At 67.2% G+C, this 55,650-nt stretch carries 55 protein-coding genes and 1 pseudogene (2 of these 56 only partly in view); 26 read left to right on the top strand and 30 right to left on the bottom strand.

The genetic code is table 11. From position 1 onward, the window contains the following. The 5 genes from KU887_RS24925 to KU887_RS24905 all read right to left on the bottom strand — a co-directional run. Positions 1-733 carry the beginning of a TonB-dependent hemoglobin/transferrin/lactoferrin family receptor gene (locus KU887_RS24925; RefSeq protein WP_034203208.1) on the bottom strand. The gene continues 1,541 nt to the left of window position 1, outside the view, so 733 of the gene's 2,274 nt are visible here — the first part of the coding sequence; its start codon is at positions 731-733; its stop codon lies off the left edge, out of view. 224 nt (positions 734-957) lie between these two features. Further along, positions 958-1,185 (bottom strand): hypothetical protein, encoded by a 228-nt coding sequence (locus KU887_RS24920; RefSeq protein WP_258255743.1) that lies wholly within the window; start codon positions 1,183-1,185, stop codon positions 958-960. Between the two features lie 184 nt (positions 1,186-1,369). Further along, positions 1,370-1,753, bottom strand: a complete 384-nt coding sequence (locus tag KU887_RS24915) for a DUF6232 family protein (RefSeq protein WP_012493589.1) — start codon at positions 1,751-1,753, stop codon at positions 1,370-1,372. 124 nt (positions 1,754-1,877) lie between these two features. Next, a complete protein-coding gene (locus tag KU887_RS24910; RefSeq protein ID WP_011548992.1) occupies positions 1,878-2,138 on the bottom strand; it encodes a DUF2866 domain-containing protein in 261 nt (86 codons plus the stop codon). A gap of 218 nt (positions 2,139-2,356) precedes the next feature. Continuing rightward, positions 2,357-3,508, bottom strand: a complete 1,152-nt coding sequence (locus tag KU887_RS24905; protein WP_006491809.1) for a porin — start codon at positions 3,506-3,508, stop codon at positions 2,357-2,359. A gap of 593 nt (positions 3,509-4,101) precedes the next feature. On the opposite strand from KU887_RS24905, the gene KU887_RS24900 reads away from it, so the two are divergent. After that, positions 4,102-4,908, top strand: a complete 807-nt coding sequence (locus KU887_RS24900) for a MetQ/NlpA family ABC transporter substrate-binding protein (protein ID WP_006489221.1) — start codon at positions 4,102-4,104, stop codon at positions 4,906-4,908. 154 nt (positions 4,909-5,062) lie between these two features. Here the strand turns inward: KU887_RS24900 and KU887_RS24895 are convergent, their stop codons facing one another. From KU887_RS24895 to KU887_RS24880, 4 genes are all read right to left on the bottom strand, one after another. Beyond that, positions 5,063-6,178, bottom strand: coding sequence for a succinylglutamate desuccinylase/aspartoacylase family protein (locus tag KU887_RS24895; protein ID WP_043204450.1), 1,116 nt, complete (start codon positions 6,176-6,178; stop codon positions 5,063-5,065). 225 nt (positions 6,179-6,403) lie between these two features. Then, positions 6,404-7,186: an ABC transporter substrate-binding protein gene (locus KU887_RS24890; protein ID WP_006489206.1), complete on the bottom strand. Its 783-nt coding sequence runs from the start codon at positions 7,184-7,186 to the stop codon at positions 6,404-6,406. Positions 7,187-7,412: 226 nt separating this feature from the next. Then, on the bottom strand, positions 7,413-8,333 hold the full coding sequence (locus KU887_RS24885) for a LysR substrate-binding domain-containing protein (RefSeq protein ID WP_006489204.1): 921 nt from the start codon (positions 8,331-8,333) through the stop codon (positions 7,413-7,415). A gap of 66 nt (positions 8,334-8,399) precedes the next feature. Next, positions 8,400-9,347 (bottom strand): GlxA family transcriptional regulator, encoded by a 948-nt coding sequence (locus tag KU887_RS24880; RefSeq protein ID WP_006491810.1) that lies wholly within the window; start codon positions 9,345-9,347, stop codon positions 8,400-8,402. Between the two features lie 106 nt (positions 9,348-9,453). Between KU887_RS24880 and KU887_RS24875 the strand changes: the two genes are divergently transcribed. Continuing rightward, complete coding sequence (locus KU887_RS24875) at positions 9,454-9,762, top strand: DUF3817 domain-containing protein (RefSeq protein WP_006482618.1); 309 nt, start codon at positions 9,454-9,456, stop codon at positions 9,760-9,762. Then, positions 9,759-10,160, top strand: coding sequence for a CopD family protein (locus KU887_RS24870; RefSeq protein WP_258255736.1), 402 nt, complete (start codon positions 9,759-9,761; stop codon positions 10,158-10,160). Before KU887_RS24875 ends, KU887_RS24870 begins: the two co-directional genes overlap by 4 nt. 9 nt (positions 10,161-10,169) lie before the next feature. On the opposite strand, the gene KU887_RS24865 is transcribed toward KU887_RS24870, so the two are convergent. The 3 genes from KU887_RS24865 to KU887_RS24855 form a co-directional block, all read right to left on the bottom strand. After that, positions 10,170-10,763 carry a hypothetical protein gene (locus tag KU887_RS24865; RefSeq protein ID WP_058902385.1) on the bottom strand — a complete coding sequence of 198 codons (594 nt, stop codon included), beginning with the start codon at positions 10,761-10,763 and terminating at the stop codon, positions 10,170-10,172. Between the two features lie 213 nt (positions 10,764-10,976). Beyond that, complete coding sequence (locus KU887_RS24860) at positions 10,977-12,365, bottom strand: NCS2 family permease (protein ID WP_006494183.1); 1,389 nt, start codon at positions 12,363-12,365, stop codon at positions 10,977-10,979. 530 nt (positions 12,366-12,895) lie between these two features. Next, positions 12,896-13,573: a TetR family transcriptional regulator gene (locus tag KU887_RS24855; protein WP_059722117.1), complete on the bottom strand. Its 678-nt coding sequence runs from the start codon at positions 13,571-13,573 to the stop codon at positions 12,896-12,898. 48 nt (positions 13,574-13,621) lie between these two features. On the opposite strand from KU887_RS24855, the gene KU887_RS24850 reads away from it, so the two are divergent. Continuing rightward, positions 13,622-14,287: an O-methyltransferase gene (locus tag KU887_RS24850; RefSeq protein ID WP_006494185.1), complete on the top strand. Its 666-nt coding sequence runs from the start codon at positions 13,622-13,624 to the stop codon at positions 14,285-14,287. A 122-nt stretch (positions 14,288-14,409) separates the two neighbouring features. Here KU887_RS24850 and KU887_RS24845 read toward each other — a convergent pair whose 3' ends face one another. The 7 genes from KU887_RS24845 to KU887_RS24815 all read right to left on the bottom strand — a co-directional run bounded on the left by KU887_RS24845 (position 14,410) and on the right by KU887_RS24815 (position 20,712). Then, positions 14,410-14,928 (bottom strand): DUF3455 domain-containing protein, encoded by a 519-nt coding sequence (locus KU887_RS24845; protein WP_012493588.1) that lies wholly within the window; start codon positions 14,926-14,928, stop codon positions 14,410-14,412. A gap of 136 nt (positions 14,929-15,064) precedes the next feature. Then, positions 15,065-16,027, bottom strand: a complete 963-nt coding sequence (locus KU887_RS24840; protein WP_006482595.1) for a cyclase family protein — start codon at positions 16,025-16,027, stop codon at positions 15,065-15,067. A gap of 19 nt (positions 16,028-16,046) precedes the next feature. Then, positions 16,047-17,162: an alkene reductase gene (locus KU887_RS24835; protein WP_048987691.1), complete on the bottom strand. Its 1,116-nt coding sequence runs from the start codon at positions 17,160-17,162 to the stop codon at positions 16,047-16,049. Positions 17,163-17,231: 69 nt separating this feature from the next. Beyond that, a complete protein-coding gene (gene dkgB / locus KU887_RS24830; RefSeq protein WP_258255732.1) occupies positions 17,232-18,038 on the bottom strand; it encodes a 2,5-didehydrogluconate reductase DkgB in 807 nt (268 codons plus the stop codon). 151 nt (positions 18,039-18,189) lie between these two features. Continuing rightward, positions 18,190-19,140: an LLM class oxidoreductase gene (locus KU887_RS24825; RefSeq protein WP_062885018.1), complete on the bottom strand. Its 951-nt coding sequence runs from the start codon at positions 19,138-19,140 to the stop codon at positions 18,190-18,192. Positions 19,141-19,156: 16 nt separating this feature from the next. Then, positions 19,157-19,480 carry a hypothetical protein gene (locus KU887_RS24820; RefSeq protein WP_006482596.1) on the bottom strand — a complete coding sequence of 108 codons (324 nt, stop codon included), beginning with the start codon at positions 19,478-19,480 and terminating at the stop codon, positions 19,157-19,159. 29 nt (positions 19,481-19,509) lie between these two features. Beyond that, positions 19,510-20,712 (bottom strand): MFS transporter, encoded by a 1,203-nt coding sequence (locus tag KU887_RS24815; protein ID WP_258255731.1) that lies wholly within the window; start codon positions 20,710-20,712, stop codon positions 19,510-19,512. A gap of 101 nt (positions 20,713-20,813) precedes the next feature. On the opposite strand from KU887_RS24815, the gene KU887_RS24810 reads away from it, so the two are divergent. Next, positions 20,814-21,755 (top strand): LysR family transcriptional regulator, encoded by a 942-nt coding sequence (locus KU887_RS24810; protein WP_006482606.1) that lies wholly within the window; start codon positions 20,814-20,816, stop codon positions 21,753-21,755. Positions 21,756-21,825: 70 nt separating this feature from the next. On the opposite strand, the gene zwf is transcribed toward KU887_RS24810, so the two are convergent. Next, entirely contained in the window at positions 21,826-23,301 is a 1,476-nt protein-coding gene (gene zwf / locus KU887_RS24805; RefSeq protein ID WP_006482600.1) for a glucose-6-phosphate dehydrogenase, read from the bottom strand. A 202-nt stretch (positions 23,302-23,503) separates the two neighbouring features. Here zwf and KU887_RS24800 point away from each other — a divergent pair, with 202 nt between their 5' ends. Beyond that, positions 23,504-24,082, top strand: coding sequence for a TetR/AcrR family transcriptional regulator (locus tag KU887_RS24800; RefSeq protein WP_006482593.1), 579 nt, complete (start codon positions 23,504-23,506; stop codon positions 24,080-24,082). A 153-nt stretch (positions 24,083-24,235) separates the two neighbouring features. Then, on the top strand, positions 24,236-25,111 hold the full coding sequence (locus KU887_RS24795) for an SDR family NAD(P)-dependent oxidoreductase (RefSeq protein WP_258255729.1): 876 nt from the start codon (positions 24,236-24,238) through the stop codon (positions 25,109-25,111). Positions 25,112-25,139: 28 nt separating this feature from the next. On the opposite strand, the gene KU887_RS24790 is transcribed toward KU887_RS24795, so the two are convergent. After that, positions 25,140-26,051 (bottom strand): LysR family transcriptional regulator, encoded by a 912-nt coding sequence (locus KU887_RS24790; RefSeq protein ID WP_258255727.1) that lies wholly within the window; start codon positions 26,049-26,051, stop codon positions 25,140-25,142. Between the two features lie 236 nt (positions 26,052-26,287). Here KU887_RS24790 and KU887_RS24785 point away from each other — a divergent pair, with 236 nt between their 5' ends. After that, positions 26,288-27,631 carry a serine hydrolase gene (locus tag KU887_RS24785; protein WP_060264857.1) on the top strand — a complete coding sequence of 448 codons (1,344 nt, stop codon included), beginning with the start codon at positions 26,288-26,290 and terminating at the stop codon, positions 27,629-27,631. A 118-nt stretch (positions 27,632-27,749) separates the two neighbouring features. On the opposite strand, the gene KU887_RS24780 is transcribed toward KU887_RS24785, so the two are convergent. The 4 genes from KU887_RS24780 to KU887_RS24765 all read right to left on the bottom strand — a co-directional run bounded on the left by KU887_RS24780 (position 27,750) and on the right by KU887_RS24765 (position 30,934). Next, positions 27,750-28,328 (bottom strand): peroxidase-related enzyme, encoded by a 579-nt coding sequence (locus KU887_RS24780; RefSeq protein ID WP_006482604.1) that lies wholly within the window; start codon positions 28,326-28,328, stop codon positions 27,750-27,752. Between the two features lie 33 nt (positions 28,329-28,361). Beyond that, positions 28,362-29,345 carry an MDR family oxidoreductase gene (locus KU887_RS24775; protein WP_258255726.1) on the bottom strand — a complete coding sequence of 328 codons (984 nt, stop codon included), beginning with the start codon at positions 29,343-29,345 and terminating at the stop codon, positions 28,362-28,364. Positions 29,346-29,390: 45 nt separating this feature from the next. Beyond that, the gene (locus KU887_RS24770) at positions 29,391-30,029 is read right to left on the bottom strand and encodes a TetR/AcrR family transcriptional regulator (RefSeq protein ID WP_006494195.1); all 639 of its coding nucleotides are present in this window, start codon (positions 30,027-30,029) and stop codon (positions 29,391-29,393) included. Positions 30,030-30,118: 89 nt separating this feature from the next. Then, the gene (locus tag KU887_RS24765) at positions 30,119-30,934 is read right to left on the bottom strand and encodes an IclR family transcriptional regulator (protein WP_258255724.1); all 816 of its coding nucleotides are present in this window, start codon (positions 30,932-30,934) and stop codon (positions 30,119-30,121) included. A gap of 113 nt (positions 30,935-31,047) precedes the next feature. Between KU887_RS24765 and KU887_RS24760 the strand changes: the two genes are divergently transcribed. The 3 genes and pseudogenes from KU887_RS24760 to KU887_RS24750 all read left to right on the top strand — a co-directional run. Continuing rightward, on the top strand, positions 31,048-33,393 hold the full coding sequence (locus KU887_RS24760) for a cytochrome P450/oxidoreductase (RefSeq protein ID WP_258255723.1): 2,346 nt from the start codon (positions 31,048-31,050) through the stop codon (positions 33,391-33,393). Positions 33,394-33,459: 66 nt separating this feature from the next. Then, complete coding sequence (locus KU887_RS24755) at positions 33,460-34,794, top strand: MFS transporter (RefSeq protein WP_006482599.1); 1,335 nt, start codon at positions 33,460-33,462, stop codon at positions 34,792-34,794. Between the two features lie 78 nt (positions 34,795-34,872). Beyond that, a pseudogene (locus tag KU887_RS24750) lies at positions 34,873-35,011 on the top strand (short-chain dehydrogenase/reductase); the annotation flags it as partial. A gap of 17 nt (positions 35,012-35,028) precedes the next feature. On the opposite strand, the gene KU887_RS24745 reads toward KU887_RS24750, so the two are convergent. After that, positions 35,029-35,739, bottom strand: a complete 711-nt coding sequence (locus KU887_RS24745; protein WP_006482615.1) for an IclR family transcriptional regulator — start codon at positions 35,737-35,739, stop codon at positions 35,029-35,031. 165 nt (positions 35,740-35,904) lie between these two features. On the opposite strand from KU887_RS24745, the gene KU887_RS24740 reads away from it, so the two are divergent. The 10 genes from KU887_RS24740 to KU887_RS24695 all read left to right on the top strand — a co-directional run bounded on the left by KU887_RS24740 (position 35,905) and on the right by KU887_RS24695 (position 47,018). Then, the gene (locus KU887_RS24740; protein ID WP_034203223.1) at positions 35,905-36,603 is read left to right on the top strand and encodes an RraA family protein; all 699 of its coding nucleotides are present in this window, start codon (positions 35,905-35,907) and stop codon (positions 36,601-36,603) included. Next, the gene (locus KU887_RS24735; protein ID WP_058902367.1) at positions 36,603-37,550 is read left to right on the top strand and encodes an NAD(P)-dependent oxidoreductase; all 948 of its coding nucleotides are present in this window, start codon (positions 36,603-36,605) and stop codon (positions 37,548-37,550) included. Before KU887_RS24740 ends, KU887_RS24735 begins: the two co-directional genes overlap by 1 nt. Positions 37,551-37,571: 21 nt before the next feature. Next, a complete protein-coding gene (locus KU887_RS24730; protein WP_112750410.1) occupies positions 37,572-38,513 on the top strand; it encodes an SMP-30/gluconolactonase/LRE family protein in 942 nt (313 codons plus the stop codon). An 86-nt stretch (positions 38,514-38,599) separates the two neighbouring features. Next, complete coding sequence (locus KU887_RS24725) at positions 38,600-39,979, top strand: MFS transporter (protein ID WP_105866607.1); 1,380 nt, start codon at positions 38,600-38,602, stop codon at positions 39,977-39,979. A gap of 49 nt (positions 39,980-40,028) precedes the next feature. Further along, on the top strand, positions 40,029-41,180 hold the full coding sequence (locus KU887_RS24720; protein ID WP_258255717.1) for a porin: 1,152 nt from the start codon (positions 40,029-40,031) through the stop codon (positions 41,178-41,180). Positions 41,181-41,190: 10 nt separating this feature from the next. Beyond that, the gene (locus tag KU887_RS24715; protein ID WP_258255716.1) at positions 41,191-42,237 is read left to right on the top strand and encodes an amidohydrolase; all 1,047 of its coding nucleotides are present in this window, start codon (positions 41,191-41,193) and stop codon (positions 42,235-42,237) included. Next, positions 42,234-43,514 (top strand): MFS transporter, encoded by a 1,281-nt coding sequence (locus KU887_RS24710; RefSeq protein WP_258255715.1) that lies wholly within the window; start codon positions 42,234-42,236, stop codon positions 43,512-43,514. Before KU887_RS24715 ends, KU887_RS24710 begins: the two co-directional genes overlap by 4 nt. Next, entirely contained in the window at positions 43,511-44,749 is a 1,239-nt protein-coding gene (locus KU887_RS24705; RefSeq protein ID WP_258255714.1) for an MFS transporter, read from the top strand. The genes KU887_RS24710 and KU887_RS24705 overlap by 4 nt, the downstream gene beginning before the upstream one ends. Positions 44,750-44,760: 11 nt before the next feature. Next, positions 44,761-46,083: an MFS transporter gene (locus tag KU887_RS24700; RefSeq protein WP_006482588.1), complete on the top strand. Its 1,323-nt coding sequence runs from the start codon at positions 44,761-44,763 to the stop codon at positions 46,081-46,083. Positions 46,084-46,085: 2 nt separating this feature from the next. Continuing rightward, positions 46,086-47,018, top strand: coding sequence for an amidohydrolase (locus tag KU887_RS24695; protein ID WP_058902360.1), 933 nt, complete (start codon positions 46,086-46,088; stop codon positions 47,016-47,018). Positions 47,019-47,208: 190 nt separating this feature from the next. Here the strand turns inward: KU887_RS24695 and KU887_RS24690 are convergent, their stop codons facing one another. The 3 genes from KU887_RS24690 to KU887_RS24680 form a co-directional block, all read right to left on the bottom strand. After that, positions 47,209-48,003, bottom strand: coding sequence for an SDR family NAD(P)-dependent oxidoreductase (locus tag KU887_RS24690; RefSeq protein ID WP_048987665.1), 795 nt, complete (start codon positions 48,001-48,003; stop codon positions 47,209-47,211). Positions 48,004-48,064: 61 nt separating this feature from the next. After that, entirely contained in the window at positions 48,065-48,919 is an 855-nt protein-coding gene (locus tag KU887_RS24685; RefSeq protein ID WP_230205719.1) for a type 1 glutamine amidotransferase domain-containing protein, read from the bottom strand. Positions 48,920-48,928: 9 nt separating this feature from the next. Beyond that, on the bottom strand, positions 48,929-49,642 hold the full coding sequence (locus tag KU887_RS24680; RefSeq protein WP_048987658.1) for a type 1 glutamine amidotransferase domain-containing protein: 714 nt from the start codon (positions 49,640-49,642) through the stop codon (positions 48,929-48,931). Positions 49,643-49,763: 121 nt separating this feature from the next. Here KU887_RS24680 and KU887_RS24675 point away from each other — a divergent pair, with 121 nt between their 5' ends. The 3 genes from KU887_RS24675 (at position 49,764) to KU887_RS24665 (ending at position 53,490) form a co-directional block, all read left to right on the top strand. Further along, positions 49,764-50,672, top strand: a complete 909-nt coding sequence (locus tag KU887_RS24675) for a LysR family transcriptional regulator (RefSeq protein WP_258255710.1) — start codon at positions 49,764-49,766, stop codon at positions 50,670-50,672. A 239-nt stretch (positions 50,673-50,911) separates the two neighbouring features. Then, positions 50,912-52,102, top strand: a complete 1,191-nt coding sequence (locus tag KU887_RS24670) for a M20 aminoacylase family protein (protein ID WP_200062010.1) — start codon at positions 50,912-50,914, stop codon at positions 52,100-52,102. A 56-nt stretch (positions 52,103-52,158) separates the two neighbouring features. After that, positions 52,159-53,490: an MFS transporter gene (locus tag KU887_RS24665; RefSeq protein WP_258255708.1), complete on the top strand. Its 1,332-nt coding sequence runs from the start codon at positions 52,159-52,161 to the stop codon at positions 53,488-53,490. Between the two features lie 41 nt (positions 53,491-53,531). On the opposite strand, the gene KU887_RS24660 is transcribed toward KU887_RS24665, so the two are convergent. After that, positions 53,532-54,452, bottom strand: coding sequence for a LysR family transcriptional regulator (locus tag KU887_RS24660; RefSeq protein WP_006482592.1), 921 nt, complete (start codon positions 54,450-54,452; stop codon positions 53,532-53,534). A gap of 136 nt (positions 54,453-54,588) precedes the next feature. Here KU887_RS24660 and KU887_RS24655 point away from each other — a divergent pair, with 136 nt between their 5' ends. Together KU887_RS24655 and KU887_RS24650 are read left to right on the top strand one after the other, a co-directional pair. Further along, positions 54,589-55,362, top strand: coding sequence for a transporter substrate-binding domain-containing protein (locus KU887_RS24655; RefSeq protein ID WP_034203235.1), 774 nt, complete (start codon positions 54,589-54,591; stop codon positions 55,360-55,362). 55 nt (positions 55,363-55,417) lie between these two features. After that, positions 55,418-55,650, top strand: partial view of a succinylglutamate desuccinylase/aspartoacylase family protein gene (locus KU887_RS24650; RefSeq protein WP_048987652.1) — the start only. 883 nt of this gene lie beyond the right edge of the window; 233 of the gene's 1,116 nt are visible here — the first part of the coding sequence; its start codon is at positions 55,418-55,420; its stop codon lies beyond the right edge, outside the window.

The raw sequence follows: 55,650 nt of genomic DNA, 5'->3' as shown, positions 1-55,650 counted from the left end.
CGTCGGCGATGATCATCCCCTGGACGCGATCGTTGCCGCCCGCGGCCGACACGGTCGCGCCGATGCTGCGATCGGTCGAGTCGTAGCTCGGCCGGAACGAGAAGTAGTAAGGCTTGTTGTAGACCGACAGCAGGTCGCGCGGGTCCTTCGTGATGAAGTTCACCGCGCCGGTCAGGCCGTCGCTGCCGTAGAGCGCCGACGCCGGCCCGCGCAGGATCTCGATGCGCTTGAGCGTGTCGAGATCCGCGTAGTCGCCGCGGCCCGCTTCGAGCGGCCCGAACGAGAACGCGTTCGGCAGGCGGATGCCGTCTTCCATCAGCAGCACGCGATTGCCTTCGAGGCCGCGGATGTTGATGCTCGAATCGCCGTCGCGGCCGCCGCCGAGCGCGGCGCTGCCGGGACGGTACGCGGTGCGGCGCACCGTGATGCCCGGCTCGTAGCGCAGTGCGTCCTTGATGTTGGTGGCCTGCTGCTCTTCGAGATCCTCGTCGGTGATCACCGACACGGACGCTGCCGTGCGGCTCGCCGCGGTGGCGGTGCGGGTGGCCGTGACGGTGACGGGATCGAGCAGCGCCGCGTCGCCGCGCGTGGATGCGGCCGCGGTGGTCAGGACGGCGGACGGCGGGGTGGCGCCTTGCGGCGACGAATCGGCGTGAGCCGGGGCGGCGGACAGGCCGAACGCGCCGAACAGCGCGGCACAGATCGGCCGCCGCGCCAGCGTATAGCAATGCACAGGTGGTCTCCCATTGACGATAACAAGCCCGAAGGCTGGCTGGGTGACGCGTTCACCTGGCTGGCCCGTTTGCGCGCGACAGGCGGCAAACGGCGATGTGAAAGGCAACTGACAACTTTAACAGTGTAAATGAGAATTATTATCAATACAAGGACGCCAGACGGCCCATGCGAGTGAGCGCTCGCCTGCGCGGCTCGGGCGAGCCGGGGGAAGTCTCGAGAAACTCAGGCCAGCGCTTCGATGCGGATCAGCAGGTTGCGCGCATGCGCGATGAACGCGTCATACGTGGCGCGATCGCCGTGGCTTTCGATACCGGCCTGTTCGGCGAACGCGATCTGGTCGGTGTAGAGCTCGACGAGCGCACGGCGTGCATCAGGGGGAAGCGCGCGGATCATCGACACGATCAGCAGTTCCTGCGCGCGAAGCATGCCGGACAGCGATTGAGCGTTCATGCTGGCCTCCTCGGACGATGCGGCGGCGAGCCGCTCTTTCCATACTAGGCGGTCGGCGCGTGCAGTGGCGGGGAGGGGGGCGCGCGGCGGGCGCCGCGCGCTTCAACGCGAACGCCGCGCGAACCGACATTCGCGGCGTGCATCCTGCCCGCGCGAGCCGGCGCGGGCACGAAGGCGAACGGAATCAGCCGGCCGCGGTGGCGGACTGCGCGTCGCGCACGACCTGCGCGACGCGTTCGACGAACTCGGCGTCGACGCTCGACAGCGCTTCGCGCTTGCCGTCGGGCATCTCGACCATCAGCCGATACGTGATGTCCTGCGTGGTCCACGCGAGGTAGCCGACCACGGCGAGCATCACGCCGACCACGAGCGCGGCGCTCGATGCGGCGATGCCGCCTGCGACGGCGATGGCCGCGCCGATCAGCGAGATCAGCGACGGCACGAGACGGTTCTTCGGAATCTTGACGACGTCGACGTGGCGGATGTCACGCAGTGCGAATACCTGCCCGGCGGCCGACAGGCCGTTGCGCGTGACCATGACGCCACGTTCGTTGAATGCGTTTTCCATCGTGTGTTGCGTGGACGAAAACGCGCAGCGTAGCAGGTTTCGTTGCCGCGTCAAACGAGACCGACTGCCGCACGACGCGTGCGGCGCGGCCGAAAGACGGGAAGCGGGTGGCGCGCAGACGCGTTCAGAACTGCAGCCGGCCGTCGCCGTAAAGCCGGCCCGGCACGTGCGACGCGACGACCTCGGCGATCTCTTCGTCGGTCGATTCGGCCGGCACGATCTGGCGCCGCGCGGGGGCGTCGAGATGCATCGTCCATTCGACGAGGCGATACGGGCGGCCCCAGGGGCGCTGCATTTCGACCGAGACGCGGCAGCTCTGGACCGGCAGCGAGTGTTGGCACGTCAGAATCGCGTGCAGATGGCTGAAAACGGTATCTTCGATCATCATGGCCTCCGATCCTGTCTTGTGGGCAATCGATGGCGGCGCCGTCGGCGTTTAAAAAAAAAGCCGCCGATGCTCAGGCGGCCAACAGGGGGGGTGAGAGCATCCTCTCAGCCCAGAATTAAGCGAAACTTAAAAGCCCATAAAAAAGCGCCCCGCGTGGAGCGGGGCGCTTCTTGCCGTCGTGATCCGCAGGTTGAGCGGACAGTTAAGCGGATGCTTTAGAACTTGTGACGGATACCGATACGTGCGGCGATCTGGTTCTTCGAACCCGTGCCCGACGTGTTGAAGTAGCTCGTGCTCGAACCGATCTGCGCTTGCACGCCGCGGCCCGAAGCCTGCTGGTACACGACCAGGCCGTACACGTCCGTACGCTTGCTGAGGGCGTAGTCGGCGATACCGTTGACCTGGTTCCAGTGCCACGAGTTGCCGTTTTGCGTCGCGTTCGTGTACGTGTAGCCGAGGCCGCCCGACAGTGCCGGCGTGAATGCGTACTTCGCGCCCGCTTCGTATGCGTTGTAGAACGTGCCGCCCGAGCCCGACACCGTCGAGAACTGCGTACGCGTCCACAGCAGCCATGCCGTTGCCGGGCCCCAGACGTAGCGGCCACCCACGCCGTACGTGCGGAGGTCGCGGACGTTGCCGGTGCTCAGGTTCGCGATCGACGTCGAGAAGGCCGGCGTCGACTGGCTCGGGAAACGGATGTCCGTGTACGCCGCGCCGACCGAGATCGGGCCGTTCGCGTAGTTCAGGCCGAAGCTGTATGCGCGCGACGAACCGCCGGTGTTGTTGGTGCCCGTGCCCTGTGCGCCTGCGAAGTCGGTCGAGTTCGAGAAGCCGTACAACGCGCCGAACGTGAAGCCCGAATAGTTCGCGCTCTGGAACTTCACGGCGTTGTTGATGCGGCTCGACGTGAGCTGGTCGATGTCGTTCACGTGGTACGCATAGTTACCCGCGACGGTGTTGCCGCCCGTCGAGTAGTTCGAACCGAGGATGTCGGTCGAGAACGAGTATTGGCGACCGAACGTGACCGTGCCGTATTGCGACTGGCTCAGGCCGACGTAAGCCTGGCGACCGAAGATCGCGCCGCCCTGGCCGATCGAGCCGTTGCCGCTGTTGAAGCCGTTTTCGAGCACGAAGATCGCCTTCAGGCCGCCACCGAGGTCTTCGGTGCCGCGCAGGCCCCAACGGCTGCCCTGGGCCACGCCGTCGTCGTACTTGAACAGCTTGCCCGTGCCGCCGTTGGCGGTCTTGCTGTGGTTCACGTAGCTGATACCGGCATCGATGACGCCGTACAGGGTCACGCTGCTTTGTGCGTGTGCCGTGCCGGCCGTTGCTGCCAGGGCGGCGATGGTCAACAGTTTCTTGTTCAAAGGATTCTCCGAGCGAATAAATGGCGTGTCCAGTTGCGGTTCCGGCGCTCTCTGCGGGCGCTTTCACGGACCGGCGCAACTTTATCGGCGGGCCACGTAATGAATATGACAGCGACTGTCATATGAAGAATGTGTGGTGCCGATGCGACATTAGGGCCTGCTTGCATAGGGAACGTGCATGCGTTGCCACGAGAACGGCCGCTCGCGAGGCGCGCGACGCCGCGAATACTCGCGTATTCGCAAGGAGCGCAACGCGGCGAGCGGCCGTTCTCGTGGCAACCCCAAACTAAAAATTCAATCCACGGGAATGCCTGGAATCGCCCGCATGGCGGCGTCGTTCGTCGCTTGTTTGGCGCGGCCAAACGGCGCTCCTCACTCCTGGCCCTGCGAGCGATTTCAGGCATTCGCATGCACGTTCCCTATGCAAGCAGGCCCTAAATTCTGCCCGGGATGTACATCCGGGGTTATACCGAATTTGTCTGTCGTTCGACCTCGATCAGGAATATGCACATGAAATAAGCTTGGTTGGTGGCGCTCGGGCCCCGTGCCACGATCCGTGCTCCAACAAACGACACGGGACAAGAGGACACCCCATGCGACATTCGATCCTGACCGGCCTCGGCGTACTCGCCGCCGCGCTGGCATTCGCCGCGCCCGCCGCGCACGCCGACCCGCAAACGCTGAAGATCGGCACGATGAGCGGCCCCGACGCGCAGATCTGGACCGAAGTGACGAAGGTCGCCGCGCGCGAAGGCCTCGCGATCAAGGTCATCGAATTCAACGACTACGTGCAGCCGAACGCGGCGCTCGATTCCGGCGATCTCGATGCGAACGGCTTCCAGCACCAGCCGTTCCTCGACAGCCAGATCAAGCAGCGCGGCTACAAGATCGTCAACGTCGGGCTCACCTATACCGCGCCGATGGGTTTCTATTCGAAGAAGCTCAAGTCGCTGAAGGATTTGCCGGTCGGCGCGAAGGTCGGGATCCAGAACGATCCGTCGAACGGCAACCGCGCGCTGCTGCTGCTGCAGAAATACGGGGTGATCAAGCTGAAGCCGGGCGTCGGCACGAATGGCGTGAACGCGACGCCGCTCGACGTCGCCGAGAACCCGAAGAAGATCAAGATCGTCGAACTCGACGCCGCGCAATTGCCGCGCGCATTGCCCGACGTCGACGCCGCGTCGATCAACACCGACTACGCGGTCAAGGCCGGGCTCACGCCGGTGAAGGATGCGATCGCGATCGAGGATCTGCGCGGGCCGTACGCGAACCTGATCGCGGTGCGCGCGCAGGACAAGGACAAGCCGTGGGTGAAGAAGCTCGTCGCGGCCTATGAATCGGACGACGTGCGCAAGTTCATCGACCAGAAGTTCGGCGGCGCGATCGTGCCGGCGTTCTGAGCGGTCTTCGCGCGTAGCGGCCGGCGACACGGTATCGGCGGCGCGACGCGCGCTTCGGAAAACAAATCGCCCGCGCAAGCGGGCGATTTCGTTTGACGCAGGCGAGGGCCGGCGACGCGCGCCGCGGCCCGGCGCGCGGGCCGGGCGTCCAGGCTCAGGCCGACAGCAGCGAACCGGTGCGGATCGCGGTCGCGCCGGCGATGCGCGCGACTTCCATGCCGGCCGTCGCGAAACGGACGATCTGGCGCGCGTACAGCACGCCCGACACGCTGCTCTTCAGCGTGACGACGCGATCGGTCAGCGGATCGACGATGTCGGCCACGGCCTGGCCGGCCTCGATCATCACGCCGACCGGCGTACGGAACACGATCACGCCCGACACGGGCGCGACGAGCGGATCGGTGCCCGCGAGCGGCGTGGCCGGATGCGCGAGCGGCGGCAGCGGCGCCGGCGTGCCTTCGACGACACCGCGCTCGGTCAGGTATTCGACGATCGCCTGGGCATCCTTTTCGGCGAACTCGTACGACACGTCGCGCTCGCTGCGCAGTTCCACCGTGACGGAAATCGCGCCGTTCGGGATCGGGAAGCGGTCGCCGAAGCGGCTGCGCAGATCCGACCAGCAGAAGCTGTGGATTTCGTCGAATGGATTGCCGACCGAATTCAGCGCGAGCAGCGACGCCTGCGCATCGAGGTAGCGCGCCAGCGGTTCGACGTCTTCCCAGAGGTCGGGGTTCGTGTAGAGGTGCATCACCGCATCGCTGTCGCAGTGCAGGTCGAGCACGATGTCGGCGTCGAACGACAGCTTCTGCAGCGCGAGGCGCTGCGAGTCGAGTTCGGTGCGCGGTTTCTGTTCGTCGAGCGCTTCGCGCATCGCGGTGCGTACGACCGCGAGATTGCGCTGCGCGTCGTTCGTGAGGCGGTCTTCGACGCGCGGCAGCACGAGCGCCGCGAGATCGTAGAAGTTACGGTTGAAGTTCTGCATCGAGCCGAGCTCGAAGCGGCCGAGATGATCGCCGAACACGTGTTGCGACAGGCCGATCGGGTTGGGCACGGGCACGATGACGACTTCGCCGCGCAGCTTGCCGGCCGTCTCGAGCGCGGCGATCTTGCGGCGCAGCAGCGTGGCGACCAGCATGCCGGGCAACTCGTCCGCGTGCAGCGACGACTGGATGTAGACCTTCTTGCCGCCGCGCGGGCCGTAGTGGAAGCTGGTGATCTGGCGTTCGGTGCCGACGGCGGGGGAAATCAGCGGATGGGTCTGCGTTTGCATGATGGGGGGAGTGCGGCGCAGCCGCGAATGATCCGTGTGCGTGGAAGAACGATTGTACGTTGCCTTCCTCGCCGCCATCAAACCGGCGCCAGAACAAGCGGTTTTCCGTTGAGAATCATCAGCTTGGCGCGGAAAAAATAACGGCGCCCGCGTCGTGCGCAAAAAAAAACGGGCTCCGTGCGGAGCCCGTTCCCGTCGCGCCGAATCGCGCGTTCGTCGGCCGTATTACTTGCCGTAGACGTCGAAATCGAAGTACTTCTTCGCGATCTTGTCGTACGTGCCATCCTTGCGCATCGCGGCGATCGCGCCGTCGATCTTCGCCTTCAGGTCGGTGTCTTCCTTGCGCAGGCCGATACCGGCGCCGTTGCCGAGCGTCTTCGGATCGTCGAGATCCTTGCCGGCGAAGTCGAAGTTCGCGCCGCGCGGGGTCTTCAGGAAGCCGATCTCGGCTTGCACCGCGTCCTGCAGCGCGCCGTCCAGACGGCCGGAGATCAGGTCGGCGTAGACCTGGTCCTGGTTCTGGTAAGGCACGACGTTCACGCCCTTCGAGGCCCAGTACGTCTTCGCGTAGGTTTCCTGGATCGTGCCCTGCTCGACGCCGACCGACTTGCCCTTCAGCGATTCGGCCGTCGGCATCAGGCCCGTGCCCTTCTTCGTGACGAGGCGCGTCGGCGTGTTGAACAGCTTCGCGGAGAACGCGATCTGTTCCTGACGCGCCGGCGTCATCGACATCGACGACAGCACGCCGTCGAACTTGCGGGCCTTCAGCGCCGGGATCATCCCGTCGAAGTCGTTTTCGATCCACACGCACTTCGCGTTCATGCGGCGGCAGATTTCATTGCCGAGATCGACGTCGAAGCCGACCACCTTGCCGTCGGCGCCTTTCGATTCGAAAGGCGGGTAGCTTGCGTCGACGCCGAACCGCACGGTCGACCAGTCCTTCGCGTACGCGCTGCCGGCCGATACGGCGAGCAGGGCGACGGTCACAGCCGCAAGAATCTTTTTCACTCGGTGACTCCTCGTTTTGTTCGATGGGTGCGCGGTTGTGCCGCGCCGTAAGCCTTCGGCCCGCCGCGGCTTCGCGTCGGACAGTCCGTTTCGCCCGCCCGATGGGGGCGCGCGACGTGCGCAAGATTATCAAGACAAAATACCGGCGGGGCGCCTAGGACAAGCCCCGATACCGGGCCCGGCGGCGGCGCGCGGGGTGCGCCGCCGTTTCATCCACAGGAACGATTCAGCCGAGCGTTTCGTTGACCGCGCGCTGCAGGCAGGTGACGAAGTGCGACACGGCGGGCGTGGGCAGCAGGTCGCGCCGCGCGATGATCGACAGGTCGAAGCGTGGCATGCTTTCGTCCAGTTCGGCCGTGCGGATGCCGAGCGGCGCGACCATCGCGGCGAGCGGGCGCGTGAAGCAGCCGATCACGTCCGAGCGCGCGACGAGCCCGAGCGTCACCGCGAACGACATCGGCGAGCGCAGCAGACGTTTCGGCAGCGGCAGCCCGTGCGCCTCGAACATCCCGACCATCACGCTGTGCGGAAACTGCTCGGCGCCGACGGTGACGATCCATTCGGCGTCGAGCAGTTCCTCTAACCGGCGCGCGTGCGCGAGCGGGTGGCCGTCGCGCATCACGATCGTGAATTCGGTCGACAGCAGCGGCAATTGCGTGAAATCGCGGTCGAGCGCGGGCACATGGTGCATTGCAGCGATGTCGAGCGTGCCGTTGCGCAACTGCGCGAGCGCGTCGGGCACCGTCACTTCCTCCAGATGCAGGCTGACGTTCGGCATCGACCGGCGGAACGCCGTCACCGCGTGCGGCAGCGCGGTCAGTGCGATCGACGGCATCGTGCCGACCGCGACGCGGCCCGACATCTCGCCTTTCACCTGCTCGACGGCCTCGACCGTGCGGCGGACGTCGCCCAGCAACTGCTCGGCGCGCGGCAGCAGCGCCTCGCCGCAGGCGGTCAGCTCGACGCCGCGCACGCTGCGCGCGAGCAGCTCCGCGTTGAGCGCCGTTTCGAGTTCGCGGATCGTATGCGTGATCGCCGGCTGCGTGACGCCGAGTTCGCGCGCGGCGGCGCGCAGGCTCTTCAGGTGCGCGGCGGAGACGAACGCCTGGAGCTGCGCGATGTTCAGGGGATTGCGGATGCGGGTCATCGGTCGGGTCCGGTTGGCGCGAAAGGGGGCGGCGGGTTCATGCTTCAGGCGGCGATCCGGACGACGTCACGCATCGGCGCGCGCGCGGAACGCCTGCCGATAGCGCTGTGGCGACGTGCCGACGATGCGCGCGAAGCGCTCGCGAAACGCGGTGACCGAACCGAACCCGGCTTCCGTCGCCACATGTTCGATCGACAGCTCGGTCACCTCCAGCAACTGCTGCGCATGCCGCACGCGCGCGGTCTGCAGCCATTGGCCGGGCGACGTGCCGGTCTGCTCCTGGAAGCGCCGCGTCAGCGTGCGCACGCTCGTCGACGCCTTGCGCGCGATCGCGTCGAGCGTCAGCGGCTGGCGCAGGTTCGCGTGCAGCCAGTCCAGCAGGTCGTGCAGCCCGTCGCCGCCGGCCGGCCATTCGGGCGCGATGAACTGCGCCTGCCCGCCTTCGCGCACGCGCGGCGCCACCGCGCTGCGGGCGGCATCGACGGCGACCGCCGCGCCATAGTCGGCCTGGATCATGTGCAGGCACAGATCGAGGCCGGCCGCCGCGCCGGCCGACGTCAGGATCCGCCCGTTGTCGACGAACAGCACGTTCGGATCGACGTCGACGTTCGGGTAGCGGCGCGCGAGTTCGGCGGCCGCGAGCCAGTGCGTCGTCGCGCGCAGGCCGTCGAGCAGCCCGGCTTCCGCGAGCACGAACGCGCCGCTGCAGATCGACGCGATCCGGCAGCCGCGCGCGGCCGCCGCGCGCAGCGCGTCGAGCACGCGGCGCGACGTCGGCGCGAGCGGCACGGAGGTGCCGGGAACCATGATCGTGTCGGCGTCGGCCAGCGCATCGAGGCGAAACGGCGGGCGCAGCTCGAACAGGTCGCCGCCGACGCGCGGCTGGTCGCTGCACACGCGGACACGGTACGCCTGCGCGACGTTGGGCGCCCGCACGCGCGCGAACGTGTCGCACGCGACACCCAGATCGAACGGGACGACATCGGGCAAAGCAAGCACGGCGACCGTGTGCATGGCATTCGTGGCCGTGGCCAGAATCCGTTGAAAGATGTCATTCTAGCCAATGGCTCGAACCCGCACTACACGCGACAATCGCCGCGGACTACCTGGAGCCCTGCCGATGACACAAGACGATCGCAACGCGTTGCGGAACCTGCAATACCTGTCGCTGCTGGAGGCGACCACCCTCGTCGCGCTGGTGTGCGTGGCCGTGCCGCTCAAGCATCTGGCCGGTTATCCGGTCGCGGTATCGATCATGGGCCCGATTCACGGCATCGCGTTCGCGATGTACGTGTGGGCGGTGGTCGGCACCGCGTCGAGCGGGCTGTGGAGCAAGGGCGAGGTCGCGCGGCTCGTGCTGTCGGCCGTCGTGCCGTTTGCGGGGCTGGCGAGCGCCGGCTGGATCGCGCGCAGGCGGCACGCGCGATGATCTACCTGGTGCTGAAGGCCGTGCATCTGGCCGCCGTCGTCACGTTCGTCGGCGGGCTGCTGTTGTCGTCGGTCGCGGTCCGGATCGCGAACCTCGCCGTGCATCGCGCGGTGCGGCGCTGGGATCGCACGGTGACGGCGCTCGCGCTCGCGATCGTGTGGATCGCCGGCATCGCGCTCGCGTTGAGCGGTCACTGGTTCGGCACCGCATGGCTGTTGGTGAAGCTCGCGATCGTCGTCGCGCTGTCGGTGCTGCACGGAATCCTGGCCGGCACGCTGCGGCGCATGGCGCGCGACGATCTCGTCGTCGTGCCGGCGCCGTGGCTCGGGCAGACGGCGGGCGCGGTGCTCGTCGCGATGGCGCTCGTCGTCGGGCTGGCCGTGATCAAGCCGTTCTGACGCGGCGAATCAGGCCAGCGCGAGCTCGACCGCCGCCAGCGTACGACGCCGGATCCAGCCGCTTCCCAGCCGGATCGCGAGCCAGTACGGCGCGAACAGGCAGCGCGTGCGTGCGCTCGGGCAATGGACGAAGGTTTCGGTGCGCAGGATGTGCGCGCCCGAGGCGAGCCCGACCACCTCGAACCGGAGTACCAGCTTCGCGTCGCGCGGGTCGTCGTGCCGGATGAAGGCGTCGGCATCGGCGATGGTGCGCACGTCGGGCGCCGGGCGCCAGAAGCGCCCGATCAAGCCGAGCGACAGCGACGTGTCGTCGCGATGAAGCGGCGTGAAGGCGTCGAAGCCGAAGCGCGCGCGGCCGGGGCCGGCCGGTACGTTGCGCAGCGCGCCGGCGATGGCCGCCGGGAATTCGCGCACCGTCAGCAGCGTGTCGATGACGGGATCGGCGCGCATGTCGAGCGACGCGACGACGTCGATGATGCGCGCGGGCGGCGCGCCGATCGGCTGCGATTCGTGCACTTCGTGGAAGCCGAACGACGGAATGAACGGCGGCTTGCGCGCCGAGGCCCGGGTGCTCGATTCGGAGACGATGCCGAGGGTGTTCATCGCGACTCCTGAAGGCAAAACGCGATCGTAGCACCGGGCGCGAACGGGCGTCGCGCCGTTTTCACAAAGCGCGTCACGCTGCGCCGCACGGACAAAAAAAGCCTGGAAACTCGCGTTCCCAGGCCTGGAGACCATCAACGACGATGGTGGAGGAGACGATGTCGTCCCGATGCGCGCCGCCCTTCTGCAGGCGACGTCGCGCATGTCCCGGGCTCAGATGGCCCAGCCGCCGAGATAGAACGTGACGAGCACGGCCGCGATGAGCACGGTGCCGACGTTGAGCTTGCGGAATTCGCCGCTGGCGAGGCGGCCGATCACGAGCGTCGAGAAGCCGAGCATGATGCCCGTCACGATGTTCGCGGTCAGCACGATGAACACCGCGCACACGAGGCCCGACATCGCGTCGACCATGTCGTCCATGTGCAGCTTGCTCACGCTGCCGAGCATCAGCAGGCCGACGTACATCAGCGCCGGTGCGGTGGCGTACGACGGCACGAGGCCCGCGAGCGGCGAGAAGAACATCACGACGAGGAACAGCAGGCCGACCACGGCCGCCGCGAGGCCCGTCTTCGCGCCGGCGGCCACGCCGACGCTCGACTCGATGTAGGCCGCCGCCGGCGCGCCGCCGAGGAAACCGGAGAAGATCGAGCTGATCGAATCGGCGGTCAGCGCACGGCCGCCGTTGATGATGCGGCCGTTCTCGTCGAGCTGGCCGGCTTGGCCCGCGACCGCGCGGATCGTGCCGGTCGCGTCGAACACGGCGGTCATCACCAGCGCGAGCACGCTCGGCAGCACGGCCATCGACAGCGCGCCCTTGATGTCCATCGCGCCGATCAGCGATGCGTGGCCCGGCGCGCTCAGCGACGGCAGCGCGAAGATGCCGCGGTATTTCACGCCCGGATCGAAGATCAGGCCGAACACCGAGATCGCGATCACGACGAGCAGGATGCCGCCCGGCACGCGACGTTTTTCGAGGCCGAAGATCGCGGCGAGGCCGATGACCGACATGATGACCGGGAACGCGGTGATCTGGCCGAGCGAGACCGGCAGGCCGGCGCCCGGGTTCTTGATCACGAGGCCGACGTCGTTCGACGCGATCAGCAGCAGGAACAGGCCGATGCCGATCCCGGTGCCGTGCGCGACGCCCGCGGGCAGGTTGCGCAGGATCCACGAACGCACGCCGGTGATCGAGATGCCGGTGAACACGAGGCCCATCAGGAACACGGCGCCGAGCGCGACCGTCGGAGGCAGCCCTTTGCCGAGCACGAGGCCGAACGCGGTGAACGCGGTCAGCGAGATCGCGCAGCCGATCGCGATCGGCAGCTTCGCCCACAGACCCATCAGCAGCGAGCCGAACGCGGTGGTGAGACACACCGCGACGAACACGGCGCTCGTGTCGAAGCCGGCCTTGCCGAACATGCCGGGCACGACGAACACGGAATAGACCATCGCGAGGAAGGTGGTCACGCCGGCAATGATCTCGCGGCGCTGCGTGCTGCCGCGCGACGCAATGCCGAAGTAGCGGTCGATGACTCCCTTGGTGCCAAAGTCAGTTTCTTCCGCGCCGACGCCGACCGTCGGCTGCACCGGGGTATCACTCATGAGCTTGCTCCTTTATCAGCATGCTGAAACGGCCCGTAGCGAACCGTCGTCAGGGTGTCTCGTATCTAGTTGGGATTGTTCGGCAACGTCGTGGGGACGCATGACGCGTGATGCGTGTCGTTACGTGCGAATCGAGACGATCGCGAGGGTGTCGCGTCGGACGACGCGTGGTGTGGGCGACCCCGTCACGTGTGCTTTGCCGTAGCGAAGGTTAGGCGAGCCGCCCATCACGTCCCATCGGGCGAAGAGCATGCAGCGCATGTCGCAGCGCTTATATCGGCGTGCAACGGGGCTCCGTCGTGTCGACCCGCGTGTATACGCCTAGTTCGAATCCGTTAAGGCGACTATTTGAATGCAGGGTCGACGGGCGGGGCGCCAGCGGCCGAGGCATTGGATTTTACGAACTGCTTTCAGGATGAACCGGGAAGCCGGTGCGAACCGGGGCGGGTGACGGGGTTCATCGCCGTGCGCAACCTGCATCCGGACGATGCAGCCGGCGCGCGTGCGCGGTTTCCGTGTCGGCACGGGCCTCAAGCGTGCGCGAGATGCGCGAGATACGCACAGAACATGTCGGCCATCGCGGCCGAATAGGCATCGATTTCCGCCGGCGTGCGCGCCGTTTCGGAGAACGCCTTGCCGCCCGTGGTGAGCGTCGTCAGGATCAGCTCGCACGCGAGCGCATGCGTCGCGTCAGGCACGTCGGGCAGCGCTTCGCGCATGAACGCGCTGAATGCGCGGTTGCCCTCGACCTTCACTTCCCGCGCCTCGGGAGCGTCGCGATAGAGCGGGGCGGCATCGTCGAGGGCGATGCGCATCGGCGCCTCGTCGCATTCCGAACGGATGAACGCGTGGACGGCGGTGCGCAACCGCTCCGGGGGCGTCTTTCGCGTGTCTTGCAGTATCCCGCACAGCATGTCGTACGTCTGCCGCCACTCGTCGTGCTGGAGCCGGAACAGCACGGACGCCTTGTTCGGGAAGTACTGGTACAGCGAGCCGACGCTCACGCCGGCCCGCTCGGCCACGCGCGCCATCGTGAAGCGCTGCGCACCTTCACTCGCCAAAACCTGAATAGCCGCCTGCAGGACGTCCTCGACGAGACGGGTCGAGCGCGCCTGCCGAGGCTGCTTGCGCGTGGCGATCGGGGCGTTTCGGCGGGCGGTCATGAGCGGTTTGCCAATGCGAATAGTAAAACCTGAATAGTTCGTCATATTCTAGTCGGGTGCAACGACGCACTCAACCGCTACCGGAGATATCGCATGACCACTCTGATGCTCGACCCGCTGGCTTCGCTGCTGGCGCGCCTGTTCGACGAAGCCGACGCGTCGTCGCCCGCGACGAGCCCGGCCTTCGCCAACGTGTCGCGCGACGAGCAAGCGCGGCTGATGCGCAGCAAGACGGACTACGCCGATCTGTATGCGCGCCTGAAGGACTACCCGCTTCCCGTGTCGCGCGAGACGGGCATGCTGCTGTACATGCTCGCGCGCAGCGGCGGCGCGACGGCAATCGTCGAATTCGGTACGTCGTTCGGCATTTCGACGCTGCATCTCGCGGCCGCGCTGCGCGACAACGGCGGCGGGCGGCTGATTACGAGCGAGTTTGAACCGTCGAAGGTCGTGCGCGCACAGGCGAACCTGACGGCGGCAGGATTGGCTGATCTCGTGGAGATTCGCGAAGGCGATGCGCTGCGTACGCTGGCTAACGATCTGCCGGATGCGGTCGATCTGCTGCTGCTCGACGGAGCGAAGGCGCTGTATCCGGAGATTCTCGCGCTGGTCGAGCCGCGGCTCAGGGCGGGAGCGTTCGTCGTGGCCGACAACGCGGAATACAGCCCCGACTACCTTGCTTACGTGCGCGCACCGGAAAACGGCTATCTGTCGGTGCCGTTCGGCGGCGACGTCGAATTGTCGATGCGGACACGCTGACCAGACGGAACGAGGGTGTCGGCGATTTCACGCTTCCCCGCATCGAATATAGGATCGCTGATTGAATTGGGACACGTCGAAAGGCGACGGGATGATGCCCGTCGCTTGCGACGCCGTGCGTGTCACTTCAGGAACACGTAGCGCGCGAAGTACGGGAAGCGGCCGACCGCATGCTCGGTCGTGCACGTCGCGGCCGGCGGCGTGCCGCCCGCCGTGTCGAGCCGCTGCACGAAGCGCACGCCGGCGAGCGTGCCGGTTGCGGCCGGCGCCGCCGCGAGCAGCAGCTGCGGAACGCTGGCCGCGCTTGCGCTCGGCATTTCCGCGAGCTTCTTGCCGGTAATGCGGCTGCCGTCGAGCGCTTCCCACGACGGCCCCGCGCCGTGCCGCACGACGAGCGTGCCGCTTTCATCGAACAGCATCGCCTCCGGGCGCTTGAAGGCCCACGCGAGCCGGTGGTCGGCATCGTATTCGCACGCATAGATCTGCACGCCGGTCGCGGTGGTCGTCAGCACCGGCGTGGCCGGTGCTGGCGGCGCGAGGCCGGCGGCCTCGTCGGCGTGTGCGGGCGCGGTGAAAGCCGACAGGGAAAGACTGGCCACAAGGGCCAGCAGCATGTCGCGTGTCAGGGAGCGGCTTGGCATGAGGGGGCGTCCTTTCAAGTCGGGTGACGGTCGTACGGCGTCGATCCCGTCAACGTTAGACGCCCATCGCACAGGCTGCAATACGGAAATGACAATCGCGGCGATAGTCGCCGCGATTGCCGCAGGGCGCGCGCGATCAGCGGATCGCGACCGGATTGATGTTGACCTGCGTGGAGCCGACGTACAGCGGCTGGCCGAGCACGAACAGGAATTCCCACGCCTTGTCGCGCACCAGCGCGCGGCTGTCGATCAGTTCCAGGTTGTAGATGCCGCGCTTCGCGAGCATGTACTGGTTGATCGGGAATTCGTCCCGCGTGTGCGGATTCGGATAGACCTCCGACGCCCACGTGTCGCCGCCGAACGCGACGATCCCCTGGTCGGCCAGCCATTTCGCGGCTTCCATGCCGATGCCGGGCTCGACCTCGAGGAACTGCTTGTCGTCCTTGCCGACAAGCTCCAGCCAGCCGGTGTTGAACAGCACGACGTCGCCCTTGCGCAGCGTCAGCCCCTGCTTCTTCAGCACGGCCTGGATGTCGGCGACCGTGAACTCGGTGCCGCCCGGCACGATCGGCTTGCCGTAGTAGGCAGTCATGTCGAGCACGACGCCGCGCGTGACGATCGGCGGCACCTTCTCGACGCCGAGCTTCTTCACGCCGTCGACGGTCACGAAATCGGCCGCGCGGTTGCCGTTGTAGTACACGTTGTCGATGCCGATGTGGCCGATGCCGTTGAGCTGCGTGCCGACGCCGGTCCATGCGTTGACGAGTTCGTCGTTGAACGTGAACTTGTTCGGACCGAGGCTCTTGCCGGCCTGCTGGCCGACCTGCACGTTGTACAGCCGGAAGCTGCGGTGACGGAACGCCGGCAGGTTCTTGTCCACCGGCACGGCCAACGGATAGGCCTTGCCGACCTTCACGAGGCCGACCGCCTGCTTGACGACGTCGGGCGTCAGCAGGTTGGCCGCGCCGATTTCGTCGTTCGCGCCATAGACGGACGGATACCAGTCGGCCGCCGGAGCGGACGGGGCGGCGTGGGCCGCTTGCGCGGCCGCGAACGGCAGGATCGCGGCGAGCGCGAGCCGGGCGAGCGTTGTTTTCATTTCAGATTCCTGTAGCGTGTTACGCCGCGGCTTGCGCGAGCGTCGGATAGTCGGTCAGGCCTCGGGCGCCCCCGCCGAACAGCGTGTTGCGATCGTGCGGCGCGAGCGCGGCGCCGGTGCGCAGCCGCTCGGGCAGGTCGGGGTTCGCGACGAACGGGCGGCCGAAGGCGACGAGGTCGGCCCAGCCGGCGGCGATCGCTTCGCGGGCGCGCTCGGCGGTGTATGCGCCGGCATAGATCAGCACGCCCGGGTACGCGGCGCGCAGTTGCTGCTTGAACGCGACCGGCATCAGCGGCGCGTCGTCCCAGTCGGCTTCCGCGATGTGCAGGTAGCCGACGCCGAGTTCGCCGAGCAGCTTCGCGGCGGCGAGATAGGTGGTTTCCGGATCGTCGTCGACGCAGCCGTTCAGCGTGGTCAGCGGCGCGAGGCGGATGCCGACGCGCGACGCGTCGCCGGTGCCGTCGATCAGCGCCTGCGTGACTTCGCGCAGGAACCGCAGCCGGTTTTCCAGCGAGCCGCCGTACGCATCGGTACGCGTGTTCGCGTTCGAGTCGATGAACTGGTTCACGAGGTAGCCGTTCGCGCCGTGCAGCTCGACGCCGTCGAAGCCCGCTTCGATCGCATGGCGGGCGGCGGCGCGGTACTGGCCGACGATCTCGCGGATCTCGTCGATCGACAGTGCGCGCGGCTCGGACGCCTGCACGAAGCCCGGCGTGCTGCCGTCTTCACCGGCGACGAACACGTTCACGCCCTTCGCCTGGAGCGGCGACGACGATACCGGTTGCTGGCCGCCGAGCAGGCTCGTGTGACTGAGCCGGCCGACGTGCCACAGCTGCGCGAAGATGCGGCCGTGCGCGGCATGCACGGCGTCCGTCACCTTGCGCCAGCCGGCGACCTGCGACGGCGTGTGAATGCCGGGCGTCCACGCGTAGCCCTTGCCGAGCGGCGCGATGTAGGTGCCTTCGCTGACGATCAGGCCCGCACTCGCGCGCTGCGCGTAGTACGCGGCCATCAGTTCGTTGGCTTCGTCGCCGGGCTGGCTGGCGCGCGAGCGCGTCATCGGCGGCATCACGATGCGGTTCGGCAGCGTCAGCGCGCCGAATTGCAGCGGTTGGAACAGCGGGTCCTGGGTCATGATGGTGTCCTGTCGGTGCCGCGGCCTGCGGGCCGCGGACGGGTCATATCGGATGAAGGCGCGGCGCGCTCAGTCCCACTTCGGCGCGAGGCCGGCCGGGTCGACTTCGCGGCCGTTGCGTTCGAGCGCGGCGATCTGCGCCATGTCTTCGTCGGTCAGGCGCAGCGTCTGCGCGAGCAGGTTGCTGGCGAGGTTCTCGCGCTTGGTCGACGACGGAATCACCGAGTAGCCGAGTTGCAGCGCCCACGCGAGCGCGACTTGCGCCGGCGTTGCGTCGTGACGCTGCGCGATCGCGCCGATCACCGGGTCGCCGAGCACCTTGCCGTACGCGAGCGTCATGTACGACGTCACGTGAATGCCTTCGGCGTTCAGGAACTCGACCAGCTTGCGGTTCTGCAGGTACGGGCTCAGCTCGATCTGGTTCGTCGCGATCGCATCCTTGCCGACGGCCGCGATCGCTTCCTTCGTCAGTGCGATGTTGAAGTTCGAGATGCCGATCTGGCGCGTGAGACCCTTCGCCTTCGCGTCCGCCAGCGCGGTCATGAACGCGTCGATCGACACGCCGTTGCCCGGGGCCGGCCAGTGGATCAGCGTCAGGTCGATGACGTCGGTGCGCAGCTTGCGCAGGCTGTCCTCGAGGCTGGCCACCAGTTTCTCCGGCGCGTAGTTGTCGACCCAGATCTTCGTCGTGAGGAACAGGTCTTCGCGGCGTACGCCCGATGCGGCGATCGCTTCGCCGACTTCGGCTTCGTTGCCGTAGATCTGCGCGGTGTCGATCGCGCGGTAGCCGACGTCGAGGCCGTTGCGGACCGAGTCGATGACGACCTGGCCTTGCAGGCGGAAGGTACCGAGGCCGAATGCGGGAATCTTGCTCATCATGTGCTCCTGAAAGAGTTGGAACGATTGCGGTATGGAAGTCATTCTGGCGCTTGAGACTGATGAAATAAACGCCTTTAGAGGTCAAAAATATTTGATTTGAAATCAAATATTGATCGGCCATTCGCCTATCTGAAGGTGCTCGCCGGTCTTATGCGGCGAGCGTCCGTGGATTCGTTTTCGGATGGAACGCAGGCAGCACGTCCGATGCGATCTCGGCCATCGTCTCGTCGAGCGGCCGCTGGTTGCGGCGAAAATGCAGGCCGATGTGCTGCACGCCCGCATCGCGCATCGCCGCGAGTTCCTCCGTCAGCGCGATGCGCCCCGCGCGCGCGCCGAAGCGGTGCCGCTGCAGCGGTTCGTGCGGATCTTCCGCGAGGTCGAGATGGATGAAGCTCACGTACGGCTTGTCGCCCGCCACCGCACGCCAGTTCGCGGCGCGTTGCAGGTGGTCGGCCGGCGTGCCCGGATACGCGAGGCAGCCGTCCATGTGCTCGCCGATCCACGCGGGCGTCTGCTGGGCGAGGCCCGCGACGAGCAGCGGCACCGGCGAACGGGCCGCGGGCAGCATTTCCAGGCCGGGCGGCAGATGCCCGCGCGCGCCGTCGCGCAGCAGCGCGATCTGGTCGCGGAAGTTCGCGCCGCGCGACGCGAAGTCGCGGCCGAACAGCGGATATTCGACCGGCCGGTCGCCGCTCGCGACGCCGAGCAGCAGGCGCCCGCCGCTCAGCTCCTGGATCGTCGCGGCCGATTTCAGCGTCAGCAGCGGTTCGCGCAGCGGCAGCACGACGGCCGCGGTGCCGAGCAGGATGTCGTGCGTGATGCCGGCGAGGTAGCCGAGATACGAGAACGTTTCGAACACCTGTGCGGCGTCGCCGAACGACGGGTCGTACACCGGCACGTCGCGCACCCAGAGCGCGCGGAAGCCGAGCGTGTCGGCCAGTTGCGCGAGCTCCGCGTGGATGCCGAGGTCGGGCACGCCGGCGTGGCGGCCGTCATGCCGGCGTTTGGCGTTGCCGGACGGGGTCCAGTCGTTGTCGAGCGGCAGTTCGATGCCGATGCTGAAGCCGCCGGCGGCGAGCTTGTCGAGGGAGGTGGACATGATCGGGTTGCTCCGTTCAGACCGCGCGCAGGCTGCCGTCGAGGCGGTAGAAGTCGAGCGACGCCGCGGTGAAGAACGAGCGCGACGTGCCGGCGGCGAAGTCGTCGATATGCACGACGGTCGCGCGATCGGCTTCCTGCCACGAGATCGCGTAGGTCTCGCCGGCGATGCGCTGCCACGTGTATTCGACTTCGCCCTTCGCGCCCGCGTACGGGCCTTCGGTGATCGCGTAGCGCATGTGGCGGCCGTCCTCGTCGTACGCGTTGAGCGCGGTGAGGCCGTCGTAACGGACTTCGAAGGTCTTGCCGGCGAACGGCGGACGTTGGGTCGATGCGTTCATGCTGGGTAGCTCCTGCAAAAAAGTGACGTTCAATGGGCGAGTTCGACCGGTTCGGCCGTGCGTTCCGGCAGCCCGTGGCGGCGGTCGAGACGGCCGCTCAGCGCGGTGAGCGCAAAGGCGCCGAGCGTGACGACGGCGGCGATCCACGGCGTGTGGCCGAGGCCGACGTCCGCGACGATCAGGCCGCCGAGCGACGAGCCGCCGGCCACGCCGAGGTTGAAGGCGGCGATGTTGAAGCCCGATGCGACGTCGGTGGCGTCCGGCGCGAAGTGGCGCGCCTGCTTGACGACGTACACCTGCAGCCCCGGCACGTTGCCGAACGCGACGGCGCCCCACGCGAGCATCGTCAGCACCGCGAGCCATTTCACGTGGATCGTGAAGGTCAGCGCGAGCAGCACGATCGCGAGCAGCAGGAAGATCCGCTTGAGCGCCTTCACGGGGCCGACGGCGTCCGCGAGCTTGCCGCCCCACACGTTGCCGACCGCGACCGAGACGCCGTAGCCGACGAGCACGAGGCTGACCTGCGACGGCGTGAAGCCGGCGATTTGTTCGAGCAGCGGCGCCATATAGGTGAACGCGATCAGCGAGCCGCCGTAACCGACGGCCGTCATCGCATAGACGAGCAGCAGGCGCGGCTGGGCCAGCACGCGCAGCTGACGGGCGAGCGGCGCCGGCGGCGTCTGCGGCAACCCGCGCGGCACGAAGGCGACCGCACCGAGGAACGCGACCAGCCCGAACAGCGCGACGATCAGGAACGTCGCGCGCCAGCCGAAGTGCTGGCCGATGAAGGTGCCGAGCGGAATGCCGGCGACGAACGCGACGGTCATCCCGCTGAACATCGTCGCGATCGCGCTGGCGGCCTTGTCCTTCGGCACGAGCGTGGTCGCGATGATCGAGCCGACCGAGAAGAACACGCCGTGCGCGAGGCCGGTGAGGATGCGCGCGACGATCAGCGATTCGTAGCCGGGCGCCTGCCACGCGACGAGGTTGCCGACGGTGAAGAGCGCCATCAGCCCGGCGAGCAGCGCCTTGCGCGGCACGCGGCCGGTGAGCGCGGTGAGGAGCGGCGCGCCGATCGCGACGCTCAGCGCATACAGGCTGACGAGCAGGCCGGCGGACGGCAGGCTGACGCCGAGATCGGCGCCGATCGTCGGGATCAGCCCGACGATCACGAATTCGGTGGTGCCGATGGCAAAGGCGCTGATGGTCAGCGCGAGCAACGCGAGTGGCATGACGGGATCCGGGTTTCAGTAGGAATGGATCGCAGTGTGCCGGCTTTACTTTTGCTGAAAAACTGGTCTATAAACCAAATTGTTTTGATTTAAAGTCAACAATGAAAACCACCCTCGACGAACTCCAGGCCTTTACCGCCGTGGTCGACACCGGTTCGATCACGGCGGCCGCCCAGCAACTCGACCTCACCGTGTCGGCGACGAGCCGCACGCTCGCGCGGCTCGAGGAAAAGCTGAAGACCACGCTGCTGCGCCGGACCACGCGCCGGCTCGAACTGACCGAGGAAGGGCGCGCATTCCTGCAGGACGCGCGCGCGATCATCGAATCGGTCGAGAGTGCGGAAGAGCAGATGCTCGCGCGGCGCGAGATGCCGTCCGGACGCCTGCGCGTCGACGCCGCGACGCCGTTCATGCTGCACGTGATCGTGCCGCTCGTGCGCGGCTACCGCGAACGCTTCCCGAAGGTCGAACTGGAACTGAACAGCAACGAGGGCATCACCGACCTGCTGGAGCGGCGCACCGACGTCGCGATCCGGATCGGCCGGTTGAAGGATTCGACGCTGCACAGCCGGCGGATCGGCAACAGCCGGGTACGCATGCTCGCGAGCCCCGCGTACCTCGAAGCGCATGGCCAGCCGCGCAAGGTCGAGGATCTCGCGAAGCACACGCTGCTCGGCTTCACGCAGCCCGAATCGTTGAACGTATGGCCGATCCTCGGCGCGGACGGCGAAGCGTGCCGCATCGAGCCGGACGTGTATTCGTCGAGCGGCGAAACGCTGCGGCAGCTGGCGCTGGAGGGCACGGGCGTCGTCTGCCTGTCCGATTTCGTGACCGCGCGGGATCGCGAGGCGGGGCGGCTCGCGCAGGTACTCGCGCGCCAGACGCTCGACGTCCAGCAGCCGATTCACGCGGTGTACTACCGCAATACCGCGATTTCGTCGCGGATCGCGTCGTTCGTCGACTACCTGATCGAGGTGCTGGGCGGCGGCAGCGGCGGCGATGCGCCGGCGCGGCGCAAGGCCGCGTGGATGGTGCCGCAGTAGCGATACAGGGCAGGTGGGGCTGCCCGTCGGGGACGGGCGTGCCGCGCGGCGGCACGCCGTCGCGTTGCGGTTACGCCTCTTCGGCCCACGACATCCCGTCGCGCGCGAGCAGCGCCGACGAAGCCGCGGGCCCGAACGTGCCGGCCGTGTACAGGCGCGGCCGGTCGCCGAGCTGCTTCCAGCCGTCGAGGATCGGCTCGACCCACGACCACGCGGCTTCGAGTTCGTCGCGGCGCATGAAGTGCGTGAGGCGGCCGCGGATCACGTCGATCAGCAGCCGCTCGTACGCTTCCGCGCGCCGTTCCGGAATCGCCTGCTGCAGGTCGAGGTTCAGGCTCACCGGCACCATGTTCATCCCGCTGCCCGGCTCCTTCGCGAGCATCTGCAACTGGATCGACTCTTCCGGCTGGAGCCGGATCACGAGGCGGTTGCCGTAATTGCGCGGACCGGTCGGGATGATCGAGAACGGCATGTCCGCGAACTCGATCACGATTTCCGACTGGCGGCGCTGCAGCCGCTTGCCGGTGCGCAGGAAGAACGGCACGTTCGCCCAGCGCCAGTTGTTGATGTGCGCGCGCAGCGCGACGAAGGTTTCCGCGCGGCTGTCCGCCGGCACGTTGTCCTCCTCGAGATAGCCCTTGACCGGCTGGCCGTCGACCGCGCCGGCCGTGTACTGGCCGCGCACCGTGTCGCGCGCGACGTCCGACAGCGACATCGGCCGCAGCGAGCGCAGCACCTTCAGCTTCTCGTCGCGCACCGCATCCGGGTCGAGCGACACGGGCGGCTCCATCGCGACGATGCACAGCAGTTGCAGCAGGTGGTTCTGCACCATGTCGCGCAGCGCGCCGGTATGGTCGTAGAAGCCCGCGCGGCTGCCGACGCCGACCGTCTCCGCCACCGTGATCTGCACGCTGCGGATGTTCGGCGCCTGCCACAGCGGCCCGAAGATCGGGTTGCCGAAGCGCAGCACCATCAGGTTCTGCACGGTTTCCTTGCCGAGATAGTGGTCGATCCGATAGATCTGCGATTCCTCGAAGTGCTTGCCGACCGCGTCGTTGATCGCCTTCGCGGACGCGAGATCGTGGCCCAGCGGCTTTTCGAGGACGACGCGCGAGTGCGCGTCGACGAGGTGCGCGGCCGACAGGTTGTCGCAGATCGTCGTGAACAGCTCCGGCGACGTCGACAGGTAGAACACGCGGACCGCCTCGCTCCGCGCCGCTTCGGCGAGCCGCTGGTAGTCGTCCGGCGCGTTCACGTCGATCAGCACGTACTTGAACAGGTCGAGGAAGCGGCTCCACGCGTCGGCGTCGAACGCCTTCTCGTCGATGAACGGGCGCGACTGCTCGTCCATGAACTTGCGATAACCGTCGATGCCCCAGTCGCGGCGGCCGACGGCGATGATGCGCGTCTCGGGCGGAAGATTGCAGTGCAGGTGCGCCATGTACAGCGCGGGCAACAGCTTGCGGGCGGCCAGGTCGCCGCCGCCGCCGAAGATGATCATGTCGACGGGCCGGTCGGCCGCGGTCTGGGAAGGCTGATTCGTCATGGGAGGTTCGCGGTTTGAAACGGTGAACGTGAAACGAACGTCGAGGGCATCGGGCGCCGGATGGCCGGCGCCGGTACGGCAAAACGCTAATAGTGCACCGTTTTGATGGATTGCGTATGCGTTCCCCCCAGATGTAACAAGGCTTGCATTCCTGTCGGCCGCTTGATTATGATTGAGCGCTCACTCATTAAAGGAATCGAACGTGGCCCGACCGCGTAGTCCCGACAAGCACGAAGCCATCCTCGCCGCGGCCGCGCGCGCGCTCGCCGAGGACGGCGCGAGCGCGACGACCGCGCGCATCGCGAAGCTCGCCGGCGTCGCGGAAGGCACGGTGTTCACCTATTTCGAGACCAAGGATGCGTTGCTGAACGCGCTGTACCTGAGCCTGAAGGCCGACCTGCGCGACGCGATGATGACCGGGTTTCCGGAACACGCGCCGGCCGAGCAGGCCGTGCGGCATGCGTGGAACGGCTATGTGTCGTGGGGTGTCGCGAATCCGGACGGCCGGCGCGCGCTGCGGCAGTTGGGCGTGAGCGGCCGCATCGACGACGCGCATCGGGCGGCCGGCTCGGAAGGCTTTGGCGGGATCGGTGCGCTGCTGCGCGAGCAGGTCGCCGCGTCGGGCGCGCTGCACCGCGACGAAGCGCATGCGTTCTGCGCGGCGTTGTTTACGTCGATCGCGGAAACCGCGATGGAGTCGATCGCGCGCGATCCGGCGCGGGCCGATGCGTACCGGGAAGCCGGGTTTCGCGCGTTGTGGGCCGTGTTGCACGCGGTGTGAGTCGAGGTTCGTCGTCGTGGCGGCGCATGGTGCGACGACGGGTAGCGCGTTTCAAGCCGGGCGATGCACGTCGCGGATGATCGACACATCGCCCACATTAATGAGTGAGTAATCATTCATTTTCATCGTTTCATCATGCTCAAGGAGCGAAAAATGTCGAAAGTCTGGTTGGTAACGGGGGCCGCACGCGGCCTCGGGCGAGCGATCTCGGAAGCGGTGCTGGCGGCGGGCGACCGGCTGGTGGCCGGCGCGCGCGATCCGGCGCGACTGGCCGATCTGGCCGAACGGCATGGCGACCGGCTGCTGCCGGTCGAACTCGACGTCACCGACGAAGCGGCGGCCGCGCAGGCCGTCGCGACGGCACGCGCGGCGTTCGGCCGCATCGACGTGCTGGTGAACAACGCGGGCTACGGCCACACGGCGCCGTTCGAGCAGATGAGCGCCAACGCTTTCCGCGACCAGATCGAAACGAACCTGTTCGGCGTGATCAACCTGACGCGCGCGGTGCTGCCGACGATGCGCGCGCAGCGCGCCGGGCACATCTTCCAGGTGTCGTCGGTCGGCGGGCGCACGTCGACGCCCGGATTGTCCGCGTATCAGGCCGCCAAGTGGGCGGTCGGCGGGTTCAGCGACGTGCTCGCGAAGGAAGTCGCGCCGTTCGGCGTGCGGGTGTGCACGCTCGAACCGGGCGGGATGCGTACCGAATGGGCCGCACGGGCGAAGCGCGGCCTCGACGATCTGCTGCCCGACTATCAGCCGTCGGTCGGCAAGATTCTCGACCTGCTCGGCGCGTATGGCGGCCATGAAATCGGCGACCCCGCACGCATCGCGGCGCTGATCGTCGACCTGTCGCGCCGCGACGACGTGCCGCTGCGCCTGCTGCTCGGCGGCGATGCGCTGTTCGTCTGCGAGCAGGCGGAGCGGCAGCGTGCGGAAGAGGCGGCGCGGTGGCGGGACGCCACGTTGTCGACGCAGTTTCCGGACGCGAAGCTGCCGGACGGGCTCGATGCGTTGAAGGCGATCGATTAACGGCGATCGGCAGCACGGCGCGTGGCGTTCAGCGCGCGCCGTGCTGCCGCTGCGCGGCTTTCTCCCATGCCGCGCCGGCGGCGTCGATCGCTTCGAGGATCGGCGACGGGTTCCACGTGCCGGGCTTCCACACCGCGACGATCGAATGGACGAGGCTGCCGTGCCCGACCTCCGTGTCGATGCGCGTGACGGACGGCCAGCGCCCGGCGTCGAAATGCGTCGGCAGGAAGCCCCAGCCATGGCCGTGCTGAAGCAGGTGACGCACGGTTTCGAGTTCGTTCGCGTACACGAGCCGGTCCGAGACCTGCAGCAGTTGCGCGAACTGCGTGCCCAGCGAGCGGTGCATCACGACCTGCGGCTTCGTGGCGAGCGCGGGGACCGTGACCGGCGACCCGGTGGCCGGAAACAGGTCGGCCGACGCGTAAAAGCCGATCTCGATCGCGCCGACCGCCCGCCATTCGAGCTCGGCCGCGACGAACCGGTTGCGCGCGAGACTGATCGCGACCTGCGCGGCGCCGGACACGAGCGCCGCCTCGGCTTCGTCGCGCGACGCGCTCCAGGTACTGACGTCGATGCCCGACGCGGCGAGATCATCGATCAGCGCATGCAGCAGCGTGCGCGGCACGAACGGATCGTAGGCGATGCGGATCGCGTCGGCGATGCCGGACGGCACGCCTTTCGCCGCGGCGCCGAACGCCTGCGCCTGCCGCAGCAGCAGGCGCGCCTGGCGTTGCAGGCGCTCGCCCTCCGACGTCAGCGACAGCGATCGTCCGCTGCGCGCGAACAGCGCAAAGCCCAACTCGATTTCGAAGAATTCCAGCAACTCGCTGACGGTCGAGCGGTCCTTGCCGAGATGCGCGGCGGCCTTCGTGATGCTGCCGTGTTCGGCAATGCACGCGAACGCCTCGATCTGCGCGAGCGAGTAAGTCAGTGCGCCCATGATGTCCCTTCCGGCGGATGCGGGGGATTTTCCCACATGTGCCGTTTTGCCTCGTCGACGCGCGCACTCGATACTGGTTTCGAGGGCGCGATGCGGGAGCCGTCGCCGGCGCGATCGACCCGCGTATGCCGCGCGTCGGACGCCGGTGACGATGGCGCCGCCCTCTGAAACGTTCGGGCCGTGCGGCGGAAACTTTCTTGCGCAGGCGCGACCGGACATCGTCGACAAGGACACCCATGAAACCGAGGTTCGATCGTTCATTCGGCATCGCGCTCGCGGCGGCGGTCGTCGCGGGCAGCGCGGCGACGGCGTCGTTCGCGCAAGTCGCGTGGTCTGCCGCGGCGCCGGCCGCCGCGACGTGCGGCGGCGTCGCGCTCGCCACGTGCCCCGCGCCGTTCGACGCGACGCTGCCCGACCCGAAGCGGATGCTGACGTGGAGCCAGCCGGATCGCGTGATCGGCTTTCGCAACGACTATCGCAACTATCCGGGCGACGTGTTCCACCATCGCGCGGCCACGCCGTTGGTCGATGCCGCCCGCATGCTGACCGACGTGTCGTACGAAGTGCACGGCAAGCGCTACACGCTGAAGGACTACCTGAAGCATCAGGACGTGGCCGGCCTGCTGGTGCTGAAGGACGGCAAGATCGCATACAAGTATCTGGGCGACGGCAACACCGATACGACGTTGTGGACGTCGCGCTCGGTCGGCAAGTCGGTCGTGTCGACGCTCGTCGGTGTCGCGTTGCGGGAAGGGAAGATCAAGTCGCTCGACGATCGCGTGACCGATTACGAGCCGGACCTGAAGGGCACCGCGTGGGACGGCGTGACGCTGAAGCAGTTGATCCAGCACACGTCCGGCGTCGCGTGGAACGAGAGCTACACGAATCCGGACTCCGACTTCGCGAAACTCACGCAATGCGAGGCGCGGCCCGGCACGTACGCGTGCGTGCGCACGCTGGTCAAGGGGCTCGGTCGCGCGCATCCGCCCGGGCAGACCTGGTCGTACAGTTCCGGCGGTGCGTGGCTGCTCGGCGACGTGCTCGAGCGCGCGACCGGCATGTCGCTCGCCGCTTATCTCGAAAAGACGATCTGGAAGCCGTACGGGATGGCGAGCGACGGTGTGTGGCACGCGTATCGCGCAGGGCGGCACGACGTCGGCGCGCACGGTTTCAATGCGACGCTGGAAGACTGGGGGCGCTTCGGCGAATTCGTGCTGGGTGGCGGCAAGCTGCCCGACGGCACGCGGATCTTGCCGGACGGCTGGCTCGACCAGGCGTCGGACTGGACGCAGGCGCGGCAGTCGGTGTCGGCCGGGCATCCCGACGGCATCTACGGCTACCAGTGGTGGAACAACGCGGTGCCGGTCGATGCGAAGGGCACGGACCCGACGCCCGCGGCGTCGTTGCGCGGTTCGCTGTGGGCGCTAGGCATCTTCGGTCAGGTCATCATGGTCAATCGCGCCGAGCATCTCGTGATCGTGCAATGGTCGACGTGGCCGAAGGCGGAGCCGTCGTTCGATACGCTGCCGCTCGAAGCGTCGGTGTTCTACAGCGCGATCGCGCGGGAACTGCGGGATTGAGCGTGCGTGCCGCGGCCATCCGGCCGCGGCGCATTTCCTGCCGCAACGCACGGAAGGCCGGACGCGTGTACGCCGGCTTTCCGTAGCGACGAGGTGGCGCTCGCCGCGCTCGAGGCCGTCAGCGGCCCAGCGCGTAAAACTCCGCGTTGGGCCGCATGTTCGTCACGTTCGCGAGGCGGTTGGACATCCCGAAGAAGGCCGAGATCGCCGCGATGTCCCAGATGTCGTCTTCGGTGAAGCCGTGCGTCTTCAGCGCGTCGAAGTCCGGTTCGCCCACTTGATGCGCGGCCTGCGACACCTTCATCGCGAAGTCCAGCATCGCCTTCTGGCGCGCGGTGAGGTCGGCCTTGCGGTAGTTGGTGGCGACCTGGTCGGCGATCAGCGGGTCCTTCGCGCGAATGCGCAGGATCGCGCCGTGCGCGATCACGCAGTACTGACACTGGTTCGCGGCGCTGGTGGCCACGACGATCATCTCGCGTTCGGCCTTGCTGAGGTTGCCCGGCTTGTCCATCAGCGCGTCGTGGTACGCCATGAACGCGCGAAACTCGTCCGGGCGGTGCGCGAGGGTGAGGAACACGTTCGGGACGAAGCCCGATTTTTCCTGGACGGCCGCGATGCGTGCGCGAATGTCGTCGGGCAGGTCTTCGAGCGCCGGCACGGGAAAGCGGCTGACGGGGGCGTTGTCTGGAGCAGTCATGAGGTCTCCTGGATAAAGTGGCACGAAGGGCGATCAGGCATTGACGTCGACGACGATGCGGCCGCGCACCTTGCCGTCGATCAGTTCCGCCGCCAGCGGAATGGCGTCGCTCAGGCCGACCTGATGGCCGATGGCGCCCAGCTTCTCGACGTCGAGATCGGACGCGAGCCGGCGCCAGGCTTCCAGCCGCTCGGCGCGCGGACACATCACGCTGTCGATCCCGACGAGCGTGACGCCGCGCAGGATGAACGGCGCGACGGTCGCGGGGAAGTCCATGCCGGCGGCGAGGCCGCAGGCCGTCACCACGCCGCGGTAGCGCGTGGTCGCGCACACGTTGGCGAGGACGTGGCTGCCGGCCACGTCGACGGCGCCGGCCCAGCGCTCCTTGCCGAGCGGCTTGCCGGGTACGCTGAATGACGCGCGATCCAGGATCTCGGCCGCGCCGAGTTGCCGCAGATAGCCGGCATCGGCCGGGCGGCCCGTCACGGCGACGACCCGGTATCCGAGTCGCGCGAGGAGGGCCGTCGCGACGCTGCCCACGCCGCCGGCCGCGCCGGTCACGACGATCTCGCCGTCGTCCGGCCGCACGCCGTGCCGTTCCAGCGCCATCACGCACAGCATCGCGGTGTAGCCGGCCGTGCCGATGGCCATCGCCTGTTGCGGCGAAAACGCGGACGGCAACGGCACCAGCCAGTCGCCGTCGACCCGCGCCTTCTGCGCGAGGCCGCCCCAGTGCGTTTCGCCGACGCCCCAGCCGTTGAGCACGACCCGGTCGCCCGGACGGTGATCCGGGTGCGTGCTCGCTTCGACTTCGCCGACCAGGTCGATGCCCGGCACCATCGGGAACTTGCGCACGACCGGGCTCTTGCCGGTGATCGCCAGCCCGTCCTTGTAGTTCAGCGTCGAATGGCCCACGCGGATCGTCACGTTGCCGGCCGGCAACTGCGCGTCGTCCAGCGTGTGCAGCCTCACGTGCTGGCCGGTCTCGTCCTTGTCGATCACGATGCCCTGGAACATCCGTCCTCCTTTCTAGACCGATCGTCTAGTTAATGGTAAAAAAATTCAGCGGCGAGGCAATCCATTGAAGAAAAACTGCGCGAACAGCGCGAGCGGCTGGTCGCTGCGTTCGAGCTTCGCGCGCAGCACGGCGCCTTCCCAGCCGATCCAGAAGAATGCGGCCAGCTCGGCGGGGTCGGCGGCATCCGCCAGTTCGCCCGCCTGCTGCGCGTCGGCCAGGCATTCGGCGAGGCGGCGCTGCCAGTCTTCGAACGTCGCGCGCAGACGTGCGCGGAAGCTCTCGGGCAGCGTGCCCATTTCCTGGCCGAGGTTGCCGATCAGGCAACCGCGGTGGTACGCATGGCGGGCCATGCCGTCGCGGGCGTCGTCGACGAACGCGCGCACGCGCGCCAGCGGCGAGCGTTCCAGCTGGCTGAAATGGCGGTCGAGCTTGCGGGCGAAGAATTCGGCGTAGCGGTCGATCAGTTCGAGGCCGAACGCTTCCTTGCTGTCGAAGTAGTGATAGAACGAGCCTTTCGGCACGCCGGCGCGCCCGAGGATCTCGTCGAGCCCGGTGGCCGAAAAGCCCTTTTCGGTGAGGATCTCGAGCCCGGTGCGCAGCAGCATGTCGCGCGTGGCGACGAGGTCGTCGTGCTGCTTGGGTGGCCGGCCGCGGCGGCGCGGCGGATCGGTGCGCGTGTCCATGGCCGAATAATAGACCGTTCGTCTCAAAAATCAAGCGGAGGGCGAGCCGGCGTCCGGGCGGATCCGCGGACGCCGTAGCGGCGACGGGGTCAGCCCGTGTACCCGAGTTCGGCGCTGATCAGCGTGGCCTCGTGGCGCAGCGCCGTCGCGACCGGCCCGTCGACCGACGCGTCGAAGCCGCCCGTGGCGCCCAGCGCGGTGAGTGCGCCGCACATATGCCCGTTTGCGTCGAATAGCGCTGCCGACACCGCGCTGATGCCCTTCAGGTTCGTGTCGCGGACGCTGGCGAGGCCGGCCGCGCGGATCTCGCGCTGCAATTTGCCGACCGGATCGCGCCGGTCGAGCTGGGCGCGCAATTCGGCCGGCGCCGATGCAAGCTCTTCTTCCGCGAGTTTCCGCACGCGAGGTTCGTCGAGCAGCGCGAGGAACAGCCGGCCCGTCGCCGACCACAGCAACGACATGACGGAGCCCGCGCGCACGTTGACCGTCACCGGCAGGCCGGGCTCCTCGAACCGCATGATCGTCGGCCCGCGGTTGCCCATGATCGCGACGAAGCACGTCACTTCGAGGCGCTCGCGCAGGCGCACCAGCGACGGCTCGGCGAGTCGTATCGGGTCGGCCATCCGCATCGCGGCGAGCCCGATCGAGATGCATTGCGGTCCGAGCACGTACTGCTGCGTGCCGCGATCCTGCGTGACGAACGACGCTTCCATCAGGCTCGCCAGATATCTGTGCACTTTCGCGGGATTCTCGTCGAGCCGTGCCGCGAGCGCGGTCAGCGTCGCGCGGCCGCCCGATGCCGCCAGTTCCTTCAGCACGAGAAGGCCGGTCGACGCGGATTGAACGCGTTGCCTGCGGTCCCGCTCGGCGGGTGCGGTCTTTTTCGTTCCGGTGATTTCTTTCATACGGCGGATTCTAGCCCGACGGCCGCCGACGGCGGGCCGCCAAGGTTTACCCCAGTCCTGCGATTACGCAATGCGTATTAGATTTACGCTAAATCATCGCGCCGGAGTCAATCATGTCCGCCATCGAGCATCACGCGTCGTCGAAATGTCCGTTTCATCCTGCGCCGGCAGCGGCGACCGCGCCGAACGGGTGCCCGGTCAGCGCGGCCGCGGCCGCGTTCGATCCGTTCGACGACGGCTACCAGCAGGATCCGCCCGAATACGTCCGTTGGGCGCGCGAGCGGGAGCCGGTGTTTTACAGCCCGAAGCTCGGGTACTGGATCGTCACGCGCTACGACGACATCAAGGCCATCTTTCGCGACAACCTCACGTTCAGTCCGTCGATCGCGCTGGAGAAGATCACCCCGACCGGCGCCGAGGCGAACGCGGTGCTCGCGTCGTACGGCTTCGCGCTGAACCGCACGCTCGTCAACGAGGACGAGCCCGCGCACATGCCGCGTCGCCGTGCGCTGCTGGACCCGTTCACGCCCGAAGCGCTGAAGCATCACGAACCGATGGTGCGCCGGCTCGCGCGCGAATACGTGGACCGCTTCATCGACGACGGCCGCGCGGATCTGGTCGACCAGATGTTGTGGGAGGTGCCGTTGACCGTCGCGCTGCACTTTCTCGGCGTGCCGGAAGAGGACATGGACACGCTGCGCGAATACTCGATCGCCCATACGATCAACACGTGGGGCCGTCCGAAACCGGAGGAGCAGGTCGCGGTCGCGCATGCGGTCGGCAAGTTCTGGCAGTTCGCGGGCAAGGTGCTCGACAAGATGCGCGAGGATCCGTCCGGGCCGGGCTGGATGCAGTACGGGATCCGCAAGCAGAAGACGCTGCCCGACGTGATCACCGATTCGTATCTGCACTCGATGATGATGGCGGGGATCGTCGCCGCGCACGAGACGACCGCGAACGCGACGGCCAATGCGATGAAGCTGCTGCTGCAGCATCCCGATGCGTGGCGCGACATCTGCGACGACCCGTCGCTGATCCCGAACGCGGTCGAGGAGTGCCTGCGCCACAACGGCTCGGTCGCCGCGTGGCGACGGCTCGCGACGAAGGACGTCACGATCGGCGGCGTCGCGGTGCCCGCCGGCTCGAAGCTGTTGATCGTCACGTCGTCCGCGAATCATGACGAAGCGCGCTTCGCGGATGCGGACCTGTTCGACATCCGCCGGGAGAATGCGAGCGATCAGCTCACGTTCGGCTACGGGTCGCATCAGTGCATGGGCAAGAATCTCGCGCGCATGGAGATGCAGATCTTCCTCGAGGAATTCACGCGCCGTCTGCCGCATATGAAGCTGGCGGAACAGCGCTTCACGTATGTGCCGAACACGTCGTTCCGCGGCCCCGAGCACCTGTATGTCGAATGGGATCCGGCGGCGAATCCCGAGCGCCGCGACCCGTCGGCGCTGCGCGCGCGCACGGCGGTGCGCATCGGCGAGCCGTCGTCGCACGCGGTGAGTCGCGTGGTGAAGGTACAGCGCGTGTCGAGGTGCGCGGATCGCGTCGCGCAGGTCCGCCTCGTGTCCGGCGACGGCCGCATGCTGCCGCGCTGGACGCCCGGCGCGCATATCGACGTGATCTGCGGCGATACCGGCATCACGCGCCAGTATTCGCTGTGCGGCGACCCGGCCGAGCGCGACGCGTACGAGATCGCGGTGCTGCACGAAGCGCAGGGCCGCGGCGGATCGGCATGGGTGCATGCGAATCTGCGCGCCGGCGACGTGCTGAAGATCCGCGGGCCGCGCAATCACTTCCGTTTCGCGACCGACGCCGGCAAGGCGATCTTCGTCGCGGGCGGCATCGGCATTACGCCGATCAGCGCGATGGCGCGCGAAGCGAAGGTGCGCGGCATCGACTACGAGATCCACTATAGCGGCGCACGACGCGCGTCGATGGCGCTGCTCGACGCGCTCACGGCGCTGCACGGCGAGCGTCTGCACGTCTACGTGTCGGACGAAGGTTCGCGCAACGACTTCCGCGCGCTGTTCGCCCAGCCGGCCGACGACACGCGCATCTACGCGTGCGGCCCCGCGCGGATGCTCGATGCGCTCGAAGCGAGTTGCGCGCACTGGCCGCGCGATGCGCTGCGTGTCGAGCATTTCGTGTCGACGCGTGCGGCCCTCGACCCATCGAAGGAGCGCCCGTTCGAAGTCGAACTGAAGGATTCCGGCATCACGCTGACGGTCGCGGCGAACCAGACGGTGCTCGACGCATTGCAGCACGCGAACATCGACGTGCAGAGCGACTGCCGCGAAGGGCTGTGCGGATCCTGCGAAGTGCGGGTGCTGGCCGGCCGCGTCGATCATCGCGACAGCGTGCTGACGCGCGCCGAACGCGACGCGCACGATCGCATGATGACCTGCTGTTCGCGCGCGTGCGGCGGCGAGCGGCTCGTGCTCGAACTCTGAATCCACGGGCGTCGCCGCGGCGTCGCTCGCCCCACGCAAACCACAAAAAAACCGGAGACATGCGCGATGAAGAAGCGTGCCAACCTGATGTTCGCCTGTACCGTCGGCACCACGCTGGAGTGGTACGACTTTTTCGCGTTCGCCGCGTGTGCGGTGCTCGTGTTCGACAAGCAGTTCTTCGTCGTCGGCAATCCGCTCGCCGCCACGCTGCTCGCGCTCGCGACGTTCGCCGTCGGCTTCGTCGCGCGGCCGCTCGGCGGCATCGTGTTCGGGATGATCGGCGACCGCATCGGCCGCCGCAAGACGCTCGTCGTCAGTCTGCTGATGATGGGCATCAGCACGTTCTGCGTCGGCTTGCTGCCGACCTATGCGTCGATCGGCATCGCGGCGCCGCTGCTGCTCGTGCTGCTGCGCATCGTGCAAGGCATCGCGGTTGGCGGCGAAGCGACCGGCGCGATCCTGATGATCGCCGAGTCGATGCCCGGCGCGCAGCGCGGCTTCTGGACCAGCTTCACGATGTTCGCCGGGCCGCTCGCGAACGTGCTGACCGCGTTCGTGATCGGGATGGTGCAGCGATTCTACGGCGATGCCGCATTCGTCGACTGGGCGTGGCGGATTCCGTTCTTCATCTCCGCACTGCTCGTGATCGTCGGCTTCTGGACGCGCCGGCGCGTCGAGGAATCGGCGGCGTTCGCCGAGCTGTCGGCCGCGCACCAGACGGTCGAGCGCGCGTCGCTGCGCGACACCTGCGCGAGCAACGGGCGGCAAATGGCGCGTGCGTTCTTCGTGAAAGCCGCGGAAAACACGTTCCTGTATCTGTTTTCGACGTTCGCGCTCGGACTCGCGACCGGCTATCTGCACTTCAGCAGACCGCAGGCACTGTCCGCGCTGATGTGGGCGTCGGCGATCGAGGTCGTCGTCATCCTGATTGCCGCGCACGTGTCGGACCGGATCGGACGGCGCCCGGTGCTGATCGCCGGCCTGCTCGGCGCGGCGATCGCCGGTTGTTCGCTGTTCACGCTGTCGCCAGGCAGCGACTACGTTCATCTGCAACTGGCGTTGATCGCGTGCCTGACGTGCCACGGGATCATTCTCGGACCGATGGCCGCGTACATGGCCGAACTGTTTCCGACGCGCGTGCGCTTCACCGCGCTGTCGACCAGCTATCAGCTTGCATCGGTGCTCGGCGGATCGATCGCGCCGATCGTCGGCACGCTGCTCGTCAGCTATACGGGTTCGGCGATCTTCGTTGCCGGCTACGCGATCCTGATGGCGCTGCCGGCGTTCGTCGCGGTGATCGCGTCGCGCGAATCGCGCGGCGAGGACTTCCAGTCACGTTCGATGTCCACCGGCCATGCGGTTGTGCTGACGAACGACCGGCCGCGCTCGACGCATGCGTAAGGAACACCGCCCGCGTCATGCGGGCGTTCGTACTAACCCTGTTTAAAAACGCTTATCACGGTGAAAAATTCCGCGTAGGAAGCCGCGTCGTTCGGCGTGCGCGTGTGCACGCTCGAGCCGGGCGGGATGCGTACCGAATGGGTCGCGCAGGCGGCGCGCGGCGCTGATCGTCGACCCGTCGCGCCGCGACGACGTGCCGCTGCGCCTGCTGCTCGGCCGTTGCGGAAGCGGCGATCAGATGCCGTAGACGTTCTCGCAGAGCGCGACACTCGCGCCCAGCTTCCGCGATAGATCGGCGGCCGCATCCAGCTGCGGTCGATCCAGTTCACCCGATTCGTGCGCGACGCTGAGGCGCGACGCAGGACCGGACAGCGTCAGCGCCGCCATGAACTTGTCGCCGGCGCCGAAGACCGGCACCGCGAACGCTGCGGTGTGCACATCGCGTGCACCCGCGGTGAAGAGGGGCAGTGCGGGCGGCTTGTCATAGATCGGTTCGCCGAGCCCCCAGAAACGGATCACCTGGCTGATGGCCGTGTCGTCGAGCGGCAGCATCGTGCCCGCGAGCCGCGTTTCACGCAGGCCTTCGGACGGCTCGACCCGAAACAGGCAAAGCCGCTGCCCGTTGTCGTGCACGTAGTACGATGCGCTTTCCTTCGTCAGCGCGGCCAGCGCATGCAGCGCCGGTTCGACCACCGTGGACAGATGGAAGGACTGCTCGTACAGCTTGCCGAGGTACAGCACGCGGTGCCCAAGCGAATAGTTGCCGGACTGCGCGCGCACGACATAGCCCATTCGCTCCAGCGAGTTCATCAGCCGATAGACCGTCGTCTTGTGCATGCCGGAGGCTTGCGACAGTGTCGCGAGCGACTGCGATTCGGCGCCTGGCTTGAAGCAGTCCAGCAGCGAAAGCGCCTTTTCCACGGCAACCACGCCGTCATTTCCCATTCCTTCTCTCCCGTCGACACACAACGGAGATTGTACAGAGTAAAACGCTGGTTTACCACGTAAAAGGGTAAACGCCAGTGCCCTGGTATGGGTTGTCTCGTTATAGTGATTTCACTATGTACACCAGTGTTGTACACAGTACAACGCACAACCCGAGGTCGAGTCATGAGCAAGCCATCCGTCAGTACTTCTCCGATCAATCGCGACATCGAACGCATCTCGCCGGAACTCGTTCAGGCGGCCGCGCGTTACCAGGCCGCGATCCTCGCCGACGTCGCGGGCCGCCGCGGCACGGTGCATGGCCGCGTGCGGCCGCTGTCGCCGAAGATGAAGGTCGCCGGCCCCGCAGTCACGGTCGAAGTCCGTCCGGGCGACAACCTGGCGATCCATGCGGCGCTCGCCGTCGCGAAGCCAGGCGACGTCGTCGTGGTCGACGGCAAGGGCGACATCTCGTGCGCGCTGCTTGGCGAAATCATGGCGGCGCAGGCGAAGGCGAGCGGCATCGCCGGCATCGTCATCGACGGCGCGGTGCGCGACGCGCACGAACTGGCCAACGGCGACTACCCGATCTTCTCGGCCGGCCTCAATCCGTGCGGCCCGACCAAAAGCATCGCGGGGCGCGTGAATGCGCCGATCTCGCTGGGCGGCGCGACGGTCAATCCGGGCGACCTGGTGGTCGGCGACGCCGACGGCGTCGTCGTCATTGCACGCGCCGACGTCGCGCGCATCGTCGATCTCGCGCAGAAAAAGCTCGACTTGGAAACTGCGCGTATCGCAGCGATCCACAAGGGCGACCTTCGTCCGGGCTGGATCGAGAAGGAACTGCGCGCGGCCGGCATGCTGGCCGAAGGCGAGGCGCTGTGATGCAGACCGCTTCGCATCAGCCCGTGGTCCTCGTGACTGCCGCCGATCTGGCGCCGCAAGCGCTCGAGATGCTTGCGCAGTTCGACGTCGTGTTCGCCGGCAAGCAGCCGACCGAGGACGACATCGTAGCGCTCTGCATCGAGCACAAGCCGGTCGCGATCATCGTCCGGTACGGCAAGATCAACGCCCGCATCATGGACGCCGCCGAGCACCTGCAGGTGATTTCGAAGCACGGCAGCGGCATCGACGTGATCGATCAGGACGCGGCTGCCGCACGCGGTATCGCGGTGCGCGCCGCGGTCGGCGCGAATGCGGCCGCCGTCGCCGAGCACGCATGGGCGTTGCTGCTCGCGTGTGCGAAGTCGGTTCCGCAGCTCGATATCCGCATGCGCGAGGGCCATTGGGACAAGGCGACGCACAAGTCCGTCGAACTCGACGGGCGCACGCTCGGCCTCGTCGGACTCGGCGCGATCGGCCGGCGCGTGGCCGCGATCGGTGCGGCGTTCGGCATGAAGGTACTCGCGTTCGATCCGTTCGCGAAGGAAGCGCCCGCGGGTGTGAAGCGCGTGGCGCTCGACACGCTGTACGCGGAGTCGGACGTCGTGTCGCTGCATTGCCCGTTGACGGCCGACAACCGCCGGATGCTCAACCGCGACACGTTCGCGCGTTTCAAGCGCGGCGCGATTCTCGTCAATACCGCACGCGGTGGCTTGATCGACGAAGCCGCGCTTGCCGACGCGCTGGCGAGCGGCCAATTGCGCGCGGCCGGCCTCGACAGCTTCGATGTCGAGCCGATGACGGTGCCGCACCCGTTCCAGCAGATCCCCAACGTGATTCTGTCTCCGCATGTCGGCGGCGTGAGCGATGCCGCGTACGTGAACATGGGCAAGGGCGCGGCCGCCAACGTTCTCGCGGTGCTCGACGAACGCGCGCACAGCGCGGCTTGAACCCTGGACATCGAGGTACGCATGTTTTATCTGACGAGTCCCGACGTGCGCGAAGCCGACGTGTTCACGCGCATGCCGGAGAAGTTTCGCAAGCCGGACGTCCGCACGGAATGGGCGCGCGCGAATCGCGGCGGCATGGTCACGGACTCCTTTCTCGAAGGGCCGGTCTGGGACCCGGACGGCTATCTGTTCGTCACCGACATTCCGCACGGGCGCATTTTCCGCATTTCGCCGTCGGGCGACTGGGATCTCGTCGTCGAATACGACGGCGAGCCCAACGGGATGAAGCGCTTCGACGCATCGCACCTGATCATCACCGACTACCGGAACGGTCTGATGCTGCTCGATATCGAGCGCGGTGAAGTGCGTCCGTATCTCGAGCGCCGCAACACCGAACGCTTCAAGGGCGTGAACGACCTGACGTTCGACTCGGCCGGCAACCTCTATTTCACCGACCAGGGGCAGACCGGGCTGCACGATCCGACGGGCCGCGTGTATCGGCTCTCGCCCGACGGCAAGCTCGACATGCTGCTCGGCACCTGCCCGAGCCCGAACGGGCTCGTCCTGTCGCGCGACGAGAAGGTGCTGTTCGTCGCGATGACGCGCGGCAATGCCGTGTGGCGCATGCCGCTGCAGGCCGACGGGTCGGTCAGCAAGGTCAGCCAGTTCTTCACGTCGTACGGACCGAGCGGTCCCGACGGCCTCACCGTCGATCTCGAAGGCCGCCTGTTCGTCGCGAATCCGGGGCTTGGCCGCGTGTGGGTGCTCAACCATTGCGCGGAGCCCGTCGAGATCCTGACCGGACCGAAAGGGGCGTCGCTCACGAGCGTGTGCTTCGGCGGCCCGGATATGAAGACGCTCTTCATCACCGAATCGACGTCCGGTTCCGTCCTGAAAGCGGACATGCGCATTGCCGGCCCGCTGCCGAAACAGGCCGCGAAACGGGCAGTGAAGCAGGACTGAGACCCACGAGCCGGGAAGCCGCGCGTCGGCTTCCCGCCCGCATGCCGAAAGATCGCGCCGCCAGCCGCGCGACGAAGGAGACAAGCATGACCATTTCGCACGCGCTGCGTGCCGGCGACGACGCACCGCGCGCCGACGCACCGTCCTCGGCCCAGCTTGCCGGCGACGATTACGCGGCCAGCGAGCGCACGCTCGCCAAGGCGTTCCGGCGCATCCTGCCGTTCATCTTCGTCTGCTATGTGATCAGCTATCTCGACAGGACCAACGTCGGTTTTGCCGCGCTCACGATGAACAAGGATCTCGGTCTGACGGCCGAGCAGTTCGGTGTCGGTGCAGGCCTGTTCTTCATTGGCTATTTCCTGTTCGAGATTCCGAGCAACCTGATCATGCAGAAGGTCGGGGCGCGCGTATGGATCGCGAGAATCATGATCACGTGGGGCCTGTTCTCGATGGCGACGGCGTTCGTCGTCGGACCGAAGAGCTTTGCGGCCGCGCGTTTTCTGCTCGGGCTCGCCGAGGCGGGATTCACGCCCGGCATCTACCTGTATTTCACGCACTGGTTTCCCGGCAAGTGGCGTGCGAAGGTGACGGCCGCCTTCCTCGTCGGCATTCCTGTCGCGAACATGATCGGCTCGCCGGTTTCGGGCGCGCTACTCGAACTCGGCGGCCTGCATGGGCTGCGCAGCTGGCAGTGGCTGCTGCTGATCGAAGGCGTCCCTGCGGTGATGCTCGGCATCGCGTGCCTGTTCGTGCTGGCCGACCGTCCCGAGAAAGCCGCGTGGCTCAATGACGAAGAGAAGGCGTCGCTCGCGAAGCGCCTCGCGTTCGAGCAGCGCGACATCGGCGCGAAGCACGGCAGCACACTGCGCGACGCGATGACGAACTGGCGTGTGTTCGTGCTCGCGTTCGTCAACTTCTGCGGGATCGTCGGCTCGCTCGGCGTCGGCTTGTGGATGCCGCAGATCATCAAGCAGTTCGGCGTCGAACACGCGGTGGTCGGCTGGCTGACGGCCATTCCGTATGCGATCGGCGCCGGCGTGATGCTCTGGTGGGCGCGTCTCGCCAATCGCGCGGCCAACCGGATTCCGTATGTCGCCGGTGCGCTGGCCGTCGCGGCCGTGGCGCTGTGCGCGAGCGCCTTCATTCATGCGCCGGTTTTCAAGCTGATCGCACTGTGCGTCACGGTGAGCGGAATCCTCGCGTTCCAGGCGACTTACTGGGCCATCCCGTCGGGATTCCTCACCGGTCGGGCCGCCGCGGGCGGACTCGCGTTGATCGTGTCGGTCGGCAATCTCGGCGGCTTCGTCGGGCCGTCAATGATCGGTGCGCTCAAGCAATTCTCCGGCGGCTTCACCGCGCCGCTCATCGCCGTGTCGGGTGTGCTGCTGCTCGGCGCGTTGACCATCGCATGGCTCGGCGATCCGGGCTCGGGCGCCGGCGAAGCGCCTGCCGCCCGCGAGACGTGAATTTGCTTTCGCCAGAACACCCACCCACAAAAAACAGTTTGGAGACTTCATGTCGTCGAATCAGGCCAGCCAGCATTCCCGCCCGAAACCCTGCTTCGTGCTCGGCGCCGTCACCGTCGCGAGCGCGGCCTCGTGGTGCGCTGCCGCGCATGCGCAAAGCAGCGTCACGCTGTACGGCATTGCCGACGTCGGTATCGAGCACATCAACAATACGAATACCGGCGGCGCGCAGACGCGCGAAGCGTCGGGCAATCTGTCCGGTTCGCGCTGGGGACTGAAGGGCGTCGAGGATCTCGGCGGCGGCATGAAGGCCATTTTCCAGCTGGAAAACGGCTTCAACATCAATGACGGCACGACCGCGCAGTCGACGAAAGGCCTCGGTTCGAACGCCGCCACGACGTCGCGGATTTTCGGCCGGCAGGCGTGGGTCGGGCTGGCGTACCGGGGCCAGCAACTGACGTTCGGCCGCCAGAACGCGCTCTTTTACGAACAGGCCGTGGCCTTCGACCCGATGGGCGCGTCGTCGCGATACTCGGTGCTGTCGGTCGACTACGCGGCGGCCGCGCGCATCGACAACTCGGTGAAGTACACCGGCGTGTTCGGTCCGCTGACGGCGCAGGCCATGTATAGCACCCGCTACGACACCGGGTACGGCGCCGAGGTGCCGGGCGCGCAACTCACCGGCCGCTTCTTCAGCGGGGCGCTGACTTTCTCGCAAGGGCCGCTCGCCGCGAGCGTGTCGTACGAGCAGCGCAACAGCAACACCGTCGCGACCAACACGGGCACCGAGCGGCGCGCCACGGCGGCCGCGTCGTATGCGATCGGGCCGGTGAAGGGATTCGCCGGTTATCGCTACCTTCGTGCGTCGAATGCGTTCCTGCCGGCGAACCCGATCCGTGTCGCGAACGGCGCCGAAGCCAGCGCGGCGAACCTGTACTGGGCCGGCGCGCAATACGCGGTGTCGCCGGCGTTCGTGGTCACGGCGACGGCCTATTACCAGGACGTGCATTCGACGAGTGCCGACCCGTGGCTCGCCGTGCTGTGTGCGGATTATCTGCTGTCGAAGCGCACCGATATCTATGCGACGGCGGGGTTCGCGCGCAACAAGGGCGGCTCCGCGCTCGGCGTGAACGGCTATGGCACGGTCGCGCCCGATCACAACCAGACGGGCGTGGTGATCGGCATGCGCCAGAAGTTCTGAGGCGAGTGCGATGCAGACCGTTCACGCGCTCCATTTGCCGGTCAGGCCCGAGTGGCTCGCATTGCGCGACGAGCCGGTGCTCGAACCCGAACTCGCCATCGTCGATGCCCACCATCACCTGTGGGACCGCCAGACCGGGCGCTATCTCGCGGACGAGTTCGGCGCGGACGTGCGCGGCGGGCATCGGATCGTGTCGACGGTCTACGTGCAGTGCCGCTCGATGTTGCGTGCAAGCGGGCCGGAGGCGTTCAAGCCGGTGGGCGAAGTGGCATTCGCGAGCGGCATCGCCGCGATGTTCGACAGCGGCGCATACGGCCCCACGCGCTGTTGCGAGGCCATCGTCGGCGGTGCCGATCTGTCGCTCGGCGCGGAACTCGATGCGGTGCTCGACACGATGCTGCAGGTGTCCGGCGGGCGATTGCGCGGCATCCGCAATCCGCTCGCGTGGCATGCGAGCCCCGACGTGCGGTCGAGCCCGGTGACGCCGCCGCGCGACCGGATGTCGGAGCAGGCTTTCAGGCAGGGCGTGACGACGCTCGGCCGCTACGGGCTGTCGCTCGACGCGTGGGTCTATCACACGCAGCTCGACGACCTGTACGAACTCGCGCGCGCGTCCGAGGACGTCATCGTCGTCATCGACCATTTTGGCGGCCCCGTCGGCGTGGGGCCGCATGCCGGCCGGCGTGCCGAAGTGCATGCGCAGTGGAAACGGCAACTCGCGCGTCTCGCCGCGTTGCCGAACACGCGCATGAAGCTCGGCGGCGCGGGCATGACCGTGTTCGGTTTCGACTTCGCCGCGCGCGCGCTGCCGCCGTCGTCGCAGGACCTGGCGGCCGCGTGGCAGCCGTATTTCGATACCTGCGTCGAGCTTTTCGGCGTCGATCGCTGCATGTTCGAAAGCAACTTCCCCGTCGACAAGGGGATGTTCGGCTATCGCGTGCTGTGGAACGCCTTCAAACGACTCGCGTCCGCGATGTCGGCCGACGAAAAGGCCGCGCTGTTCAGCCGGACGGCCGCCTCGACGTATCGCGTCGCGATTCCCGGAGACAACCCATGAAGACGACTGCAACCGTGGCGACGCAGGACATCGATGCCGCCGCCGCGGAAAAAGGGCTCACGCGCGTGACCGGTATCGAGTGGCGTGCGCTGTCGCTCGCGGGGCTCGGCTGGACGTTCGAGAGCTACGACTCATTCCTGCTGTCGCTGCTGCTGCCGACGCTCGCGCTGCAGTTCGGGCTGAACAAGGCGCAGCTCGGCATGTTCACGAGCGTCACGGCGGCCGGACAGATCATCGGCGGCATTCTGTTCGGCTTCGTGTCGGACCGGATCGGGCGCGTGCGCACCGCGCTGCTCTGCGTCGGCATCTACTCGCTGTTTTCCGGCCTGATCGCATTTGCGCCCGATGCGCACGCGTTCGCCACGTTGCGCTTTTTCGGCGCGCTCGGCATGGGCGGGACCTGGACCGCCGGCGCGGCGCTCATCGCGGAGACCTGGCATCCGGGCCGGCGCGGCAAGGGCGGTGCGCTGATGCAGATGGGCTTGCCGATCGGCGCGATTCTCGCGATCGCGATCTCGGGCATCGTCGGCGCCACGCATGGCGGATTGGGCGGCGACGGCTGGCGTCTGCTGTTCCTGATCGGTGCGTCGCCGTTCTTCATCCTGTTCTGGGTCGCGCGCAAGACGCCGGAATCACCGATCTGGCTCGAACGCCGGCACGCGAAGTCGCAGGCTCGCAAGCCCGACACGGCCGGTCACGAGAAGCTGAACGTGCGCGGCCTGCTCACTGCCTTCTGCTTCATCTTCTTCCTGCAGTACCTCTACTGGGGCGTATTCACGTGGACGCCGACGTTCCTGATCACGGTGAAGCACCTCGACTTCGTGCATAGCCTGAAGTTCGTGCTGGCGTTGCAGTTCGGCGCGATCACCGGGTTCCTGCTGTTCTCGGCATGGGTCGACCGGCTCGGCCGGCGGCCGATGTTCCTGGGCTACCTGCTGATCGGCGCGCTGGCCGTCGGCGTGTATATCGTGTCGGCGAATCCGTTGCTGCTGATGACCGCGATCTTTCTGACCGGCTTCAGCGTGAACGGCATCTTCGCGGGTGCCGGCCCGTTCCTCGCGGAGATCATCGGCAACACGGCATCGCGCGGCTTCTTCATGGGTCTCGCATACAACGGCGGCCGGCTCGGCGGCTTCATCGCGCCGTTGATCATCGGTGCGCTGGCGTCGACGTCGGGCGGCTTCGTGCTCGGACTCGCGACGACGATCGTCGCGTTCGTCGCCGCGGCCGCGGTCGTGCTGTTCGCGCCCGAAACGCGCGGAAAGGCGCTGTCATGAACGTGGCGACGCAAGCGGGATGGGTGAACAGGCTGTTTCCCGCGCTGACGGAGGCATCGCTGCGGCGCTACCTGAGCGGGCAGGTCGCGTCGGTGCTCGGCAGTTGGACGCAGAACGTCACGCTGAATCTGCTGATCTATCACTTGTCCGGCTCGGCGGCGATCCTCGCGCTGCTCAACTTCCTGCTGTACGGGCCGCAGTTGATCGTCGCACCGGTGGCGGGCTCCCGCATCGGCTCGGCCAACGCGCGCCGCGTGACGCTCTGCGTGCTGACGACGTCGCTGCTGCTGACGGGCAGCCTCTTCACGTTGTCGCTGCTTGGCCTGCTCGGCGTGAAGCTGATCCTCGCGCATGCGCTGGCGATCGGCGTGTCGAGCGCGGTGGAAACGCCGGCGCGGCAGGTGCTGCTGCTGACGAGCTTGCAGGATCCGACGCACACGTCCAACGCGGTCGCGATGAACACGATGGTCTACAACGTCGGGCGCATGGTCGGCCCGACCATCGCCGGCTTCGTCTATCCGACGCTCGGCCCGCGGACGTCGTTCGCGATCTATGCGCTCGCGCTGTGCTTCATGGCGGCGTGCGTGCGGTCGATCCGGACCGCGACGGTGGACGGCCCGTCGCGCGCGGAAAGCGGCCTGCGCGACGCGGTCGGCTACGTGCTGTCCGATGCGTTCTCGGCCCGCTATCTGCCGATTCTCGCGTGCATCGGCCTGTTCGCCGGCAGCTACCAGACGCTCGTGCCGCTGCTCGCGGACCAGGGCTTTCACGACGCGGCGCGCTTTACCGGCGTGTTCTTCGCGTGCGCCGGCGCCGGCTCGTTGAGCGCGGCGGTGCTGCTGTCGTCGGCGTTCGGGCCGCGCACGTCGCACCGGTTCATCGCGTATGCGCCGTGGACGGCAGTCGGCGCGCTGGCCGTACTGGCCGCGACGACCGATGCGGCGGGATCGATTCCCGCGTTCTACGCGCTCGGCTTCAGCCTCACGTTCGCGGCCACGTCGACGAACGCGACGATTCAGCGGCAGTGCCCAGAACACGTGCGCGGCGGGCTCGTCGGGATGTACGGCATGGCCTACAACGGCACGATGCCGTTCGGTTACCTGCTCGTCGGCAGCGCATCGGAGGCGCTCGGCGTGCGACACACCTTCGCCGCCATGGCCGCCGTGCTGGCGTGCGGCGTGGTGGCGGTCATCGCGTGGCAACGGTTCACAGGAACGCGCTCAGGCGCACAATAAACGGAGACAACATGCAAGCCGGTTTCATGGAAGCGTCCGCGATCGAGCGCCGGACCATACGAAAGGTCGTCTGGCGACTCATTCCCTTCTTGATGATCTGCTACCTGCTTGCCTTCATCGACCGGGGCAACGTGGGGATGGCGTCGCTGCAGATGAACCATGACCTCGGGATGTCGGCGCAGGTCTTCGGTTTCGGCAGCAGCCTGTTCTTCATTTCGTACTTCTTTTTCGAAGTGCCGAGCAATCTCGCGCTGCAGAAATACGGCGCGCGAATCTGGATCGCGCGGATCATGATCACGTGGGGCATCGTGTCGGCGGCGACCGCGCTCGTGCACAACGCGACGACGTTCTACGTGCTGCGTTTCCTGCTGGGCGCGGCCGAGGCCGGCTTCTTCCCGGGCGTGCTGCTGTATTTGTCGTACTGGATTCCCGCGCAGTACCGCGCGCGGATCGTCGCGACGTTCATGGTCGCGATTCCGGCCGCGAGCTTCATCGGCTCGCCGATCTCCGCGCTGCTGTTGCAGATGGACGGCGTCTGGGGCCTGCGCGGCTGGCACTGGCTGTTCATCCTCGAAGGCATTCCCACGGTGCTGCTCGGCATCGCGTGCCTGTTCATGCTGACGAACAAGCCGGAGAACGCGAGGTGGCTCGACGACGACGAGCGCGCGTGGCTCTCGAACGCGCTGGCCGCCGGCCACAAGACGCGCAAGAAGGTGCCGTCGTTGCCGCTTGCGCAACTGTTCCGCAACCGCTATGTGCTGTGCCTCGCGCTCGTCGACACGTGTGCTTCCGCGGCAGGCAGCACGCTGTCCGTGTGGCAGCCGCAGTTGCTGAAGTCGTTCGGCTTGACCGTCATGGAAACCGGCCTGCTGAACTCGGTGCCGTACGCGGTGGCCTCGATCCTGATGGTTTACTGGGGCCGGCGCTCGGACCGCCTCGGCGAACGCCGCTGGCACACGGTCGTGCCGATGCTGCTGATCGGCGTGGGCCTGTTCGCGACGTCGCTGAGCGGATCGCTGCTGCCCACGATCTGCATGCTCTGCGCGGTGCTGGTCGGCGCGTATTCGTTCAAGGGCCCGTTCTGGGCGCTCGCGACCGACATGCTGTCCAACAGCACCGTGGCGGCCGGGCTCGCGACGGTCAATGCCATCGCGAACCTGCTCGGCGGCGGGCTGATGGTGAACGTATACGGGTGGGTGAAGGCGGCGACGGGCAGCTACGCGCTCGCATTGATGCCGCTCGCGATCCTCACGCTCGTGAGCGTCGCGACGCTGCTGCTGCTCACGCGCAATCATGCGGCCGGCAAGCTGGTCGGCAAGACGGGGACCATCTGATCATGGCGCGCATCGCGAGACGTGAATTCCTCCGGATCGCCGGCGCCGCGCTGGCTTCGGCTGCATTGCCGAGGCTGGCCGCGGCCGACGAAACGTGGTCGAGCGGCACCGGACGGCCGGCGTTCCGGTTGCCCGACGGGGCGATCGACTGTCACATGCACGTCTACGACGACCGGTTTCCGGTCGCGCCGGGCACGACGCTGCGCCCGCCGAATGCGACCGTCGCGCAATACCGAAGCGTGCAGGCGCGTATCGGCGTGAAGCGCAACGTGGTCGTGACGCCGTCGACGTACGGGACGGACAATCGCTGCACGCTGGCGGCGATCGCGCAGTTCGGCGCCGACGCGCGTGGCGTGGCGGTGGTCGACGGCACCGTGAGCGACGACGAACTTCGGATGCTCGATCGCGGCGGCATCCGTGCGATCCGCTTCAACCTCAGCTATCCGGGTGCGACGACACTCGACATGCTGGCGCCGCTCGCCGCGCGCATCGCGAACCTCGGATGGCACATCGAGCTGGTGGTGCAGGGTGCGCGGCTGCCTGAGCTGGAGCCGCATCTTGCGGCGTTGCCTTGCCCGCTCGTCATCGACCATATCGCGCATGTGCCGCAGCCCGGCGGACTGTCGTCGGCCGCGTTTCGTACCGCGCAACGCCTCGTGGAAAAGGGCCATACGTGGATCACGTTGTCGGGGCCGTACGTCGACAGCAAGACGGGCGCGCCCGCCTACGACGACGTCGCGCCGGTCGCGAAGGCGCTGATCGACATGGCGCCGGAACGCATGCTGTGGGGCACCGACTGGCCGCACCCGACGCAGAAGACGGACAAGCCGGACGACGCAAGCTTGCTGGACGTGATCGCCGGCTGGATCGGGCGGCCGGACTGGCAGCAGCGGATATTCGTCACGAACCCGGCGAAGTTGTACGGATTTGCATAGCGCGGGGAGGAGGTCGGAAGCTTGAAGCCGGTGACGAAACGATGTCGTCCGCAATCGGGGGATATGTTTGAAGGCGGATGGAGCCAGCGGCTGCTCGGCGGCGGCTACCGCCGACCGCGTCGCGCGGTATCCGGCCAGACGCGCGCGTCGACGGCGCCGCAGGCATGTGCGCCCACAAGCGGCCTGCGGCTCAGAGAATCGACCGGTAGGTGCCGCCCTCGACGCGCACCGCGGCGCCATTGGATGCCGCGCCCAAAGGACTGGCAAGCAGCGCCACCATCGCGGCAATCTCGTCGGCCTCGATCATGCGGGCGATCAGCGAGCTTGGACGATACGTGCCGAAGAAGTGCGATTCGATTTCCGCATCGGTCATATCGGGCCGAGGCGCGGTTTGCCGAAGATACGCGACGATGCCTTCGGATCGCGTGGCGGACGGCAGTACGCTGTTGACGGTCACGCCGGTTCCCTTCGTCAGTTCGGCCATGCCGCGCGAGACCGCGAGTTGGGCCGATTTGCTGACACCGTAGTGCACCATGTCCGGCGGCGTGAACGCACCGACTTCGCTGGACATGAAGATTACACGCCCCCAGTTCTTCGCAAGCATGCGAGGAAAGTAATGCCGTGACAGCCTGACACCCGACATCACGTTGACGTCGATCATTCGCAGCCAGTCGTCATCGGTGATTTCCGCGAACGGCTTCGCTTCGTAGTAGCCGAGATTGTTCACGAGAATATCCGTGTCCGGCTGGGCATCGATCAGTGCCGCGACGCCTCGCTCGCCGCTTACGTCGGCGACGATTCCGCGTACGCTGCCGCGCGGCGCGGCAGCGGAGAGCTCGGCGACGGCTGCGTCGAGCTTGTCTCGTTGCCGCCCTGTGATCGTGACCGCGACGCCTTCCGATGCCAATGTTCGCGCGATCGCCATCCCGATGCCGGCGGTGGCGCCGGTGACGATCGCGGTTTTTCCTTCAAGTTGCAGATCCACGGTTTGCTTCTCCTTTACTTTACTCATCGAGGAACCAGCACGGCCGGTCCGTTGCACGGCATTACTTGAGCCGCTTCAGCATTTCGCCGGCGACGTCCAGCGCCGACGCCGGATTCTGTCCGGTGATCAATTCGCGATCGGTCACCATGTGCGCGGTAAACGGCACCTCGTTGCTGCTATAAACGCCACCCGCGCGTTGCAATGCGGTCTGCGGATAGAACTTCATCGCGCCGCCGCCGAGCAGCCCTTTGGCTTGCTCTTCTTCCGCGTTGCTGATCACCGTCATCCGGTAACCGGCGTAGATCCATTTCATGTCGCCGTCGCCCGCGTTTCCCGCCGCGAGCTTTCGCGTGAAGCCCGGCGCATCGGGCAGGGTCGACAGCAGCGCAATCGGGCCGTGGCAAACGAGCGCAGTGGTCTTGCCGCGCGCGTGAAAGTCGGCCAGCAATCTGCCGACGGCGGCACTGGTCAACAGGTCCTGCATCGGCGCATGGCCGCCGGGAACATAGACGGCATCGAAGTGCGCGTAACCGATCTGCTCCACCCGCGACAGGCTGATCACCGGGGAGTGCGCGCGCGACGTGATTTGCAGCCGGTCGAGCAACGCGCGGTAGTCGCGCATCGCGTTTTCGTCGCCGTTGAAGTACATCTTGTCGGCCGACGTGACGTCCAGCGTCGGCGCCTTGCCCTCCGGCGTCGCGAAGGTCACCTGGTGGCCGGCATCGAGCAGCGCCTTGACGGGCTGCATCAGCTCGTTCAGGTAGAAGCCCGTCGCGAAGACCTTGCCGTCCTTCAGGTCGAGGTGGTCGGAATCCGACAACACCACAAGCACGTTGGCAGCGTGGGCGCCGTATGCGGCAATGCCGAGGATTGCCGCAACGGCGAGCTTGCGCATCGAATACATCGCTTTCTCCATCGGGAAGTTTCAGGCTTGTCGTGAACGGGTGAGCAACAGATGACGCATCGCGGCGCCCACGCCGGAAGCCGACTGCGGGTTCTGGCCGGTCACGAGCCGTCCGTCGACGACGACCTTCGCGGTCCAGTTCGGTGCGGGATCGTGAAGTGCGCCACGCTGCTTCAACGTACTCGCGAGCAGGAAGGGGACCACGCGATCGAGCTGGACCGCCCGTTCTTCTTCGTCCGTGAATGCGCTCAGATTCTTGCCGGTGACGAGATAGGTACCGTCGCCGAGCTTCACGTCGACCAGTGCGGCCGGGCCGTGACATACGGCACCGACCACGCCACCCGCTTCATAGATCGTGCGCGTCACCTTCTCCACGTCGGCGTTGCGGGGAAAATCCCACATTGCGCCATGACCGCCGGCAAAGAAGACCGCCGCATATTTCGACGCGTCGACGTCGCCGAGCCGCTGCGTGTGGCGCAGTGCGTCGCGGAATGCGGCATCGCTCCAATACCGGGCGTTGATTTCGTCGTCGAGATCGAGCCCGTCGACGGGCGGTTCGCCGCCCTGAATCGATGCGAATTCGACGGGAATGCCGGCCGCGTCGAGTTCGGCCAGCGGATGCGTCACTTCGCCGAGATAGAAACCGGTCGGCTCCCCGGTCGAGCCTTTCCTTGCGTGGCTCGTGAGTACGAATAGAACCGACAGATCCTGCCGGTCGCGATGTTCGCCATTCATGCTGTGCTCCTGGATTTCAATGGGTGACTCGACGATGCAGTCACGACGCACGCACTTTATTTGGCTCGGTCGCGGAGATAAACTGGCGAAAAAGTAAAGCTTTTGTTCTTTGGAGGACAAGATGGCGCGCAAATTCGACCATCTCGGTGACGTGGAAGCATTCGTGACGGTGGTCGAAAAAGGCTCGATGACTGCCGGCGCGGTGGCATTGGGCAGCACGCCTTCCGTGTTGAGCCGGGCCATCACACGCCTGGAAGCCCGGTTGGGCACGCAGTTGCTGCGTCGCTCCACGCGGCGGTTGAGCCTGACGGAGCACGGCCGGCTCTATCTGGAGCAATCGCGCGCGGCGTTCCTGCTGATCGATGACGCCGAGCGGGCCATTCAGGGGCACGGCGGTACCTTGACCGGCCATGTCCGGCTGAGCGTACCCACGACGTACGGGCACTATCGTCTGCCGCCGCTGCTTCGGCGGTTCACGCGGGAACACCCGCACGTTCGCGTGGAGTTGAACATCGCGAACCGGAACGTGGATCTCGTGGCCGAGGGCTTCGACCTGGCGATCCGTCTGGGCGAATTGCCGGACAGCGGTCTGGTCGCGCGCAAGCTCGAGGATGCGGCACTGTGCCTGGTCGCGTCGCCCGAGTATGTCGCGCACGCCGGCACGCCCGGAAATGTGGCCGACCTGGAGCACCATCTTTGTTTGCCGTTCATGCTGCCCAGCAGCGGCCGTATCGCGCCCTGGGTATTCCGCGACGGCGATCGGGACATCGATTGGCTGCCGGCTTCGAACGTCGCGGTGTCCGACGATGTGCTCGGTGTCGTGTCGATGGCGCAGAGCGGCGCCGGTATATGCCAGACCTACGACTTCATCGTTCAGGATCGGATCCGGGCCGGACATCTCGTCGAAGTGCTGCCCCATCTGCGCGGTCGCACACGGCCGTTTTCGGTCGTCTATGCGCCGCATCGCCGTCTGTCGGCCGCGTCCCGCAACTTGATCGACATGTTGGTCGCGTCGGCATCCGAGGCTTGAAGTGCCGGCAATGCCGACGCGAGATTCGGCGTGGCGTGACGGGTGCTGCATCGGATGCCTGTATTCGCATCTCATCGAAAGCGACACGAGCCGGACCGAAGCCCCGTATTAACCCTGATTAAAAACACTTATCACGGTGAAAAATTCCGCATCTTATTGAACCGATATCGGCTCGCTATAGTGGCTCGCTTTCCCGCGCGCATCCGCGGCGTGCGCAGACAAACGGCAGGAGCCTCTTGATGACCACCGATACCCGCTTCACCGAAGTCGAGGATCTGCTGCCCGCCGCCGGCGGGCTGCGCGAGATCCGTCACCACATCCATCACCACCCCGAACTCGCGTACGAAGAGCACGACACGGCCGCGCTCGTCGCGGACAAGCTCGAGCAGTGGGGCTGGCAGGTGACGCGCGGGGTTGGCAAGACGGGCGTGGTCGGCACGCTGCGGGTGGGCGACGGCGCACGCAGCATCGGCATTCGCGCGGACATGGACGCGCTGCCGATCGTCGAGGCGACCGGCCTGCCGTATGCGAGCGGCACGCACGGCAAGATGCACGCATGCGGCCACGACGGCCACACGACGATGCTGCTCGGCGCCGCGCAGCATCTCGCGAAGACGCGCCACTTCTCGGGCACCGTGCACCTGTATTTCCAGCCGGCGGAAGAGCACGGCGTCGACAGCGGCGCGAAGAAGATGATCGACGACGGCCTGTTCGAGCGTTTCCCGTGCGATGCGGTGTTCGGCATGCACAACCATCCGGGCGCGGCGCCCGGCGTATTCCTCACGCGGCGCGGCCCGTTCATGTCGGCGGGCGACAAGGCGATCATCACGATCGAAGGCGTCGGCGGCCACGCGGCGCGGCCGCACCTCACGGTCGATCCGGTCGTCGTCGCGGCGAGCATCGTGATGGCGCTGCAGACGATCGTCGCGCGCAACGTCGACCCGTCGCAGCCGGCGGTCGTCACGGTCGGCTCGATGCACGCGGGCACCGCGAACAACGTGATTCCGAACGGTGCGCGCCTCGAGCTCAGCGTGCGTTCGTTCAGCCCCGACGTGCGCGCGCTGCTCAAGCGCCGCATCACCGAGCTGGCCGAAACGCAGGCCGCGAGCTACGGCGCGACTGCCAACGTCGAGTACATCGAAGGCTATCCGGTCGTCGTCAATACGGATGCCGAAACGGATTTCGCCGCGCAGGTCGCGCGCGAACTCGTCGGCGATGCACACGTGGTCGAGCAGGCCGACCTGCTGATGGGCAGCGAGGATTTCGCGTTCATGCTGCAGCAGCGACCGGGCTCGTTCGTGCGGCTCGGCAACGGCGAAGGCGAGGACGGCTGCATGGTGCACAACCCGAAATACGACTTCAACGATCGCAACCTGCCGATCGGCGCGGCGTTCTGGACGCGCCTCGTCGAGCGTTACCTCGGACAGTGATCGCGGCGGCGGCGCGCGGCCGGCGCTTCCGGCCGCATTGACAGGAGAGGATAGCGATGCAGAAGGACCATCTCGCGCTGCACCCCGCGTCGACGGGCGCTGCCGGAGCCGGTGCGCCCGGCGCGCCTGCCGTCACGCGGCGCGGCGCGATCGCCGCGGCCGTGATCGGCAACTGGCTGGAATTCTTCGATTTCACCGTGTACGGCTTCTTCGCGGTGCTGATCGGCAAGCTGTTCTTCCCGTCGAGCGACCCGACCACGTCGCTGCTGCTGTCGGTCGCGACGTTCGCCGCCGGCTTCTTCACGCGGCCGCTCGGCAGCGTCGTGCTCGGCGTCTACGCGGACCGCAAGGGGCGCAAGGCCGCGCTGAACCTGACGATCATGCTGATGGCGCTCGGCACCGGCCTGATCGCGATCGCGCCGACCTATGCGCAGGTGGGCGTCGCCGCGCCGCTGCTCGTCGTGTTCGCGCGCTTGCTGCAGGGTTTCTCACAGGGCGGCGAATTCGGCGCGGCGACGTCGACGCTGCTCGAACAGGGCGGCACGTCGCGCCGCGCGTTCCGCGCGAGCTGGCAGCTCGCGACGCAGGGCGGCGCCGCGCTGATGGGCTCGGGCTTCGCAGCGCTGCTGTCGAACACGATGACGAAGGATGCGCTGGAAGGTTGGGGCTGGCGGCTGCCGTTTCTCGTCGGCGTGCTGATCGCGCCAGTCGGGATGTTTTTGCGTCGCCGGCTCGCGGACGATGCGCCCGGCGACCGCCATCACGGCATCGAGCGCGGCGTGCTGCACGAACTGTTCTCGAAGCACACGCGCACGGTGTTGCTGCTGATGCTCACGGTGATGGGCGGCACGGTGTCGACCTACATCCTGACCTTCTACATGCCGACCTACGCGATCCATACGCTCGGCCTGCCGATGAAGCTGTCGATGTTCGTCGGCGTCGCGTCGGGCTGCGTGATGCTGGTCACGTGCCCGCTGTTCGGTTGGCTGTCGGACCGGCTCGGCAGCCGCCGCCTGCCGATCTTCGTCGGCCGCGGCGTGCTGGTCGCGCTGCTGTTCCCGGCGTTCTGGCTGATGAACCATCATCCGACGCTGTCGGTGATCCTGCCGCTGACCGCGCTGATGCTGCTGTTCTATTCGCTCGGCTCCGCATCGGAAATGGCGCTGATGTGCGAGTCGCTGCCGCGCCACGTGCGCGCGACGGGGATCTCGATCGCGTATGCGCTCGCGGTGACGATCTTCGGCGGCACCGCGCAGCTGATCGCGACCTGGCTCGTGAAGACGACCGGCAGCAAGCTCGCGCCGGCCGGCTACGTGGCCGCGTGCGTGGTGCTGTCGCTGGTCGCGGTCGCGATGCTGCGCGAGACGGCGCGGGAATCGCTGGACTGACGTGCGAGGCGCGATGCGGGCCGCGACGCGGCCCGATGCGCTTACCGCCCGCGCACGACCCTCAGATACGACGCGAGCATCGTCGCGAGTTCCTGCGCGGCCGGCGTCAGCGGCACGGCCGCGCGCTGCAGCAGGCACACGTCCTGCGCGTCGGCCCGTTCGCGCACCGATATCTTCGCGAGCGCGCCGGCGAACGGCCCGTGCCGCGTGATCGCTTCGGTTTCGAGCGCGAGCGAATCGGTCTGCGTGACAATCTGCAGCGTCTCGAACATCCCCTCGACGGTCGCGAGAATCTTCGGCGGCGGCTGGCCGTGCGCGTCGAAGTACGCAAGCAGCCGGTTGACGACCGGGTCGGCGCTCAGGTTCGGCGAGCGCGTGGACACCCATCCATAGGCGGCCAGCTCGGCGAGCGATTGCGCATGCATCGCCGGGTGCCCGTTGCGGCACACGACCACCGGCGCCGACGTGCGCAGCGGCGTGACCGCGAGATCGGTCGTGTCGGTCTGCTTCGCGACTAGCGCGATCGCGAAATCGACCGCGCTTTCGCGCAGCCAGCCGATCATCATCCGCGACGTGCCGGTGCGCAGGTGCACGTCCACCTTGTCGAAGCGCGCGCGGAACGCGGTCAGCACCGGCGCGAACGCGTCGATCAGCGGCTCGGTCACGAGGCCGAGCGTGACCGTGCCTTCGTAGGCGCCGCTCAACTGACGGATTTCCCGCTCGACCTGCTCGCATTCGCCGAGGATCGCACCGGACCGCGCGAGCAGCCGCTGGCCGACGGCCGTCGGCACGATCCCGCGGTTGGTACGCGTGAACAGCGTCGCGCCGAGCGTCGCCTCGAGGCCCTGCAGTTGCTGCGTGACGCCGCTTTGCGCGAGATCGAGCGCGCGGGCGGCCGCGCGCAGGCTGCCGTGCTCGACGACGGCCTGGAAGATGCGGAGCTGGGACAGCGTGAACGCCATGGGAAGCAGCGAGGCCGGTGATCGGAAATACCGATCATGATAAGTCAGCCGATGGTTCCGGCGCTGGCCGCGGGCTTCTACGATCGCAGGCAGTCCGGCTCATGCCGTTCGTTCCTTTTCCTGCCTATCGTCGACCATGAAACGTTTCCTTGCCCCGCTCGTTTCCCTGTGCATTGGCCTGGCCGCCACGTCCGCGTCCGCGCTCGATGCGCCCGTGGTGCGACTCGGCATCGACCCGACCTACCCGCCGATGGACGCGAAGGCGCCCGACGGCAGCCTGAAGGGCTTCGACGTCGATCTCGGCAACGAAATCTGCCGCCGCGCGCAGTTGCGCTGCCAGTGGGTCGAGCTCGAATTCTCCGGGATGATCCCCGCGCTGCAGGCGCGCAAGATCGACGCGATCCTGTCGTCGATGGCGATCACCGCGAAGCGTGAGAAGCAGATCCTGTTCTCGTCGAAGCTGTTCCGCTTCAAGTCGCGGCTCGTCGCGCGGCCCGGCAGCGGGCTCGACGGCACGGCGGCGTCGCTGGCCGGCAAGCGCGTCGGCGTGCAGTCGGGCACGCAATTCGAATCGTGGGCGCTCGCGCACTGGGCGCCGGCCGGCGTCGGCGTGGTGCCGTACAAGAGCCAGGACGACGTGTTCGCCGATCTCGTCAACGGCCGCCTCGACGCGGCGCTGCTCGGCACCGTGGAAGCCGATTACGGGTTCCTGCGCCAGCCGCGCGGCAAGGGTTTCGCATTCGTCGGCGCGCCGCTCGACATGGGCGATCGCGGCGTCGGCATCGGCATGCGGCAGTCGGATACCGCGCTGAAGGCGTCGATCGACGGCGCGATCGCGTCGATGCTGAAGGACGGCACGTACGACCGGATCGCGAAGCAGTATTTCGATTTCAACCCGTACGGCGACTGAGCGCCGTGCCGGCCCGTTGCCCCGATTCCCTGCTTTCATCCATTCGAGACCCTCGATGCAGATTCGCACCACGCCGCTCCTGTCGCCGTCGATCGGCACGCAACGCACGCTGACGAGCTTTCATTTCGGGCCGGCCGACAGCGGCCGCAAGATCTACCTGCAGGCCGCGCTGCACGCGGACGAGACACCCGCGATGCTCGCGGCGGTCGTGCTCAAGCAGCGCCTCGCGCAGCTCGACGCCGAAGGGCGGCTCGCGGCCGAAATCGTGCTCGTGCCGGTGTCGAACCC

The organism is Burkholderia sp. EMB26 (assembly GCF_024730645.1).
GTDB lineage: Bacteria > Pseudomonadota > Gammaproteobacteria > Burkholderiales > Burkholderiaceae > Burkholderia > Burkholderia cenocepacia.
This window is presented reverse-complemented; position numbering and strand designations above follow the sequence as displayed.

What these genes read in the sequence shown, in the direction of transcription:
- KU887_RS24710 (WP_258255715.1), top strand. Translation starts at nt 42,234, where the DNA reads ATGAAGACGACTGCAACCGTGGCGACGCAGGACATCGATGCCGCCGCC.
- KU887_RS24875 (WP_006482618.1), top strand. Translation starts at nt 9,454, where the DNA reads ATGACACAAGACGATCGCAACGCGTTGCGGAACCTGCAATACCTGTCG.
- KU887_RS24840 (WP_006482595.1), bottom strand. Translation starts at nt 16,027, where the DNA reads ATGAAAACAACGCTCGCCCGGCTCGCGCTCGCCGCGATCCTGCCGTTC.
- KU887_RS24755 (WP_006482599.1), top strand. Translation starts at nt 33,460, where the DNA reads ATGAAGAAGCGTGCCAACCTGATGTTCGCCTGTACCGTCGGCACCACG.
- KU887_RS24880 (WP_006491810.1), bottom strand. Translation starts at nt 9,347, where the DNA reads ATGCACACGGTCGCCGTGCTTGCTTTGCCCGATGTCGTCCCGTTCGAT.
- KU887_RS24660 (WP_006482592.1), bottom strand. Translation starts at nt 54,452, where the DNA reads ATGGCGTTCACGCTGTCCCAGCTCCGCATCTTCCAGGCCGTCGTCGAG.
- KU887_RS24735 (WP_058902367.1), top strand. Translation starts at nt 36,603, where the DNA reads ATGCAGACCGCTTCGCATCAGCCCGTGGTCCTCGTGACTGCCGCCGAT.
- KU887_RS24775 (WP_258255726.1), bottom strand. Translation starts at nt 29,345, where the DNA reads ATGTTCCAGGGCATCGTGATCGACAAGGACGAGACCGGCCAGCACGTG.
- KU887_RS24685 (WP_230205719.1), bottom strand. Translation starts at nt 48,919, where the DNA reads ATGGAGAAAGCGATGTATTCGATGCGCAAGCTCGCCGTTGCGGCAATC.
- KU887_RS24825 (WP_062885018.1), bottom strand. Translation starts at nt 19,140, where the DNA reads ATGTCCACCTCCCTCGACAAGCTCGCCGCCGGCGGCTTCAGCATCGGC.
- KU887_RS24675 (WP_258255710.1), top strand. Translation starts at nt 49,764, where the DNA reads ATGGCGCGCAAATTCGACCATCTCGGTGACGTGGAAGCATTCGTGACG.
- KU887_RS24895 (WP_043204450.1), bottom strand. Translation starts at nt 6,178, where the DNA reads ATGCAAACGCAGACCCATCCGCTGATTTCCCCCGCCGTCGGCACCGAA.
- KU887_RS24700 (WP_006482588.1), top strand. Translation starts at nt 44,761, where the DNA reads ATGCAAGCCGGTTTCATGGAAGCGTCCGCGATCGAGCGCCGGACCATA.
- KU887_RS24865 (WP_058902385.1), bottom strand. Translation starts at nt 10,763, where the DNA reads ATGAACACCCTCGGCATCGTCTCCGAATCGAGCACCCGGGCCTCGGCG.
- KU887_RS24795 (WP_258255729.1), top strand. Translation starts at nt 24,236, where the DNA reads ATGTCGAAAGTCTGGTTGGTAACGGGGGCCGCACGCGGCCTCGGGCGA.
- KU887_RS24730 (WP_112750410.1), top strand. Translation starts at nt 37,572, where the DNA reads ATGTTTTATCTGACGAGTCCCGACGTGCGCGAAGCCGACGTGTTCACG.
- KU887_RS24765 (WP_258255724.1), bottom strand. Translation starts at nt 30,934, where the DNA reads ATGAAAGAAATCACCGGAACGAAAAAGACCGCACCCGCCGAGCGGGAC.
- KU887_RS24845 (WP_012493588.1), bottom strand. Translation starts at nt 14,928, where the DNA reads ATGCCAAGCCGCTCCCTGACACGCGACATGCTGCTGGCCCTTGTGGCC.
- KU887_RS24855 (WP_059722117.1), bottom strand. Translation starts at nt 13,573, where the DNA reads ATGACGAACTATTCAGGTTTTACTATTCGCATTGGCAAACCGCTCATG.
- KU887_RS24715 (WP_258255716.1), top strand. Translation starts at nt 41,191, where the DNA reads ATGCAGACCGTTCACGCGCTCCATTTGCCGGTCAGGCCCGAGTGGCTC.
- KU887_RS24725 (WP_105866607.1), top strand. Translation starts at nt 38,600, where the DNA reads ATGACCATTTCGCACGCGCTGCGTGCCGGCGACGACGCACCGCGCGCC.
- KU887_RS24670 (WP_200062010.1), top strand. Translation starts at nt 50,912, where the DNA reads ATGACCACCGATACCCGCTTCACCGAAGTCGAGGATCTGCTGCCCGCC.
- KU887_RS24720 (WP_258255717.1), top strand. Translation starts at nt 40,029, where the DNA reads ATGTCGTCGAATCAGGCCAGCCAGCATTCCCGCCCGAAACCCTGCTTC.
- KU887_RS24835 (WP_048987691.1), bottom strand. Translation starts at nt 17,162, where the DNA reads ATGACCCAGGACCCGCTGTTCCAACCGCTGCAATTCGGCGCGCTGACG.
- KU887_RS24920 (WP_258255743.1), bottom strand. Translation starts at nt 1,185, where the DNA reads ATGAACGCTCAATCGCTGTCCGGCATGCTTCGCGCGCAGGAACTGCTG.
- KU887_RS24915 (WP_012493589.1), bottom strand. Translation starts at nt 1,753, where the DNA reads ATGGAAAACGCATTCAACGAACGTGGCGTCATGGTCACGCGCAACGGC.
- KU887_RS24900 (WP_006489221.1), top strand. Translation starts at nt 4,102, where the DNA reads ATGCGACATTCGATCCTGACCGGCCTCGGCGTACTCGCCGCCGCGCTG.
- KU887_RS24695 (WP_058902360.1), top strand. Translation starts at nt 46,086, where the DNA reads ATGGCGCGCATCGCGAGACGTGAATTCCTCCGGATCGCCGGCGCCGCG.
- KU887_RS24790 (WP_258255727.1), bottom strand. Translation starts at nt 26,051, where the DNA reads ATGGGCGCACTGACTTACTCGCTCGCGCAGATCGAGGCGTTCGCGTGC.
- KU887_RS24810 (WP_006482606.1), top strand. Translation starts at nt 20,814, where the DNA reads ATGAAAACCACCCTCGACGAACTCCAGGCCTTTACCGCCGTGGTCGAC.
- KU887_RS24870 (WP_258255736.1), top strand. Translation starts at nt 9,759, where the DNA reads ATGATCTACCTGGTGCTGAAGGCCGTGCATCTGGCCGCCGTCGTCACG.
- KU887_RS24820 (WP_006482596.1), bottom strand. Translation starts at nt 19,480, where the DNA reads ATGAACGCATCGACCCAACGTCCGCCGTTCGCCGGCAAGACCTTCGAA.
- KU887_RS24665 (WP_258255708.1), top strand. Translation starts at nt 52,159, where the DNA reads ATGCAGAAGGACCATCTCGCGCTGCACCCCGCGTCGACGGGCGCTGCC.
- KU887_RS24910 (WP_011548992.1), bottom strand. Translation starts at nt 2,138, where the DNA reads ATGATCGAAGATACCGTTTTCAGCCATCTGCACGCGATTCTGACGTGC.
- KU887_RS24885 (WP_006489204.1), bottom strand. Translation starts at nt 8,333, where the DNA reads ATGACCCGCATCCGCAATCCCCTGAACATCGCGCAGCTCCAGGCGTTC.
- KU887_RS24785 (WP_060264857.1), top strand. Translation starts at nt 26,288, where the DNA reads ATGAAACCGAGGTTCGATCGTTCATTCGGCATCGCGCTCGCGGCGGCG.
- KU887_RS24760 (WP_258255723.1), top strand. Translation starts at nt 31,048, where the DNA reads ATGTCCGCCATCGAGCATCACGCGTCGTCGAAATGTCCGTTTCATCCT.
- KU887_RS24770 (WP_006494195.1), bottom strand. Translation starts at nt 30,029, where the DNA reads ATGGACACGCGCACCGATCCGCCGCGCCGCCGCGGCCGGCCACCCAAG.
- KU887_RS24680 (WP_048987658.1), bottom strand. Translation starts at nt 49,642, where the DNA reads ATGAATGGCGAACATCGCGACCGGCAGGATCTGTCGGTTCTATTCGTA.
- KU887_RS24745 (WP_006482615.1), bottom strand. Translation starts at nt 35,739, where the DNA reads ATGGGAAATGACGGCGTGGTTGCCGTGGAAAAGGCGCTTTCGCTGCTG.
- dkgB (WP_258255732.1), bottom strand. Translation starts at nt 18,038, where the DNA reads ATGAGCAAGATTCCCGCATTCGGCCTCGGTACCTTCCGCCTGCAAGGC.
- KU887_RS24850 (WP_006494185.1), top strand. Translation starts at nt 13,622, where the DNA reads ATGACCACTCTGATGCTCGACCCGCTGGCTTCGCTGCTGGCGCGCCTG.
- zwf (WP_006482600.1), bottom strand. Translation starts at nt 23,301, where the DNA reads ATGACGAATCAGCCTTCCCAGACCGCGGCCGACCGGCCCGTCGACATG.
- KU887_RS24780 (WP_006482604.1), bottom strand. Translation starts at nt 28,328, where the DNA reads ATGACTGCTCCAGACAACGCCCCCGTCAGCCGCTTTCCCGTGCCGGCG.
- KU887_RS24655 (WP_034203235.1), top strand. Translation starts at nt 54,589, where the DNA reads ATGAAACGTTTCCTTGCCCCGCTCGTTTCCCTGTGCATTGGCCTGGCC.
- KU887_RS24705 (WP_258255714.1), top strand. Translation starts at nt 43,511, where the DNA reads ATGAACGTGGCGACGCAAGCGGGATGGGTGAACAGGCTGTTTCCCGCG.
- KU887_RS24815 (WP_258255731.1), bottom strand. Translation starts at nt 20,712, where the DNA reads ATGCCACTCGCGTTGCTCGCGCTGACCATCAGCGCCTTTGCCATCGGC.
- KU887_RS24860 (WP_006494183.1), bottom strand. Translation starts at nt 12,365, where the DNA reads ATGAGTGATACCCCGGTGCAGCCGACGGTCGGCGTCGGCGCGGAAGAA.
- KU887_RS24740 (WP_034203223.1), top strand. Translation starts at nt 35,905, where the DNA reads ATGAGCAAGCCATCCGTCAGTACTTCTCCGATCAATCGCGACATCGAA.